This window comes from Iodidimonas muriae, from assembly GCF_014647255.1.
GTDB lineage: Bacteria > Pseudomonadota > Alphaproteobacteria > Sphingomonadales > Rhodothalassiaceae > Iodidimonas > Iodidimonas muriae.
The window spans coordinates 57,343-115,013 of record NZ_BMOV01000003.1; the positions used below are offsets into that span (position 1 = coordinate 57,343).

Sequence of the window (57,671 nt, forward strand, 5' to 3'; positions counted from 1 at the left end):
GCAACTTGCAAATATAGACACCATTCCCGGTCGCGATCTGAGCACCAATGAGGCCGAGTTGCTCAAACATGCCGATGGGCGCATCGCCATTTTTGATTTTGGCGGTCCTTTGAGTTTCGGGGCGGCTGCGGACATGGGCCACCGGGCGCGGGAGCGTACCAGCGGAAAGGTCTCGTCGCTAATTCTGGATTTCTCACGGGTGCCGTTTCTGGATATGTCTGCGGCCAATGCGGTGGAAACCATCATTCAAGATGGGAAAAATAGCGGCAAACGTATTTATCTCACCGGCCTGCATGATGATGTCCATGCGGTTTTAAAGGGTCTTGGTGTCCTTGATATGGTCCCACCCGAACAACAAAAAGGCCAACGCATGGACGCGTTGACCGAAGCCTTGAGTGCACTGTCCGGTCCGAAAGGCGCAATGGAGCCAGCCTGAACCGCCTTTTCATAAAAGCCAATAAACGCATAAAGCCGACATGGGATTTTCCCCGCGTCGGCTTTATATTTTTCTCGTAAAAAAGTGCCCTCTTGCACTTGGGATCAAGGGGCTCTTTTCGCTGTTACCAACACCGAAACATTGACGCCATTGGCAACGGCTTTCGCCACATCGCCTTTTTTGCCAAGGCCAAAAATCGTGCGGTCCAGCGTAACACCGCCTTCAACCCGCGCGATATCATCTTCAATGGTCAATTTGAAGGGCAGGATAAGGTCTTGGCTGACCCCCCGGATTTCCAGTGTGCCATGGGCTTCATAGCGCCCATTTCCCAAATGCCGCACATCTTGGGACGAAAACTGTGCTTTGGGGAAACTCTCCGCAAAGAACCAGTTGTCCCCCATAAGGGTCGTCCGCGCATCCTGTCCATCCATATAGATGCTGCCAATATCCACCGCCACCGATAGATCCGCCAATTCCGGATGATCCATATCAAAGGAAATCGTGGCATCGAAATCGCTGAACCCGCCATGCACCGGCGAGGTATTCCATTTGGCGGTCCACAGGATCTGGCTTTCCTTGGGGATCACCTGCCATATATTGGCCTGCGCGCCCATTGGGATCACCAAAGCAAAGAAAAGACCGATAAGCAGGCGCGTCATTTTTGTTCTCCATAGCTCTGCTTTGTGCCGAAGGGCAGCATGCGGCGCAGAATATCGTCTTTCAAAATGAAATGATGCTTCAAAGCCGCCCCTATATGCAAAACCAACAAAGCAACCAAGGCCCAGGCCATCACTTCATGCATCGCTTCCGAGAATTCATGTAACGCTTCATTAGGGCCAAAAATCGTCGGTAAAGTGAACAGTTTGAAGATTTTCGTGGGAATACCAAGCTCCGACGTATCGGTGCTTATCCATCCGGCAAGGGGCATCAGCAGCAAGAGGCCGTAAAGCCCCCAATGGGTAAGATGTGCCAAGCCCCGTTCCACGGGCGTAAGACCGCCGGGCAGCGCCGGGCCGGGGTTCACCACCCGCCAGACAAGCCGCAACAAGGCCAGCCAAAATACTGTAAACCCAATGGATTTATGAAGCTGGAACAGCGTGAACTTTGTCTGCAGGTCTGAAACCAGATGGCTCATGCTATAGCCCAGACCCCACATGGCGAGAACCAGAAGGGCGACAATCCAGTGAAAGCCGATGCTCACCAATCCCCAACGGGTCTGGCTGTTCGATATCTGCATTATCGCCCCCTTGTCTCGTCGACTGTCGCCTTATTTTGCGACGGATGTTTCCGTTGAGATAAAGATCTCGACGGCATCGCTTACCATCGGAACATATTGGCCGATCCCGAATTCACTGCGGTTGATGGTGGTTTTGGCATTGAAACCCGCAGCTTTTTTCCCGCTCATGGGATGGGTATCCAGCTTGTTCAGCGTCACATCCAGCACCACCGGTTTTGTCACACCGTGGATCGTCAGATCACCATAAACCTTGGCGGTACTGTCCCCGGTGCGGTCGATCTTGGTGCTGGTGAAGGTGGCTTCCGGATAGGTGGCGGCATCGAAGAAATCGGCGCTCAAAAGATGCCCATCCAGCTTTTCAATACCGGTATCAAGGCTGTTGATGGGAATGGTGACATTCAGCGTCGAGGCTTCTGGATTTTCTTCATCCAGCACCAGTTCACCGGCAAAATCGCCAAAGCGGGCGCGGGTTTCGGAGAAGCCCACATGGTTCCATGTGAGGCCGATATGGGTATGCGCCTTATCGAACACAAAGGCTTCCGGTGCGGCTTCAAGCGCCGGTGCCAAAGCAAGGCTCAGAGTAAGGCTCGCGGCGGCGCTCAGAAAAAATGTCTTCACTCGTGTCATGTCAAACCCCGTTTTGTTTCACGTGCAGGTTAATCGCACGTCCAAATTAATCACCGTCATCACAAATCTGTTTCGAAAAAAGGCTTACGGCAAAAGCCTCTCTTCTGTGGTTCCTATAGACTAACCAATTCCATCAACGCCGGTAGTCTTAAGATTGAAATTTATTGTCTCCCAAACAGAAACAGTCCTTGGAGCCGCGTCATTCAGGCGGCAAGGCATCCACGGAAGATATGATATCCGGCGACGATAATTCCCGCACATCCGATGCGATGGGGGATAGCTCTTCCAAGTCCTTGGCGCGATCATCCACTTTCAAATCCTCGAACTTCCGGGCTTGCGGCATCACCGACCGTTCAAGGCTACCCACCATGGAATTATAGGATTTCACGGCCCTATCAAGATTACGGCCCGTGGCCACCACATGATTGCCCATGGTGGAAAGTCGGCCATAAAGCTCTCGGCCCAAATCCGCCACTTGGCGGGCATTTTCCGCCATGGCTTCCTGACGCCAGCCATAAGCCACCGCTTTTGCCAAAGCGATCAAGGTGGTGGGCGTCACGATCAGAACCCGGTTATTGATGGCATCCTCGAACAGATCAGGGTCCCGTTCGATGGCCGCCGCATAGAAATTTTCACCGGGAATGAACATGGCGACAAAATCCGGCGTGTCTTTCAAGGCATTCCAATAGGCTTTGGCCCCCAATTGCTTCATATGGGTGCGAATTTCCTGTGCATGTTTGACCAAAAACCCATCCCGCACCGTTTCTTCCACTGCCTCGATGGCATTGAAATAAGCGGACAACGAGGTTTTGGCATCCACAACGATGGTGCGTCTGCCCGGCAATCTCAACACCGCATCGGGCATCAACAGCTTGTCATTTTCATCGGAAAAGCTGGCTTGCGTGTGGAAATCCACATGCTCGCTCATGCCCGCCAGTTCCATCACTGTTTGCAATTGGTGCTCACCCCAACGGCCCCGGGTTTTAGGCTGGGCGCGCAAGGCCATCACCAGTTTTGCGGTTTCACTGCGCACGCCATCCTGAGCCTGCAACACATTCTTCAGTTCACTGGTCAAATGGCCATAGGCTTCATGGCGAGCTTTTTCGATATGCCCAAGATTGTCCTCATAGCGCTTCAAGCTGTCCTGCATGGGTTTCAAAAGATTCTGGATGGCTTGCTGGCGTTCGCGCAGGTCCCCCTCTGCCGAGGATTTGTGGCGCTTGAAGGTTTCTTCCGCCAGTTCAAGGAAGGATTTCTGGCTGGCTTTGAATGTTTCATGGGCCAATCCCTTGAACTTTTCCTCAATCTCGCCGCGCATGCTGGTCAGGGTTTCGCGTTCTTGCTTCACCGCTTGTTCGCGTTCGAGCATAAGGGCTTCACGGGCCGCCAATTGGCTGCTGGCCTCTTGCAATTTCTCACGGGCCTCGCGCACATCACGTTCCAGCTTGTCAACCGCCTCGCCCCAATGCTGCGCCTTGTCTTCGGCCTGCTGCTGCTGCATCTGCGCCTCATGCAAACGCGCCTCAGCCTCTTTCAAAAGCCTATCGCTTTGTTGGCCGCGCTTTTTTTCCCGCAAAAGCGCAAAGCCCATAAACAGCGCCATGATCGCCGCACCAAGCACCCCCGCAATCAAAATGACCATCCCGTTTTCCGGCATTGCGTTTCCTTTTCAAGAACATAGAGGGAACATTTTAAAGCGGTCGCCCTGCGATTGCAAAGGCCATAAGAGGAAAAATCCTCAATTTGTGCCCTGTTCTTCCATCAGGGTTGTTTTGACAAGGGTGGCCAAGCGATTGGTAGAGGCATCATGGCGGGTAATTTCCCCCACCGCTTCCAGATCCGACAAGATGGACTGCGCCAGTTCCTTGCCAAGCTCCACCCCCCATTGGTCGAAGGAATTCACCCCCCAGATGATCCCTTGGGTGAACACTTTATGTTCGTAAAGCGCCAAGAGCTGACCAAAATGGAACGGGTCGAGCCGATCAAGCAAAAGCGTATTGGTGGGGATATTGCCGGGGAATGTGCGATGGGGGGCAAGCCGCGCCGCTTCTTCTGCCGCCATGCCGCTGGCCAGCATTTGAGCACGCACCTGTTCTTCGCTTTTGCCCACCATCAAGGCTTCGGTTTGGGCGCATAAATTGGCCAACAGAATTTTATGATGCTCCAGATGGTGGTGATCGGGGTGCAAGATGGCGATAAAATCGGCGGGCACAAGACGGGTGCCTTGATGGATCAACTGATAAAACGCATGTTGTCCATTGGTTCCCGGACGCCCCCAGATCACCGGCCCGGTTTGATAATTCACCACGGCCCCTTCGCGGTTCACCCGCTTGCCATTGCTTTCCATATCAAGCTGCTGAAGATGGTCCACAAAACGGTCAAGCCGTTGATCATAAGGCAAAACCGCATGGCTGGCGGCCCCCAGGAAATTGCTGTTCCATACCCCCAACAAGCCCAGAATCACCGGCATATTCCGATCCAGCGGGCTGTTCAGGAAATGCTGATCCATGGCATGGCCACCGTCTAAAACACGTTCGAAATTCGCCCAACCAATGCCCAAAGCCAAAGACAACCCAATGGCCGACCACAAGGAATAACGACCGCCCACCCAATCCCAAAAGCGGAACATATTGCTGGTGTCGATGCCGAAATCCGTCACCGCATCCACATTGGTGGACAGCGCCACAAAATGCCGGGCCACCGCCTTTTCATCGCCGAAATGATCCAGAACCCAGCGCCGCGCCGTTTGGGCATTGGTCATGGTTTCCTGGGTGGTGAAGGTTTTCGACGCCACAATGAACAAAGTTGTTTCCGGATTCAGAGTGGTCAGAACGCCGTCGATATCATGGGCATCCACATTGGATACATAATGAACGGAAATCCCCGCATGGGCATGGCTTCTCAGCGAGTCCATCGCCGCTTGCGGCCCCAAATGCGAACCTCCAATACCGATATTCACCACATCCGTAATCTGTTCGCCACCAAAACCGCGCCATGTACCATCATGCACCGAAGCCACAAATGTCTTCATCTGGGCAAGAACGGCATTGACCTCGGTCATCACATTCACCCCATCCACGGTGATGCCGGCCCCGCTCCGGTTGCGCAGCGCCATATGCAAAACGGCACGATGCTCGGTGTTATTCACCGCTTCGCCTTCCGCCATGCGGGCGCGCCATTCCTCCAAACGCCGCGCCTTGGCCAATCCCAGCAGCAAACGCATGGTTTCGGCGCTCACCCGGTTTTTGGAATAGTCCAACCGCAGGCCATGGGTTTCGATCCACATTTGATCGGCCCGCTCTGGCTCGGCTTTGAACAGATCCTTGATGGTTTGGCCAGCCCGGACCATGGCCTTGTGATGGGCATCCAAGGCCTGCCATGCGGCGGATGATGTGAGATCAGACATGGGTTTTCCTTCAGATGGTCATGAAAGGAGGCATTGATTGCTTTGGGTATAACAGGCTGCAAGCCGAGCCAATGAAGAATTCAAGGATAGGGCTTTGTTTTTACCTTATTGGCCAGCGTTTCATCCCGGCCAGTGTTTTGGCGGCCCGGCGCTGCGAGCCTGAATTATAGTAGGAATTTTTTGCTTTGCCATGCTGGCACGATCGGCCATATGCCCTTAAACTTGTGGCAGGAACATCATCGCACATCATGGCAGGCCTTGCCCCATAAGGCCGATGCAGCAAACAAAGGGAGCGAGGCAGGCCGTGACCGAGACTATGCCGGGCGAGCCCGCGAACAGCCCCCACCCCCTGTCACGCGCCCGTGCTGAACAGCATGACCGCGACGACCCCTTGGCACTGATGCGGCGTCGCTTCGACCTGCCGGGCGGGCTGATCTATCTGGACGGCAATTCACTGGGGGCTTTGCCGCGCGGTGTGGCTGCCCGGCTGGGGGAAATCACCCGCCATGAATGGGGCGACAAACTGATCGCAGGCTGGTGGCAAGGATGGATGGACTTACCGCGCCAAACCGGGGCACGCATTGCCCCCTTGATCGGCGCGGACCCCGATTATGTGATCGCCTGCGACAGCACCTCCCTTAATCTTTACAAGCTGGCGGCGGCGGCCTTGCTGGCCCGTCCGGACCGTTCTGTGATCCTGAGCGACGCGGGCAATTTTCCCACCGATCTTTATATGTTTGAAGGCCTGAGCACCCTGATGGGCAAAGCGGTGGAATTACGCACCGTTCCCCGTGCGGCCATCATGGAACATCTGACAACAGACGTGGCGCTTTTAAGCCTGTCCCATGTGGATTACCGCACCGCCGAACAATGGGATATGGCTGCGCTCACGCACGCCGCCCACAAGGTGGGTGCGCTCAGCCTGTGGGATTTATCCCATTCGGCAGGGGCCGTGGCAGTGGATCTGGCCGGGGCGCAAGCCGATATGGCTGTGGGCTGCGGTTATAAATTTCTCAATGGTGGCCCCGGCGCCCCCGCTTATCTTTATGTTGCGCCCGATCTTTGCAACACACTCGTCAATCCTTTATCGGGCTGGATGGGCCATCAAGCACCATTCGATTTTGGCCCCCGCTATCAGCCCGCCGAGGGCATTGACCGCTTTGCCTGTGGCACCCCGCCTGTTCTGGGCCTTACCGCACTTGATCGGGCGCTTGAGGTGTTTGCGGATGTGGATCTTTCCCCCCTTTATGCAAAGGGGCAGGCTTTGTGCGCCCTGTTTCTGGCGCTCACCAAAGATCTGCCCGGCATCTGCCCCTTGTCCCCCGCCACGGATAGCCCGCATGGCTGCCATGTGGCCCTGTCACACCGCCAAGCAAAAACCATCATGGCACAATTGGCAAGCCGCGGCGTGGTAGGGGATTTTCGCCCGCCCGATGTGATGCGCTTTGGTTTTTCTGCGCTTTATTGCCGCTATGTGGATGTGTGGGATGCGGCCCATGCTTTGGCTCTGGAAATTGGAAAAAGCGAAGATGGCTTAAGCGATGACCAGCCCCAGCCATCCCCTCCACATCCGGCTCCTTAAAGATAGGGGCTCATCAGCCATGCGGCACGATTGCGCAAATGGATGGGCAAGGGCCGTTTGCGCACTTCGGACCATGTGATCGTGCGGGCTTTTTTCTGACGCTCTTCCAGAAATCCATCCAAACTGCGGGCCGTGGCGGCGTCGAAAATCTCCAGATTCAGCTCAAAATTCAGGCGAAAACTGCGCGCGTCCCAATTTGTAGAGCCGATCATCGCCCAATAATCATCCACCACCATCATTTTCATATGGTCCAAAGGCGGCGGTGTCAGATGCAGACGAACCCCACGCTTCAGCAAGCCTTCAAACAACGCTTCGGACGCCCATCCCATCACCCGGTAATTATTGCGTTCCGGCACCAGAATATCCACCTCCACCCCGCGAAGAGCCGCTTGTGACAAGGCGCTTAGAAGATGGATATCCGGCAGAAAATAAGGGGTGCTGACCCGCACCCTGCGTCGGGCGATGGACAAGGCACTTTCGATGATCCATCCGGCATTGGAAAATTCCTCCTCCGGGCCATCAGGAACAGTGCGGGCCACCGCCGGGCCATCCGTATCACCATCATCAAAATGTTTTTGGATGTCCCATGAAGGTCCGTGAAGCGGCGCGCCCCCGGCAAACCGCCAATCTTCGTCAAACACCGTGAAAAGCTGGCTCAAAACCGGACCGTCCACCCGAAACATCACATCTTGCGACTGCAAGCCCCGCTCGCCGGAAGCCCGATGGATATCGCGGATATTCATGCCGCCGGTGAAGCCTGTGCTTCCATCGACCAGCAATAATTTCCGGTGCGTCCGCAGATTGATAAATGTCAGGTGCGAAAGGCTGGGGCGGTTGAAGGCCCGCGCATCGATCCCCATTTTCCGCAAGCGGCCTGCAATCAGCGGGCTGCCCATAGCATCCACCAGCACACAGACCTTAACGCCGCGATCCAAAGCGGCTTTCAAGGCCCGCGCAAACGCCTGCCCCACACTGTCCCAGTCATAGATATAGGTGCAAAAGGCCACCGACCGTTGGGCCGTATTGATGGCCTCCAGCATGGCGGGATAGGCTTCATCGCCATTGATCAGCATCTTTAAATGATTGCCGCCGCATAAGGGCAATCCCGTAAGGCCATGGCCCAGCCGGGAATGGGCCAGAAAGCGCGGGGCAGCTGTGGGATCAAGGGCCAGCAGACCATGATGTTCCGGCTGGCCTTTGGCATGTCTCAACGCCCCCAGCTTTTCCCGTAATTGCCGTTCGGCCCGACGCTGTACCCGATTCACCCCCAGAATCAGATAGCCCACCGCTCCGGCACCGGGCAGCAGCCAGATGATCGCCACCCAACCAATAGCGGCACGCACATCACGCTTTGTCAGCAAGATATGCATGCTTGCCAGCACCGAAGCCGCAAACAACGCCAAACCGAGCAAAAACGAACTGATGGGTTCCATGAAAGAACACTGCCCACAAGCTGGCTTAGGGGCAACGGTCAAATGACATGCCCATAAATTTCACAGCACTAGGACGGCCTTTGCGCTTCCAGCATGTGCAACATCGGCGCAAGGGGCGTAAGATCATAGCCCGCCATCTGCGCCGCCGACATGACATCCGCCACGCCCTGACGCTTTGACGCCACCATGGCCGCGGCCCATAAAGCCGTAGAGCGCATCCCCGACAAGCAATAGGCTAATACCCGCCCGTTGTCGCGCCAGCCCTCCTTTAAAGCCTGCTCCATTCGTGCAATGGCATCGGGGGTAATCTGACCGCCCGCGACCGGAATATGCACAAAAGAAAGGCCATGCTCCTTCGCCCAGTGTGCCATCTGCTGGGCCGTGGGCTGGTCGGGGTTTTCCCCATCGGGCCGATTGCAGATCACCATATGCACACCCTTTTCCGCGGCCACGGCAAAATCCTCCGGCGCGATTTGTCCGGCCACATAAAGGCGATCGGAAACGGGTTTAAGCTGTGTCATATGCTTGCCATCCTTTTAAGGGGCCAGATCTTGGGGAAGAAGCGTTGCCGAGCGTTTTTCCAAAACGTTTCCTGCCATGCGCATGGCCACCATATAATCATCGAAAATCGGGGCCGGAGGCATCGCATCACAGGCCACAAAACAGGCATCGACATGCTCTGAAGACAAGGTCACATGCTCCATTTCGGGCGGACAATCGGCATAAGACAGAAAAATCAGCACAAAGCGGCGGGTGCCATCCGCCTTGAGCCGTTCCCAAGAGTGCAAAAATCCCGCCACGCGGCTTTCCAGCCCGGTTTCTTCCCTTATTTCACGGGTCAGGCAATCAAGCGGCTCCTCTCCCGGGTCCAGCCGCCCACCGGGCAATTCCCAAATGCCATTGGGCTGGCGCAAGACCAGCGCTTTTTCATCACATAACAGCACCGCCTTCACGGAAACCGGCAAGCCTTGCGCCTGTTCCAACAAGCCGTTTATCCGCGCCTCGGACAGGTCGTCGAACGGTGCCTGTGTCATGTGCGTTTTCTCCATTCCCGCGCCGCCCTACGCTAGGCCGTTTTCAAAAAATGGGCCACCAATTCCACATGAGGCGACCAAAGGAATTGATCAACAGGACGAACGCAAACAAGGTCATAGCCGCCATCCACCAAAAGCCGGGCATCGCGGGCAAAGGTGTTGGGATTGCACGAGACCGCAATCACAGCTGGCACTGCACTGCGCGCCAGTTCTGTCATCTGCGCGGCGGCACCGGCGCGTGGTGGATCAATAATTACGGCACCGAAACGATTAAGCTCATGCACGACAAGTGGCCTGCGGAACAGATCGCGGTGATCCAGCGTTACCTGTTTCAAGCTCTGCGTGCCATGAACCGCCTTGCGCAGGGCCTCCACCGCCGCACGCGCCCCTTCCACCGCATGGACGGTGCTGTGTCGGGCCAGCGGCAGGCTGAAGGTTCCGATGCCCGCAAACAGGTCGGCACAATGCGTCGCCCCCGCCGTCCATTCCAAAATCGCTTCAAGCAAGGCCGTCTCGCCTTCTTTGGTGGCCTGCACAAAACCGCCGGGCGGCAAAGGCGCATCCACCTCGCCAAAGCGCATTTTGGGGGCGCGACGCACCGAAACAGGGTCGAGAAACCCATCGTCCAACACATGCACGCTGGCCAGATCATAAGATTCGGCGAATGTTGCCAGCGCTTCGCGCCTTGCCAAATCCAATGACACGCGCCCGGAGATCAACAAATCAATGCCGCTGTCACTATCCGTAAGCGTTATGTCCAGCCCCGCACGCAACGTCAAAAGATCGCCAAGCACAGCCCGCAAGGGCTTCAGCAAAGCCACCAGTGCCGGACGGGCAATGGGACATTCTTTCACATCCACCAAATGATGGGATTGGCGTTGGTTAAAGCCCAACAGCACCCCCCGGCTGGTGCGCAGGGCCTTCAAAGCCAAACGCCGTCTGCTGCCCGGCGGGCTGATATGCGGGGCCTCGATGGGCACATCCCCCAAACCGTGCTGTGACAATGCCGTTTTCACGCGGTCCCGTACAAATCCGGCATAAGCATCCGTCGTCAGATGTTGTAAACTGCATCCGCCGCACGAGCCAAAATGACGGCATGACGGCTCCGCCCGATCCACACCGGGGGTGACAATGGCTTCCAGACTGGCCCGCATGGTGCCCCGTGGCCCCGGTTCCAGCCACACATCCACCACATCACCCGTTGCGGTGAAAGGCACATAGATATCCCCATCCGCCCCGTGCGATATTCCATCGCCCTGGGCACCAATGCGGCTAATCTCAAGGCGCTTTGGCGCACCTTTTTTCTTAGGCGTGGTACTGCGCGGCAATCAAAAATTCCTTATTTCCTTCGGGGCCGGTGATCGGACTTTCGCTGATCCCCAAAACCTGCCAACCGGCACATTGGGAAAGCCACGCTTCAATGCGCTCGCAAACCTCAGTGTGCAGGGCTGGATCGCGCACCACACCCTTTGCACCCACACGGCCTTTTCCCACCTCGAATTGCGGTTTGATCAAGGCCACCAGCCATGCACCGGGCCGCACCAGCGCAAGACTGGCGGGCAAAACGGTTTCAAGGCCGATAAAGCTGGCATCGCACACCACCATATCCACCGGTTCGGGGATGTGCTCGGCACTTAGATGGCGGGCATTGGTACGTTCCAGCACACAGACACGGGGATCATTGCGCAGTTTCCACGCCAATTGGCCATGGCCCACATCCACCGCATAGACATGTGCGGCCCCTTTTTGCAGCAACACATCCGTGAAGCCGCCGGTGGACGCCCCCACATCGATGGCGGTTTTGCCCGTCACATCGATATCGAACCGCTCAATGGCGTGGGCCAGTTTTTGCCCCCCGCGCGATACCCAGGGATGGTCCTGACCCCGCACCTCCAAAGGTTGGTCCGCCTTGATGGGCTGACCAGCCTTGTTGATGCGGGTTTCGCCAGAAAACACCTTTCCTGCCAAAAGCAACGCCTGCGCCTTGGCACGGCTTTCCACCAAACCACGTTCCACAAGGGCCAGATCAGCGCGCAGCCCTTTGGCCTTCATGAATGCTCTCCGTCAGGCAAGAGCGCCGCGGCTGGCTTCAAAATCATTATGACCAAGGGCACGCAAAGCCGTCTCAACGATATAAGGGGCTGTCAGATGCGCTTGTTCATATTGTTTTTCAGGGGAATCCTGTTCCTGGAAAATATCCGGCAATTTCATGGTGCGCAGCTTGAAGCTGGCGCTATCCAAGAGCCCTTCACCGGACATGAATTCCAAAACATGCGACCCAAAGCCGCCAATGGCGCCTTCTTCGATGGTGATCACCACCTCATGATTGGCTGCCAGATCGCGGATCATTGCCTGATCCAGTGGCTTGGCAAAACGCGCATCGGCCACAGTGGTGGAAAGGCCACGGCTATCCAGAATATCGGCAGCCTTCAACGCTTCGCCAAGGCGACCACCCAAAGACAGGATCGCCACTTTCGAGCCTTCGCGCAAAATACGGCCCCGGCCAATTTCCAAAGGCGAGCCAATGGCGGGCAGCTCCACGCCCAGGCCTTCACCGCGCGGATAGCGGAATGCCGTGGGATAATCATCCACGGCCACCGCTGTGGCCACCATATGCATCAATTCCGCTTCATCGCCCGCGGCCATCACGATCATATTGGGCAAGCTGGCCAAATAGGTAATGTCGAACGAGCCGGCATGGGTTTGCCCATCAGAGCCAACAAGTCCGGCACGATCGATGGCAAAGCGCACAGGCAATTTCTGAATGGCCACATCATGCACCACCTGATCATAGGCGCGTTGCAAGAATGTGGAATAAATGGCCGCAAATGGCTTCATGCCCTGCGTGGCCATGCCAGCGGCAAAGGTCACCCCATGCTGTTCGGCAATGCCCACATCAAAGGTGCGATCAGGAAAGCGCTTGCCGAAAACATCCAGCCCGGTGCCTGATGGCATGGCCGCGGAAATGGCGACGATCTTGTCATCTTTTTCCGCTTCCTGAACCAAGGAATTGGCAAATACTTTCGTATATTGCGGGGCTTTGGGCGTGGACTTTTTCAATTCGCCCGTCACCACATCAAATTTCGGTACCGCATGGTATTTATCGGCTGCCGCCTTGCCAAAGGGATGGCCACGGCCTTTTTCCGTTACCACATGGACAAGGATCGGGCCTTCTTTTGCATCGCGCACATTTTCCAGAACCGGCAAAAGATGGTCGAAATTATGCCCGTCGATGGGGCCGATATAATAAAAGCCCAATTCTTCAAACAGCGTGCCGCCAGTGGCCAGACCGCGAGCATATTCTTCGGCCCGACGGGCGGTGGTCACAAGCTGCTTGGGCAGGCGCTTCATAAGAGAGCGGCCGATATCGCGAATCGACAAATATTCCCGCGATGACAGAACACGGCTGAGATAGGCGCTCATGGCCCCCACCGGCGGGGCGATGGACATATCATTGTCGTTCAAGATCACCACAAGCTGATTGCCCGCCTGTGCCGCATTGTTCATGGCTTCATAGGCCATGCCTGCGCTCATGGCGCCATCGCCGATCACGGCAATGGCTTTATCGGGCTTGCCGGCGAATTTACTGGCCATCGCCATACCAACGGCTGCCGAAATAGAGGTGGAGCTATGGGCCGCGCCGAAAGGATCATATTCACTTTCCGTGCGCTTGGTGAAGCCTGAAAGCCCCCCGCCCTGCCGCAAGGTACGGATACGATCGCGCCGACCGGTCAGGATTTTATGAGGGTAGCACTGGTGCCCCACATCCCAGATCAGCTTGTCATCGGGCGTGTTGAACACATAATGGATGGCCACGGTTAATTCTACCACGCCCAGTCCAGAGCCAAAATGGCCACCCGTTGACGACACGGCAGAAATCATTTCGGCGCGCAATTCATCCGCCAGTTGTTTCAATTGTGTCGGCTTCATATCCCGCATATCTGCAGGAAAGGTGACCTGATCGAGCAGCGGCGTTTCGGGCTTTTTGGACACTTCACTTCACCTGTTAGCTTATTCGGCGCGATTACGGCGCCCCATTGTTCAGGCATAGTCCTGAAACAAGAAAATGTTAAAGCGATGGCATATCGCAAATTTTACAACGAGAGACTAAAGAACTTACCGTCGGCGATGAATAGCAAACTGCGCCACATCACGCAAAAGTTCCGCTTTATCTCCAAATTCTTCCAGATAGCCAAGCGCCTGTTCCGTGAGAATCCGGGCCTGTTCGCGGGCACGGTCTTCCCCCCAAAGGGACAACAGCGTTTCTTTGCCCGCATCGGCATCCTTGCCGGTGGCTTTGCCCATTTCGGCTTCCGAGGCCGTATGATCCAGAAGATCATCGGCGATTTGGAAGGCCAGCCCCACAGCGCGGGCATAGGCCACCAAGGCATGTCGCGCATGGGGAGAGGCTTTTCCAAGAACCGCACCGGCCTCCACCGAAGACACGATCAAAGCCCCGGTTTTCATCTGCTGGAGGCGGATGATTTCTTTCTCGCCAAGGGTTTTGTCTTCCGCATCCAGATCCAGCATCTGGCCGCCGACCATGCCATGATGGCCAGAGGCCCGCGCGATCAGTGACACCAGCGTCGCACGCACGCGCGGATCTGTATGGGTGCTTTCATCCGCCAGAATTTCAAAGGCAAAGGTCAAAAGAGCATCGCCAGCCAGAATGGCTGTGGCCTCATCAAAGGCTTTATGCACCGTGGGCTTGCCGCGCCGCAGATCGTCATCATCCATGGCAGGCAGATCATCATGCACCAAAGAATAGGTGTGGATACATTCCAAGGCCGCCCCGGCCCGCAAGCTGGAGGTGCGGCTGACCCCGAACAGATCTGCCGTGGCCCGCACAAGAAAAGGCCGCAAGCGCTTGCCACCTGCGAACAGGGCATAGCGCATGGCCTCCACCACCTTGGCGTCGCCACCATCGGGCACCGGCAACAAGGCATCGAAAGTTTCTTCCAACTCACCGGAAATATCGGTCAGCGCTGTTTCCAGCGCCGAGAAATCATCTACTTTTTTCAGCATCATTTTACGTCGAAAGCCTCCAGCCCAGCATCGCCGGACACATCTAACGTTATTTTTTCAATCCGCGCTTCCGCACGCTTCAATTTCGCTTCGCAATGCCGCTTCAGCCAGGTTCCACGGGTATAAATATTGATGGAGTCTTCAAGACTGACCGCGCCGGATTCCAGCTGGCCGACAATGTCTTCTAACGCCTTCAAAGCATCTTCAAAGGTCAAAGCCTTGATATCATCAGGAATTTGATCGTTATTTTCCGCCATTATCCACTGCCCGGGTCATCGAATTGAAATCAAGCACCAGTCTTATTCGCCAGCGCGCATTTCAGCCTCGTACTTTGCCCGCTCTTCGGCGACAAGCTCTTTCTTGGACAATTTCCCCACCATCGTTTTGGGCAATGCATCCCGAAACTCGATTTCACGGGGCAATTCATGCTTCCCCAAATGCTCACGCAGGAAGGTTTTCAGTTTTTCCGCCGAAAGCTCATGATCCTTTTTCAGAACGACAAAAGCCTTGGGCGCTTCCCCACGATAGGCATCAGGCACGCCGATCACAGTGGTTTCCGCCACAGATGGATGCTTGTAGATGGCTTCTTCCACATTGCGGGGGAAAACATTAAAGCCCCCCACCAAAATCAGATCCTTTGAGCGATCGATGATGAAAGTATAGCCTTCTTCATCCATATAGCCAATATCGCCGGTGCGGAGCAAATCGCCCTGCATCACTTCCGCCGTGGCTTCGGGCTTGTTCCAATAACCTTTCATCACCTGTGGGCCGCGCACGCAAATCTCGCCCACGTCACCAAGGCCCAGCACTTTTTCAGGATCATCCCGATCAAGGATAACGATCTCGGTGCCCGGAACAGGCAAACCGATAGAGCCTGCTTTTTGTTTCCCTATGATCGGATTGGCGCTCACCGTGGGGGAGCTTTCCGTCAGCCCATAGCCTTCATTGACAACCACACCGGGAATGGCGGCCTCGAACCGTTTTTTCACTTCGGCAGGCAAAGGCGCCCCGCCGGAAAAACAGCTCCGAAGCGCCGAAAGGTCGTATTTCGCCAGATCGTCATGATTGAGAATGGCGGTGAACATGGTGGGCACACCGGGCATCATGGTGACTTTATGCTCCGCCGCCAGGCGCAAGGCGTCTTCCAACTCGAACTTCGGCATCAAAACGATTTTTGCCCCGTTCAAGGTGGATGCGTTCATTACCAATGTCATGGCAAATACGTGGAACAAGGGCAAAGCCCCTAGCATCACACCTTCGCCCTGATTCAAAGAAGGGTCCCAATAAAGCGTTTGCGCGCAATTTATGGACAGATTGGCATGGGTCAGCATCGCGCCTTTCGGCACGCCGGTGGTCCCGCCGGTATATTGCAAAACCGCCACATCATTATAAGGATCGATCTCTACCGGCGCGGGATCACTGCCCTGCCCCACCAACCATTCAAACGAAACATGATCGTCATCCTTGGGGATATCGGCGCGCAAATCTTTCTTCAAAAGCTTGAAGGCCAGCCCTTTCCAGAAAGGCAACATGTCGCCGAATCCGGCCACCACCAGCTTTTTCAAACGGCTTTGGTCGAAAACTTCGGCAATCTGGGGGTAAAGCGCCGCCAGATCCAGCGTCACCATGATATCGGTTTCGCTGTCTTCCACCTGCGCCAAAAGCTCTGGCACGGAATAAAGCGGTGAAAAATTCACCACCGTCCCGCCAGCACGCAAAATACCGTAATAGGCGATGATGAATTGCGGGCAATTGGGCAAGAACAGCCCCACGCGCACGCCTTTCTTCACGCCCAGCGCCTGAAACCCTTTGGCGGCGCGGCGCACCAGATCGGCACTTTCCCGATAGCCGACCTCGCGCCCCATGAAGGCCATATGGGCGTTATCCGGCCAGCGTTTTGCCGAATCCTCCAGCAATTCAAACAGCGGGCGTGCCTTGAATTCACGCGCCCAATCGAGCTGCTGCGGATAGTTTTTCAACCAAGGCTTGTCCGCCATCACTTACTCCGAAAAATCCGGGCACTTCCTGACCGGGAACCAAGCAAAACAAAGATCTCCACGAAAGCCAGATCACAGTCAAATAAAGAAATCGGGCACCAGTTTCTGTGTGGGGTCTACGGCATAATGATCAAGATCCGTTATACCCATCTTGGCCAGAACCTCATCATCAATGAAGAAATTGCCCGTCACTTCCCGCGAGGGCTGTGTCAGCACCCAATGGGCGGCATCGGCCATGATTTCGGGCTTGCGAGAAGCCTGCACCATTTTATCGCCCCCAAGCAGATTGGCCACCGCAGCCGTGGCAATGGCGGTGCGCGGCCACAAGGCATTGAACGCCACACCCTTGGAGCGGAATTCACCCGCCATCCCCAGAACACACATGCTCATGCCGAATTTTGCCATGGTATAGGCCACATGCGGCGCAAACCAGCGCTCTTCCATATTAAGCGGCGGCGACAGATTCAGCACATGGGGATTGTCCGCTTTCAACAGATGCGGCAAGCACAATTTCGAACATAAAAACGTGCCGCGCGTATTGACCTGATGCATCAGATCATAGCGTTTCATATCGGTTTGCAAGGTGGGCGTCAGTTGAATGGCGCTGGCATTGTTCACCAAAATATCAATCCCGCCAAAGCGCTCCACTGCGGCGTCCACGGCTGCTGCAATGGCGTCTTCGTCGCGCACATCCACAACCACCGGCAGGGCCTGCCCGCCTGCGGCTTCGATTTCTGCGGCGGCTGTGAAAATGGTTCCTTCAAGTTTGGGGTGCGGTTCTTTGGATTTTGCCGCAATCACCACATTGGCCCCGTCTTTTGCGGCGCGCTTGGCTATGGCAAGCCCGATGCCGCGACTGGCGCCCGTGATAAACAGAGTTTTTCCTTTCAGGCTTTCCATGGTGCCCGCTCCCTTTCTTCTTCGGTTATTGCATCAAGCCGTGCCCGCAGCCCGGCTTCATCATAATCAGCGATTCTCTCGAAACGTGTAACACCATCGCGCTCCCGACGTGCAACCACGCCCAGCGCTTCAAGGAAATGCAAATGGGCAATGGCTTCGCCGGTGGCCATGGCAAATTCCATCCCGCGCACCCGCCGCCGGAACAGGGCCGGGAACACCTCTACCGCCGAACGGGGCGTAGCGCATAAATCCACAACGCCATTAAGCCGCGACACATGCTTGCCAATCAAGGCATCAAGCCGCACCACCAGCCCGTAAAACGGTTCATTATGCGAGGGCAGCACCAATATGTCCTCCGGCAAGGCCCGCAATCGCGCCAATCCCACCAACCATTCCTCCAAAGGATTGCCATAAGGCTCGGTAGGGTAAACCGATACATTGGAACTGATGCGCGGCAAAACCTGATCGCCGGACAGCAAAATGCTCCGTTCTGGTGAATAGAGACAGGCATGGCCCGGCGCATGACCCGCCGTTTCAATGATGTGCCAATCGGTGCCGCCAAGCCGGATCACATCGCCACCCGCCATGCTGCGATAGCCAACCGGCAATGGCCACACAATACGCGAAAAATTGCCCCAACCACCGACACGCACTTTTTCCACCATTTCGGGCGTAAAGCCCGCCCGGCGTGAAAAATCCAATGCTTCCCGTGGGGCTTCTTCACGCACATCGAGCAAAAGGCTGCGGGCCAGAAAATAAGCGCTGCGGGTGGCATGGATGGGCGCGGAAAATTCGTCGGCAATCCATCCGGCCAGCCCCAGATGGTCAGGATGATGGTGGGTCACGATCATATGGCTGATGGGGCGCCCCCCCAGACATTCGGCAAAAATCGTGCGCCAGTGATCCATCGCTTCATCGGAGCGCACGCCACTGTCCACCAGCGCCCAGCCCCCTTGATCCGCCGCGCCATCATCGATCAGATAAAGATTGATATGATCCAATGACCAAGGCAACGGCATGCGCACCCAATAAAGGCCGTCCGCCACTTCCAGCATGGTGCCGGGCTCCGGGACCGCCTCCATGGGGTAGCGCAATCCGTCACCGTCATCAAGAACGCCAAGCCGGTGATCGGGATCAGGCGGCCGTTCTGAAACCGCGTCATTATCTGTCAAAATTTCAGGATCACTCATGGCTGGAGACGCTACGTGTTGCACAACAACATGGCAAGGGGGGCGCACTCACATATCCGGCAGGATCATAAGGCATGAGCGCCAAAAAATGTCAGGTGCCAAGAGGCGTTGTTGGCGTCTGTGTCACGCAGAGAAATCCTCTTCATCCAACGCATATAGCATCTCTGACCCGCGGGTGATGGGGCCAAGAAGTGCCGTTGCAGGCGGCAAAATCTGTTCCGCAAAGAACCGTGCCGTTTTGATTTTCGCAGTCAAGAAGGCTGCATCTTCTGCGCCGTTCTCTAGCCGTTTGCTGGCCGCCACCGCTTCCACAGCCAACAGCCACGCCCCTGTCACTGTGCCGAACATGCGCAGGAACGGAGCCGCCCCACCGGCGGTATCGCGCGCTTCGGACGCATCATTGCCCGAAAGCCACACAGCGGCATTTTGCAAGGCTTCAATGCCATCTTCCAGATAAGGTGCGATCGCTCCCAAATCGCCCGAGCCGGGCAAATCGGCAACAAAATCACGAATATTCTGGAACAAATTGCGCCAATGGGCACCACCGGCCATAGACAGCTTGCGGCCCACCAGATCCATCGCCTGAATACCATTGGTGCCTTCATAAATGGGAGCGATGCGGGCATCGCGGAAATGCTGGGCAACGCCGGTTTCTTCGATATATCCCATGCCGCCATAGACCTGAATGGCCAAAGACGTCACCTCTACCCCCAGATCGGTGGCATAGGCTTTGGTGACGGGGGTGAGCAAGTCGGCCAAGCCCTGCGCTGCGGCCCGGCCTTCATCATTTTCACAGCCATGGGCGCGATCCACCGCCGCCGCATTATAATAGGCAAGAGCGCGCGCCGCTTCGGTGGAGGCTTTCATGGTCATCAACATGCGCCGCACATCCGCATGGCGAATGATCGGAACACCGCCCTTGGATGGCTGCATCAGATCCGCCGATTGCACCCGTTCGCGGGCATAGGAAAGCGCCTGTTGATAGGCTCTCTCGGCAATGGCCACCCCTTGCAAGCCCACATTGACACGGGCGTGATTCATCATGGTGAACATATTGCGCATGCCGCGATTTTCATCGCCCACCATCCAGCCGATGGCGCCGCCTTCATCGCCAAACTGCAACACACAGGTGGGGCTGGCATGAATACCCAATTTATGTTCAAGGCTGACGCATTTCACATCATTGCGTCTCCCCAAACTACCATCTTCATTGACCAGAAATTTCGGCACCACGAACATGGAAATGCCTTTCGAGCCAGATGGGGCACCGGGGGTACGGGCCAGAACCAGATGCACGATATTCTCGGTCATTTCGTGATCACCCCAAGTGATGAAAATCTTCTGCCCGGAAATTTTCCAGCTTCCATCCCCATTGGGTTCGGCGCGGGTCTTGAGCGCCCCCACATCAGAGCCCGCCTGCGGTTCGGTCAGGTTCATGGTGCCGGTCCATTCGCCGCTCACCAGTTTTTCCAGATAGATCGCCTTCAGATCCTCGGACCCATGATGGTCCAGCGCCTCGATGGCACCTTGCGTAAGCATCGGGCACAGGGAAAAGGCCATATTGGCCGCAGTCCATGTTTCCTGAACCGCCAAAGCCAAGGAAAAGGGCAAGCCCTGCCCGCCCCATTCGGGATTGAACGACAAGCCGTTCCAGCCGCCATCCACATATTGGCGATAGGCTTCCTTGAAACCGGCAGGGGTTTTCACTGTGCCGTCCACCAGTTTCGAGCCTTCCAGATCACCGCTACGATTAAGGGGCGCGATCACATTGGCCGACAATTTTGCCGCTTCTTCGATCACCGCCGTCATCAGATCGTGGGTTGCTTCTTCAAAGGCGGGCAACGCATTGATCGAGGACCAATCGCACACGGTTTCCAAGGTGAACTGAATGTCTTTTGCCGGTGCGGTGTAGCTGGTCATCGAAAACTCCATGAAATAGACAGCCCACGGTGTTTGGATTAAGACACGGGAACAAGAACGGGCTGCCTGTCTGTTAAATCGGCGACAGCATAAGCAAGTCCGACTGTGAAGAGCAAGCCAACATCTGGCCAAATGACTGGCCTTGAAACAATAAGGCATCCTTTTGTGATCGCATCCGCCCCCAATCCTCAAAAAGCGCACCCGGACGCCATTGAAAAGGCGGCCCACATCCTCAAACAAGGCCGCCTTGTGGTGATGCCCACGGAAACCGTTTATGGCCTGGCCGCCGATGCGGGCAATGCCCAAGCGGTGGCGCGCATTTTCAAAGTGAAGGGGCGGCCCTCTTTCAATCCGCTGATCTGCCATGTGGCAAGCCCGAAAGACGCCGAGGCACTGGTGAACGTCACGCCCCTTGCCCAAAAGCTTATGGCCGCCTTCTGGCCCGGTCCTTTGACATTGGTTTTGGAAAAGCGGCCTGATGCGCCGGTGTGCGATCTGGTGAGCGCCGGCTTGCCCAGCCTTGCCATTCGCATGCCCTCCCATGATGTGGCCCGTGCCTTATTGAAAGCCGTGGGCTGCCCCCTTGCGGCCCCCAGCGCCAACAGATCCGGCCGCATCAGCCCCACCGAGGCCAGCCATGTGACGCAAGATCTGGCCGATGATCTGGGGAAGGATGTGGGGTTAATTCTGGATGGCGGGCCGTGCATTGTGGGCCTTGAAAGCACCATTGTCGCCGTGAAAGGGGAGGCGCTTGTGCTGTTGCGCCCCGGGGCCATCACGGCCGATCAAATCGCCAATGCGTGCGGCGTGCGCCCCGTGGGCGACCAAAGCGGAACGATCACGGCGCCGGGACAAATGCTCAGCCATTATGCCCCCGATGCCGCCGTGCGCCTTGAGGCCAAAACAGCCAAGCATGATGAAGTGCTGATCGGCTTTGGCCCCATCAAGGGGGATCTGAGCTTGAGCGAAGGCGGCGACCTGATCGAGGCGGCTGCCCGGCTGTTTTCCTGCCTGCGGTCCGCCGATGCCATGGGGAAAAAGAAGATTGCCGTTGCCCCCGTTCCCCGACATGGTTTGGGGCTGGCCATCAATGACCGCCTTCGTCGCGCCGCCGCACCAAAAAACAATATGGAAGCCAGCACATGACCCGCGCTTATAAACTGGTTGGCTTTGGCCTTCTTGGCCTTCTTTTGGGAAGTGCCATCGCCGCCGGGCTGCAAATCGGCTTTAACAGCCTGCGATATCTGGTCCAGCCCCAATGGCTGGTTGGCACCAATGCCTGGCTGCTGCTTCTCTTTGTGGGCGTAGGCGGCGCACTGGCCATTGGCGGCGGTGTTGGATACCTTTTACGCCTTGCCGACAAAAACAAGATACACCCCCTTGCCATCATATTCGGGCTGGCACTGGGCTATGGGCTTGACCCTTATTATCTGGCGGAACTGGGATGGCGCGACCCGGCCATGATGCAAGGCAGCATGCGCGCCTTGTCTGTGCTGATCCCGGCATTCGGCTTTGCCCTTGGCCTTCGCTTGAAAGGGTCAATGCTGATGGCCTTTGCGGGATTTGTCAGTCTCGCGGCGCTTGTACACGCGCTGATGCCGCGCTTTACCGGCATTCCCATTTTGGGCGGCGATCTGGATTTGGCGATATTGTCCCCTATCCATATCTTTGTATTTTTACGCGGCATGCTTTTCTTCCTGCTGGCCATTGCCGTGCAGTATTTGTCGCATCGTCTTTGGACGGTTTTTATGAAAACATCGCCTCAACGCCGCGAAGAAGGATAATCCCGCCTATGCCAGAAACCAGCCCGGATGATGCCCGCACGCCCCCGTCAATCGCCCTCAACCCGGCGCTTGACCGGACCGCCATCGCGGCTCGACTGGCTGAACGGGGCCGCGTGCAAATCCACAATATTCTGGCCCCTGAAAGCGCCGAACGGCTGGCCCATTGTTTGGAACAGGAAACGCCATGGTCTTTCACCTATTTTGACGGCGAGGCGGCCTGTATTGTGGATCATCAGGATCTGGCCACTGTATCGCGCGAGCGCTGGACCGCCCTGCAACGCAAGCTGTTTGCCGATGCGCGCACCGGCTTCAGCTATGCCTATGGCTTTTATCCAGTGCAGGAATCGGTGCGGCTTCACCGCGACAAAGACTTGTTCCTCCTTGATTTCTTCGCATTTCTGAATGGCCCGGAAATGCTGGGCCTGATCCGTGATATTCTGAACGATCCGCACGTGGCCGAAGCCGATGCCCAAGCCACCCGCTTTGGCCCATCGCAATTTCTTACCTATCACAATGATCATGTGCCCGGCAGCAATCGCCGCTGTGCCTATGTGTTCAATTATACCCGCCAATGGCTTCCCGATTGGGGCGGTTATCTACAGTTTTTCGACGATAACAAAAATGGAACCGAAGCCTTTGCGCCGGATTTCAACACGCTTAATCTGTTCTCCGTGCCACAAGCCCATGCGGTGAGCTTCGTGACCCCCTTTGCAGGGGCCTATCGCTATGCCATATCGGGCTGGTATCGGGGCCAATAAATTACCCCGAAGGCCCTAGCCGCGCCAATAATCGGGGTCGAGCAACACCAAAACGGTGAACAATTCCAGCCGCCCCAAAAGCATGGCGCCGGACAGCACCCATTTCGCTTCATCCACCAAAGGCCCGAAATTTCCCGATGGGCCGATGATGTCACCAATACCGGGGCCAACATTGGAAAAGGCCGTTGCCGATGCCGAAATGGCTGTCACCAGATCCAGCCCCATCGCCGCCAACAACACGGCTGTCACTGAAAAAGCACCAACAAACACCGCCAGAAAAGCCAGAACCGAGGCCTGAACCTCGCGGGTCACATGCAAGTCGCCATAGCTCAGCACATCCACCCGGTGCGGGCTGGTCAATTGCCGCACATAGGAACGCACCGCCGTCCACAGAATCTGGTGACGATAGATTTTGATGCCGCCCGATGTAGAACCGGTACAGCCGCCCACAAATAATAGAGCAAAGAATAATCCGGCAGAGGTGGTCCCCCACATGGAATAATCCGATGTGGCAAAGCCCGTGGTGGTGACGATCGACACCACATTGAACGCGGCCATGCGCAGCCCTTCCTCGATGGAATTGGCGTGCATGGTGGTGGACAACCAAAGCCCCAACAAAATCGAGACAACGGCCAAAAAGATCAGAAATGCGCGAATCTGCACATCGCCAAACAGCGCATCGCCGCGGCCGCGCACAAAGCGGATATAAGCAACAAAGGGGATGCCCCCCGCCACCATGAAAAATGTCCCGGCCCATTGCAAAGGGGCGCTTTCAAAATAACCGAAAGACGCGTCATGGGTAGAAAAGCCGCCGGTGGCGATGGTGGACATGGCGTGGCACAAAGCATCGAAAGCCCCCATGCCCAACACCATATACACAGCCATGCACACAATGGTCAGGGCCGAATAAATGGCACTGATATAAACCACGAACTGTCGGGCGCGCGGAACGATGCGGCCCGATCGTTCGGAATTTTCTGTTTCAAAAAGCTGCATCCCCCCCACGCCAAGGAAGGGCAGCATGATAATGGCCATCAAGATAACGCCCACCCCGCCGATCCATTGCAGCACATGCCGCCATAGCAAAATCCCCGGTGGTTGCGCTTCCAGCCCGGAAATCACCGTGGCCCCGGTTGTGGTGATACCTGACACCGATTCAAAGATCGCATCGGCCCAGGACATAGAGCCGCCATAGAACACGAAGGGCAATGCCCCCACCAAAGATACCGAAAGCCAAGCGCCGGTGGTAAGTGCAAAAGCCTGACGGCGGGACAATTCGGTGGGCACATCGGTACGCGTCGCCAGATAAAGCGCCCCGCCGATAAAGGCCGTAAGCGCCGCCGTGGTGATGAACACATTGAAATCGGGATTGTTGCTGGCAATATCGGCCAGCGCCGGAAAGATCATCGCCACAGCCATGATCACCATAAGCAAGCCGCAGATATTCAGGATGGGGCGAAAATCAATCATGATCAAACGCGCAACTGCGAATCCTGAAGGGCAAGCGGCAAACCAAGGCTGCGCAAGTCCTGTGCAAGTTTGACGGGGTTTTCAAACAAAATCCCATGCAATCCCTGTTCGATCGCGGCCTCAACATTGTCCAGCCTGTCATCGATAAATGCCGTTTGTTCGGGCACAATGCCAAATCGGTCGATTGCCAGATCGTATATGCGGGGATCGGGCTTGACCATCTTTTCCGCACCAGACACCACCACATTGCGGAAGCGTTTGGAAAAGGAAAAGCGTTTTTGAAAGGCGGGAAAGGTTTCCTGAGAATAATTGGTCAGGGCAAAAACCGGCACGCCTGCATCGTCCAATGCCTCTAGAATGGCCACCGATCCGGCAATCGGCGGACCGATGGTCTCTTCCCAGCGGAGAAAGAATTGCGCGATCAGGTCCGCATATTCGGGGAATGCGCGTTGGCGTTTGGCAATGCTTTCGGCAAAGGAACGCCCGCGATCATGCTCTGTGTGCCACGATAAAGGCACAACCGTGTCCAAAAACCAGTCCAGTTCCTCGGGATCGGCAATCAGTTCCTGATACAAAATGCGCGGGTCCCAGCGCACCAGCACATTTCCGATATCGAAAATAACCGCAGAAATGCCAGACATCGACTCGCGCCTTTCCATGATAGGAAACCGTCTTCATGAATGCCCCTCATGGGACCAGCCTTTTCAGGCCCAAGGCGTTCCCATCAGCGTTTTCCATGAAAGAAACCGCGCCGGGCAAAGCCCGGCACGGCATCTATTGGTACATTTTATAGCTCGGTCGAGCGTCAGCCCTGACGTGCCTTAAAACGACGGTTCGTTTTGTTGATCACATAGGTGCGGCCTTTACGGCGAATCACCCGGCAATCACGATGCCGTGTTTTCAAGGACTTGAGCGAATTTCTGACTTTCATAACGTTTATCCGTCACCGCCACAGGGACAAGCATGATCGAGCCGTCGCCTGATTGAAAAATCTGTTTCGAGCGCGCGACCATATGGGGGAGGCTTTGTGCTGTCAAGTGGGCTGTGGGCTCTATGGCCCAAACACCGGAAGGTAAAAAGAAAACACAGACAGAGAAGGCGACCTTGGCTTGGGTTTTTGGCCAAACCGGGTCGCCTTCCCTTTCCCGCGCTTTGTAAAGTGCGGTGATAATCTGGCAATCCGGGCCGACCGGTTCAGCCTGTATTGCCAGCGCCCCTATTCTACACCAAAATGCTGTAGGGTGCACGACACAATTCGCAAAACAGCCTGTTGGAAAGCCAAGTGCATCCCGTGATAAGATAAAACAGCAGGCAAATGGATGGCCGCCCATCCGGCATGCTTGCAATCGAAAACAATTCCCTATTAATTTGTAGGCATGGCCATGAATGCACGTAAAATGAGAATGTTTCCTCTGCTCTTTCTTGTCGCGCTGACAACAGCCTGCGCGTCACGCGGCTTTGAAGCGGATGTCACCCGCTTTCATGACAATGCCTTTGACGACCAATCGGGACAAAGCGTCACCATTCGCCCGGCGCGGGAAGCCCTCGACGGGTTGGAATTTGCGCAATATGCCGCTCTTGTGGGTGAAAAGCTGGGGGCTGTCGGCTTCACGGCAGCCGGAGAGGCGACACCGGATGTGATCGCCCAGTTGGATTATCTGATCACCCCCATTGCCAGCGCCGAAAAGGAAAGCGGACGCCTGAGCATTGGCGGTGGCAGCTTTGGACGGCATGGCGGCATTAGCAGCGGCGTCAGCTTCCCTGTGGGGGAAACATCGCGCGACACGGTTTTCCGCCGCCGCATCGACCTTGTTTTAATAGACGCTGAAACCGGAAAGCATTTATGGGAAGGCCGCGCCGTTTCCACCGGCAAGGTGGGAGACCCGGCCATCATCTTACCCCTTCTTGCTGAAGCGCTTTTGCAAGATTTCCCTGGCATTTCCGGCCGCACGATCGAGGTGACGCTGACGCCCGATCAATAATTCTTTTTCTTTTCCTTCGCCTTTTTCCAGACAATACGAAAGACGACCCTTATGGATATCACCAGCAGCTTTGACGGCGGCAATATCGAAGTCCTGGGCCCTGCAGGCCCCCACACGGTGCGGCTTGCCATCCGCAAAGACAATAACTCCGATTTTTTCCAGTGGTTCTATTTCCGCGCCACGGGCGGACAAAATGTCAATTGCCGCATCATCATAGAAAATGCATCGGAAAGCGCCTATCCGGAAGGCTGGCACAATTATTCCGCTGTGGCTTCTTATGATCGTCAGAACTGGTTCCGTATTCCCACAGACTATGATGGCAAAAAACTGATCATCAATCATCGGCCGGAAACCGATGTGGTCTGGTATGCCTATTTCGCCCCCTATTCCATGGAGCGCCACGGAGATCTGATCGCAACGGCGGCCACCAATCCGCTGGTGCGCTTACGGTCTTTGGGACAAACCATTGACGGTCAGGATATCGACATGATCGAACTGGGCAGCGGTGGCGGCCCCAATGGCAAGAAAATCTGGTTTATCGGCCGCCAGCATCCCGGCGAAACCATGGCCGAATGGTGGATGGAAGGCCTTTTGGACAGATTGCTGGATTTCGACGATCCCGTGGCCCGCAAGCTGCTGGCCAAAGCCCGGTTCTATATCATTCCCAATATGAACCCCGATGGTTCACGGCGCGGGCATTTGCGCACCAATGCGGCGGGTGTCAATCTCAACCGCGTGTGGGACAATCCCAGCGAGGAAACCAGCCCCGAAGTCTATTGGGCGCGCCGCAATATGGAACGGCTGGGCGTGGATTTTCACATGGATGTGCATGGCGATGAAGCCCTGCCCTATAATTTCGTCGCGGGCTTTGAAGGCATCCCCTCCATCAACGAAAAGCAAACGCAGCTTTACGAGCGGTTCAAAACCACATTGGCGGCCTTAAGCCCCGATTTCCAGACCGAACATGGCTATCCCAAAGATGCACCGGGCACCGCCGATTTGAAAAAATGCACAGACTGGGTGGCCGAACGCTTTGGATGCCCGGCACTGACCCTTGAAATGCCGTTCAAGGACAATGCCAATGCACCGGAGCCAACCTTTGGCTGGTCGCCCGACCGCAGCAAACATCTGGCCCGCCATTGCCTTGATACCTTGTCAGCAATTATCGACGACCTGTAAGAAGGCCTGTCTGCTATAAAAGCCTGGGCCGCGTTCGCCGCTCTCAAAGCATGGCACCCCATGCAACAAGCGGCGACGTGGCTTTTGCCAATGATCGAAAGTTTGCGAAAAAATGGACGTAACATGGGTTCTTGAAACCCTGCAAATGCTGGCGTCTCAGCCTCTCTTTTTGATTGGTGCGGCCATTGTTTTGAGCTTTCTTTCGGAAGATGCCGTAACGGTGGGCTCTGCATTGCTGGTTTCCCAGGATTTGCTTGGCCTACCCTTGGCATTCCTTGCCGTGAATATCGCCATAATCGTGGGGGATGGCACCCTATATGGGGCCGGCGCATTGGCCGCGCGGAACCGCAAATTGCGGCGCATGGTGGCTACCCGACGGGTGTATCAAGCCAAAAGATGGGTGGAGCAGCGTTTAGGGCCGATTCTTCTCGCCACCCGCTTCATGCCCGGCACCCGTCTGCCCACGTATCTTGCCAGCGGATTTTTCGGCTTTCCCTTTTCTTTCTTTCTGATGGTCCTCACCCTTGGTTCCCTTATCTGGACCGGATTCGTGTTTTCCGTGATCTTGATTGCCGGAAAACCCTTTCTCGATGCATTGGGGCCGTGGAAATGGCTGGGCGCGGTGATCATATTATTGTGTGGTCTGCTTGTTCCTCATTTTATCGGCCCTATAGTAGCCCGGCTAATGGGGGTTGGGTCGATGCCTGAGGACAATAAAAACACATGACCGTGTCCTATAAGATTGTGAGCAAAGTGGCCCATGCCAATATGCCCGCATTGGACGAAGATGCGCAGAAACTTTCGCATTTTGAATTTTGGCCGCAATGGCTGTTTTACGCCCCTGTCATTCTATGGTGGCTCTGGCTCAGCCTACGCTATGGCGGCCTTATGAGGCCAATGGCCGCCAATCCCGGTTTCCCCAATGGCGGCTTTGCGGGCGAAAGCAAAACGCTGGTCCTGAAACGATTCGGCCCCCGTGCACGGGCAAGCCTTGCGCCTTTTATCCGCTATGCCACCAAGACCCGGCTTGAAAGCCAAGCAGACCAGGCCCAAACCGCCATCGAGCAGGCCCGCGCGGCAAATCTGGATTATCCGTTGGTGGCAAAGCCCGATATCGGCTGCCGGGGCGCCGGAGTAAAGGTGGTCCGCACCGATGCGGATCTGGAACGCTATATCGCCTCTTTCCCCCAGGAAGCCGATGTGATCTTGCAACAACTGGCCGATGCACCGGGCGAGGTTGGCGTATTTTATGTGCGCCATCCGCAAGAGGATATGGGGCGGTTGTTTTCCATGACCTTGAAATATTTTCCCCATGTGGTCGGCAATGGGCGGGACACTTTGCGCCAGCTGATCCTTGCGGACCCGCGTGCTTCTCAATTGCCGCATCTCTACATGGACCGAAACAAGGCTCGCCTTGACCAGGTTGTCCCCGCTGGCGAAGAGGTTCGCATTGCCTTTGCCGGCAGCCATTCCAAAGGAGCGATTTTCCGCGACGGACGCCCCTATATCACCGAGGACCTGACCCGCGCCATCGACCGGATCGCCCACGATATCGATGGCTTTTATATTGGCCGCTTCGATATTCGCTTTGCCGATTTTGAAGCCCTGCGGCAAGGGCGCGACTTTACCATCATCGAAGTGAATGGAGCCGGTGGAGAGGCGACCCATATTTGGGATTCGCGCATGACTTTACGCGAAGCCTATCATGATCTGTATGAGCAATTCCGGATGCTTTTCGAGATCGGGCGGGAAAATCGTCGCCGCGGTGTGCCTGCAACATCGCTGCTGGAATTCTATCGGGCATGGCGACACGAACAAAGTCTTGTGCGCGGCTATCCGGAAACGGATTGAATTTCAGCCGGTTTCAAACGGCCAAACCCGAATAGCGGCCATCAGACCATCTTTGCATAATAATAAAATGCGGGGGGAGGAAGACCGCGCGGTGGATTAATCCGCGTCCGTTTCCGAAGAGAGTGTCACATGCCGTCCCTCGTCCAGCGCCGCCAATAGCCGCCCTGCAGCCCCTTCCTTGAAGCCGGCCTTTTTCAGCAGTTTTATCAGATGTGCCTTGCTGTCAGAGCGGATCACCGCTTCGATGGCCGATATCTCGATCCCGGTTTTATAAGACATCACGCTTTCAAAAAACCGTATGCCGCCGCGCCGGGTCAGGTCGGCAAGGAACCGTGCATTCACCGCTCCACGCGATTCAAGCTGCCGGATATATTCATTGAGCGCCCCCCGGCTGGCATCCTCCATCCAGCGCAGAAGAGCGATATTTTTCACCGACTCGTTCAAAGAGCCAGCAAGAGCCGGATCCAGTTCATAACGCTCCACCAGAACCACACGGCAGGCATCAGACACATGGTTGATCAGCCGTTCCACAATCTCCAACGGCAAATCGCCCCGCTTGCTCAATTGATCCATCATCGCCTTGTTCGTCTCGAAACGCTGCATAAGCGGATCGCAGGCCGACCCAAGTTCAGCACCGGGATTGCGGATCAAAAAAGTAACCGACCTCTCGCCCCCGGTCTGGGCAATGGCAAGGGCCACCACATCAGGCACCCGAGAACGGCGCACAATGGCAATTTTTGCGGATTCCGACAATTCCCGCGCCAGAACCGCCAGCTCTTCATCGCTGAAGACGGTGGTTTGCATCAGAAAAGGAGTGGAAATTTCCTCGATATCGCGGGCAATAAGATCGGCAAGTCCGAAAGGAAGGGAGTTTGCGCGGCGCAGTTCAAAGGCAAGGGTCTGGCGCACTTCAACGCTAAGATCGCGGGCAAGAGTCTGCGCCACATCCAAAACAACGCGGCGCTCATCATCGTCGTGATCATCGACTAGAAACAACCCCACCTTTCGCGCCAGCACAACCTTTTCAAGTTGTGCCCGGTTGGAGGATGAGGGCAGCATCAGCCCCTTGTAATCCATATTTCCATGCCTTCGGACCTGCTTCAGCCACCACAATAACCGCATCAATCTTAACAATTGTTATAAGGTGATATAGCGCAACTGTTAATATTTTACCAATTGCTCTAAAATTCACCGATACGGGGCGGCAGGCAAGGTCAGTTCTCAGCCCAATATTGCCAAATACCGGCACGCCAAATCCACATACCAAGGGCGTTTGGCATGGCGTCCGTGAAAGCCCACATGGCCGCCACCGCGCGCGATCATAACGGTCACATCCGGCCGTTCCGGCCATTGTGTTGCATGATAGCCTTGCAGGGGAATCCACGGGTCATCGTCGCTGTGCAAAGCAAGCGTCGGGACACATATTTGTGAGGCCACATTTTGCATGGAGGCGCGCCGGTAATAATCCTCCGCCCCTTTAAACCCATGGGCAGGGGCCACAAGCGCATCATCAAAATCACGCACGGTCCGAAGCGTTTCAAGCTTTTCCGCCAAGGGCGTACCACATGCCACCCATGATCGGGCATCCCGCTTCATCCAGCGCACAAGGGCCGCATGATAAACCCGATTGCGGGGCGCGGCGATGCGGCTTTGGGTGGCATAAAGATCCACCGGCGCACAAACGCTCATCACCCCGGCCAATCTATCCGGCTTGCCTTGCTGACCGGCCTCTCCGGCCAAACGCAGCACCATATGGCCGCCCAGAGAAAAGCCGACCATCACCACCGGACGCTTTGGAAAACGCGCGGCAAGGCCGCTCAAGACATCGCGCAAATCCTGTGTCAGCCCTGCATGATAAGGCCCTGTGCTATGGGCTGCCGATGGCCCGACACCGCGCAGATTCAAGCGCACCACCCCATAGCCTTGCGCAAGCAGACCGGCGGCACAAAGATGCATATAGGCACTGTCTTCACAGCCCCCCAATCCGTGCACCAGCACCACCAGAATATCTTTTTCAATATGCTGCTGATCGGGATGATTGACCACAGCACTGAGCGCGCCTTTTGCCGGCGGAGAGAGTGGCAAGGTAAAGCGCTGCTGGCGCGACGAAAGTTCGGGCAATGTACGCACAAACCGGTTGCGCAAGGTTTGAAGATCACCCCCCAGCCACGGCGCACGCGGGCGAAAGCCCCTCACCGTCTGCAAGAAAGGCGCCGTCGGGTCCCCCGCCAGCAGGTGATAGCCACATGCCTCGTTCATGGAGCCACCCTGTTTCAAAAGAAAAATCCGCAATGTTGAAAAAGAGTGACCACCCTTCGCTTATTTTTGCGGCAAAGGCAGCGGCACGCCGGGCACACGCTTGGATGACCGAATGGTCAAAGAGGTTTTGACGCTTTCCACATTTGCCGAAGAGGTTAATTGGGAGGTCAGGAAACGCTGGAATTCCGCCAAATCGCGCGCAACGATTTTCAGGATGAAGTCGATCTCGCCATTGAGCATGAAACATTCACGCACCAAGGGCCAATCCGCAACATGCTTCTCAAAGGCCTGAAGATCAGCATCTGCCTGGCTGCGCAAAGACACAAGGGCAAAAACGGTGATCCCGAAGCCCAGGGATTCCTGGTCGAGATCCGCATGATAGCCACGGATAAAGCCGGCTTCTTCCAAAGCGCGTACGCGGCGAAGGCACGGCGGGGCAGTGATACCAACCCGTTCAGCCAAATCCACATTTGTGATACGGCCTTCGTCTTGCAGTGTGGTGAGAATTTTCATGTCCACTGCATCAAGTTTAACTCTGGGCATGCCCCATCGCTCCATCAATTACCATATGAATGACTTTCAATCGTTCAGGCTGTGCACCGAACAACAATATTATAAGGTCTGCTTAGGAAATTGCCAAGATGGCCCGAAAAGAAAGATCAGGGTTTACCTCTTGACAAAGATAAGGGCAGAATCGCACAGGGGATGTGTGGACGCGCGACAATATCTAAGGCAGGGCCTATGCAAAACGCGAACGGAGCGCTTACCAAAGCGGCAAGCAAATCCGAGTCGACCGAAGAAAAGACAGCGTTATTCACGGCGCTGGCTGACCGTTTGCTGACGGCTTCCTCCACCGAGGACGCCGAACGCCGTGCCTATTTCCTGCGTCTTTTGGAAAGCCTGATGGCCGAAGCCTCGGTGGTTGCACGGCAGAAACTGGCCGAACGCACCGCCGACATGACCACACCCCCGAAAGACCTGGCCTGTCTTTTGGCCCGCGATCGCGCGGATATTGCCGCCCCCATTTTGCGTAAAGTGCCCTTCAGCCCACCGGAACTGATCGAACTGGTGATGCAATCCGGCCCCGAACATCACATCATAATTGCCAAACGCGCCGATCTGACATTGGATGTATGGCTGGCGCTTGCCCGTGTTGCGGCGCGGCGGGCACAGATTGAAGATACCGTCAAAAAAACGGCCCGGGAAGCCCCCAAGCCGGTGACCGGTTTTTCCGAAGCGCCGCCCCCTTCTTTTGAGGCGCAACAGGCACCAGAACCACCGCAGGCCCTTGAACCGCAACGGACGACGGCAGAGCCAAGCCGACCGGAAAAGGTGCAAGAAAAAGCTGCAGGGCAGATGCCTGAACAAGTCCTTGAACAGGCGCCCGAGCAAGTGCCTGAGCAGGCTCTCCATCACGCCCCGACGGGCAATGGCCCTGCACCTTCCCAAACTCACGGGCATGACGAACATAAGCTGATTTCCACCCCCTATCGGCAGCCGACCATCGAGCCTTTGATCGACAAAAGTGACGACAGTTGGCAATTTGAAACCCGCCGCGATGGCACAATTCATCGCTTGTCCCCCAATGCAGAGATGGCTTTCGGGCGCGCAGCCCCATCGCTTTATGGCGATCAGTTCGCTGCCGCCTTACAAGCCCATGCCGCAGCCCCCGTCGACGACGAGATTTCCCCCGCCATGGCCCGCCATCGTCCCTTACGCGATCTAATCGTGGAAACACGGGTGGGGCAGGAAGCGCCCCGACGGTGGCGTTTGCGGGCACAGCCACGGTTTTCCTTTCCCGATGGACGGTTCGAGGGATATTCCGGCTCGGCGCGTGACATGGATATGGCGGCCCAGCCCGCACGCCCACCAAAAAGCCCCGAAGACCTGCTGGACCGCATGGCCTATGCTGCCGAGCGTTTGTCCCTGTCCACCACATCGCCGGAACTGGAAGACTATGCCCGCACCATGCGTGATTGTGTGGAAGCCCTGAAAACCATGCCCATGTCCGTGCGCATATCCGCCAGCCCTATGAGCGGCATCACAGACAGCGATTGACCCCCATCCATATCGGCCCCGAAACCGTTCCGGCCTTGCGTCCACAGGCTCGCTTGCCTAAATAAATCGCTCGGCCTTTCGCGGCCGCTTGTTATTCATCGAGATTTCAGCCCCCTTGCGGGCCCTTTCCGGAGTTGCGCCATGCCCGAAACCCATCACAGCAAAGTTCTGATCATTGGATCGGGCCCGGCGGGCTATACCGCTGCAATCTATGCGGCCCGTGCCAATCTTGAGCCCACCATCGTGGCCGGATTGCAGCCCGGCGGACAATTGACCATCACCACCGATGTGGAAAATTATCCCGGCTTTGCCGACGTGATCCAAGGCCCGTGGCTGATGGAACAGATGAAGGCGCAAGCGGAACATGTGGGCACCAAGCTGATCAACGACATCATCACCGATGTGGATCTGGACAGCCGCCCCTTCAAAATGGTGGGCGACAGCGGCACCCGTTATAGCGCGGATGCCATCATCATCGCCACCGGTGCACAGGCCCGCTGGCTGGGATTGCCTTCGGAAGAAACCTTCCAGGGATTTGGCGTTTCCGCCTGCGCCACCTGCGACGGATTTTTCTATCGCAACAAAGAAGTGGTGGTTGTGGGTGGCGGCAATACAGCGGTGGAAGAAGCCCTGTATTTGACCAATTTTGCATCCAAAGTCACTTTGGTGCATCGCCGCGATAGCCTGCGTGCCGAGAAAATTTTGCAAGACCGTTTGTTCGCCAATGAAAAGGTCTCGGTGATCTGGGATCATCAGGTGGAAGAAATCCTTGGCGACAAAGATCCGCTTGGCGTAACCGGCGTGCGCCTTGCCCATCGGGAAACCGGAGAAACACAGGATATTGCCACCCACGGCGTTTTCATCGCCATTGGCCACTCCCCCGCCACAGAGCTGTTCAAAGGCAAGCTAAAAATGGATTCCCACGGCTATATCCAAACGGCACCGGATTCCACAGCCACCGATATTCCCGGGGTTTATGCTGCAGGCGATGTGACCGATTCCGTCTATCGTCAGGCAGTAACGGCTGCGGGCATGGGCTGCATGGCAGCGCTGGAATCCGAGCGTTTCCTTGCCGCCCAATCGGTGGGCACCAAGGCCGCTGCGGCGGAATAAGCAGCCTGATCCCCTTTATCAACAACAAGGCTTGGCTTTTATAGCCAAGCCTTTTCGCGTTCTTCAGCCCAGCCCGCGCAATGCGCCTTCATGGAACACCAAAGGCTCTCCGGCACAGGTGGTGACGCGCTCCACGCGGCCCAGCAAAATGCGGTGATCGCCGCCGGGATAAAGGGCAAAGCGCCGACATTCAAACACCGCCAACGCCCCTTTGGGCACCGGAATACCAAGGCGGGTTTCCTGGGTTTCACAATCACGAAAGCGATGTTCCCCCGGCCCGGCAAAAGCCTGCGCCACAGCGCTTTGATCCGCAGCCAGAACGCTGATGGCATAGGCATCGGCCTCGATAAAAGCCGGGGCAAAAGCGGAATGCTCTTCGATGCTCCACAAAACCAGCGGCGGATCAAGGCTGACAGAAGCAAAGCTGTTGATGGTAATGCCCACAGCTTGCCCTGCCATATCGAGGGCCGTGACCACGGCAACACCCGTGGGATAACGGCCCAAGGCAATGCGGAAAGCCCGCCGGTCTTCATCCACTGGCAGGCCATGATCATCATCAAAGGCAAAACTCAGGCTGTTTACGGCCTCATTCATGCTGTGCTGTCATCCTGTTTTTTCTCGATCCTTAGCCGCGTGCCGGATAGCCCTTAATGATGGGCTGTCTCAAGGCTTTGATACACCGCCCGCAAAAAGGCTTCGGGATTGATAAAGCCTCCGCCCCATGTTTCGTCATACTCTGCCATGGGTTTGGCGGCGATCACCTGCTCAAGGCTTTGACCGTCTTCTCTCAAGGCGTTCACCCGATCGCGGGCTGTTTCCAGCACCTTCAGATAGCTTTCCACCTTCGGACGATCGGCCAAAGGCCCATGCCCACCGATAAAGGCCGTATCGGCATCGGCAAGAGCCAAAGCCTGTTTGATGCCCGTGATCACCCCATGAAGATTGCCGCCGCTGCCAAGATCGATAAAGGGATAGCGATCCACAAACAGCAAATCCCCCATATGGATCACATTGCTTTCGGTAAAGTGGATAAAGCTGTCGCCATCGGTATGGGCATGGGCCACATGATAAGCGCGGGCCTCTTCCCCCAAATGGAACGCCAGTTCATCATTGAAACTTAAAACCGGCAGGGCTTCTTTGGGGCGGGCTTCCGTATTGCGCCGGGCATTTTCAAAGCGCTGCGGTTCAGAAAGCCGCTTATAGACATTGTCATGGGCAACGATCAGAACGCCCGCCTTGCCCAGATTTTCATTCCCGCCGGTATGGTCGCCGTGCCAATGGGTGTTGAGCAGGAATTTCACCGGCCCGCTTTCCAGCGCCTCGACAGCCTTCAAGATACGGTCCGTCAGCGGAGCAAACTGGTCGTCGATCAGCACAACACCATCTTCGGTGGTCAGCGCGCCGATATTGCCGCCTGCACCAAACAGCACATGCACATTACCGCCCACATGCTCGGTGCGGATATCCACATTTGAAAAATCATCCTGCGCCGCCACGGGGCCGCCAAAGGCCACGCCCAGCGCCAGCACGGCGCCCATGGTTTTCAAAAGAGCTGATGTCGGTTTCATTGCCGTTTCCTTTTCACTTACCTTTTGCCCCGCCACCATAAAGGGTTTCGATGCGGCTGCGATAGATCTTCCCGATCACATGCCTGCGAATTTTCAAAGTGGGGGTCATTTGTTCATTCTCGATAGAGAACGGCTCGTCGGCCAAAGCAAAGCGGCGCACTTTTTCCAGATTGGACAAGCGCTTATTGACACGGCTGATGGCGGCATCGATGGCCGTACGCAAATCCGGATCGGCAACAAGCGCCGCATAATCGTTGGTTTTTCCGGTTTCTTTTGTCCAGCTTGCCAGCCATTCCGGGTCCGGCACCACAAGCCCCACAAGATACGGCTTGTCATCGCCATAAACCATCACCTGCGCGATTTCCATTTCCAGAGCCAACATGCCCTCCACCCGCTGCGGAGAAACATTTTCGCCTTTATCGGAAACGATCAGGTCTTTCTTGCGGTCGGTAATCACCAGATGGCCATCTTCATCCAGAATCCCGATATCGCCGGTATGCAGCCAGCCGTCTTTGATGGTGTCGGCCGTGGCGCGTTCATCGCCCCAATAGCCTTTCATCACCAAAGCGCCGCGCACCAGAATTTCCCCGTCATCGGCGATTGTCAGCTCCACGCCTTTCATGGGCGGGCCAACACTGTGGGTTTTGGAATGGGTGGGGCGGTTCACCGAAATAATGGGGCCGGCCTCGGTCTGGCCATAGCCTTGCAACAAAGGCAGCCCAAGGCCCGTGAAAAACTCCCCCACATCCTTGTTCAGCGGCGCGCCGCCTGAAACCAGCGCCTTGAGCCGCCCGCCGAAACGCCGCCGCACCTTGGCCCGCACAAGGCGATCAAGCAGCTTGTCCTGTATCCGTTCGAAAAAGCCCAGACGGCCGCCCTGCCGATGCCGCTTGATGCCCAGCGCCAAAGCCTTGTGGAACAGCTTTTCCTTATATCCGCCGTCTTTTTCCACCTGCCGCAAAACGCGGTTGCGCAACATTTCAAAGAGGCGCGGCACCACCACCATGATGGTGGGCTTTGTTTCGGCCATATTGCTGGCCAGCTTGTCTATACCTTCGGCATAATAAATCTCGGCACCGATCGAAACCGGCAGGGCCTGCCCCGCCGAATGTTCATAGGCATGGCTCAAAGGCAAGAAAGACAAGAAGCGGTTGCCGCTTAACCCGATTTCCGACAACACATCACAGGCCCCCATGCAATTATGCAAAATCGCCCCATGATGGATCATCACACCCTTGGGTGCGCCGCCGGTGCCGGATGTATAGATCAAACACGCAACATCTTCGCGCAACAAGGTAGAGGTGGCTTCCCGCACCGCATCCACACAGGCGGGCTGTGCCGCCAGCACATCGTCCCAGCGCAACATGCGGGCATTGATGCTTTGGGTCAGGCGCGGTTCTTCCATGGTGATAACAAATTCGGCACTATCGCTTAAATGCGCGGCAGGCAAAACCGTACGCGCCAGCTTGGCCGAGGAAACGATCACCCCTTTGGCGCGGCTGTTTTCCAGAATATGCTGATAATCGCTGGTGGTGGATGTGGTATAGGCGGGAACGGTGATAGCCCCCGCGGCCATGATGGCGAAATCGGCAATCAACCATTCGGGGCGGTTTTCCGAAATCAGCGCCACCCGGTCGCCCGCCTGCACCCCTTCCTTGATCAGGGCGCGAGACATCCGCGCCACCTGATCCACCACATCGTCCCAGCTCTGGGAACGAAACCGGCCTTCCGATTTTGCCCATAAAAACGGTTTTGTGCCGTTTTTCCGGGCTTGCTCAAACAGCATCTGGACCAAATTCTGATATTTTTCCGGGCCCATTCGGCACTCCCCGTATTGATCTCGTTGTAAAATTCTGTGTTATTTGTTTTAGCTTTAGCGCTTGGTCGCTCGGCTTGGCAATAAAGACGGCAGGTTAAATGACAGATCGTTTCGGCCATGATCGGTCTTTAATGGCTGTAAAAGACGTGTAAGGAGTGCTTCCCGCATGACATCCGAAGAACAAAACAGGCGCGCTGATGACCGGTTGCCGGTTCTATGGCACGGCACGATTATCACCGTTGACGATCGCTCTGTTCCCTGTCGCGTTCTCGATGTGTCCTTGGCAGGAACCTATATCGAATGTGCCCTGACCGTCCGTCTGGGCGAAGAACTGATCCTGATCATTCCCGAACTGGGGGAATTTGCCGGCGAGGTGCAGTGGATGCGCAATGGCTCTTTTGGCCTGGCGCTGGCCGCCGGCCCCGATCTTTTGCTCAAAAAAATCGCCGAAGATGACGAAACCTATCCCGGCCTTGCGGGGGTACGCACGGAAAAAGACGACCCCGCGCCATAACGCTCCCTCCCCACTCGTCACCCACCGGACACACCCTATCGGTCACCCCCGGACACACCTAAACCGTCACCCCCGGGCACATCTAAACCGTCACCCCCGGGCACACCTAAACCGTCACCCCCGGACTTGATCCGGGGGTCCAGTCAACAGCGTGCCACCCTCCACCAGCGAAAGTCTGGATTCCCGCCTCAAGCCACCCCTCTCACGTCACCCCCGGACTTGATCCGGGGGTCCAGTCCGGCAACGCCGCCACCCTCCACCAGCGAAAGTCTGGATTCCCGGGTCAAGCCACCCCTCTCACGTCACCCCCGGACTTGATCCGGGGGTCCAGTCCGGCAACGCCGCCACCCTCCACCAGCGAAAGTCTGGATTCCCGGGTCAAGCCCGGGAATGACGAAAGAAAAAGCACACACCCCGAAAATGGCAGGCAGATCACCCCGAAACAGCATAATAAATTGCCCCACCATCCTTGAAAAAGACACAAAATGGTGGCAAAAACCACACAGCCATAAGAAAAATACCGCTCAAAGCGTACCAATATCCTTAAAATAGTCTTACCAAAAATGGCAGAATATGCCCCAAATGTCCTGAGTGGTAAAACTTTGGTAAACACAGCACGAAAAAAAGTAGAAAATGGCGGTTTTGCACGTCTTGACAGGGCTCGCGCTTTCATCCTAACTACATCCATCATGCTGAGAGGGGATGAGCGCCGTGTTTAGCGACCTGCTCGCGTCTGTATTTCTTTGCAAGCCGCTCTCGACGCAAGATGGACCTAACCTTGAACAAGGACGGACACACGATGAAAACTCTTAATAAACTGGCCCTTTCCAGCGCCCTTGTCGCGCTTATGGCCGGAACTGCACATGCGCAGGCTACTGATACCATTACCCTTGATGTAACCAACAATGTTGGCGACATTCAACCCGACGTGAATCTGGTGGATACCGCCGTTCTCGCCGGCCAAAGTGGCGTTCTCGAATTCACCATCACCCCCGCCAACACCAATGGCGATCCTTGGGGTGTGAATGGTCTGAGCTCAGCCGGTCTGGTGGAACTGACCCTTGACAATGCCGTCTTCGGCAATCCTGTCAGCCAAACGGCTGTTGGTGATACGGGCGATGGCTCTTGCGCCGCTGGCGTACAGCCTGTGTCGGCTGGTTCTACCGAATCCAGCATCACCTTTGAAATCGCCAATATCGAGAATTGCGATGGCACTGGCTTGGGCGGTGAGCTTGAAATCACTGTTCCTTTTGCGCTGTCTTCCATTGGCGAAGCCAATTTCTCGGTTGGCGTGGAAGCTGTTGTCGGCAACACTCTCCTTGCCGATACCACCGCTTATGAAATCAATGGCGGTCCGCTGGTTGAAGTTGGCCCGGCTTTCGTTGTCACCGTCGATGATAGCGGTGTTCCCGCTGATGCCGACGAGCGCACGCTGGCGCTTGGCTCTGACACCGAAAAATCCTTCACCCAATTCAAAGTGGCCGGTCTTGACGCAGACGAATTTTCTGTTCCGCTTGGCGCCATTGACGTTGCCGCTGGTAATAATGCAACGAATTTGACCGGTGTCGCTGTTGGTGCTCCGACCGATTTCGATGTCACCATTTCCGGTGTCTCTGTCGCCGGGATTGATAAATTCACCGTTGGTGGTGTTGATGTTGCTCTGAACGACGACGAAGATGCCTTTGAAGGCAATGTCGCCCTCGCTATCGGCACCCATGCTGTGGTTGTTGAACTGGCCGGTGATGTCACGCCCGAAGATGGTGTGTCTGTTTCTTCGCAGACCTTCTCTGCTGATGTGACGGTCAACTCCCCGGATGTGGATCCCATCACAGGCTCCGGTTCTTTTGCGGAAATCCTCCGCGATGGTTCGGAAAGCGATGCCTTTGAATGGGTTGCGCTTGAGCCTGCCAACCTGAACAACATCTTCCGCTTCACCAATCTTGAAGCTGATGCGCAGGTCTTCGTTACCATCCGCGATCTGAACTCCACAGCAACCGACATTGAAGATTTCGATGTCACCGCTGCTGGCCTCACCTCTGGCACCTCTGCCGGTGGCGAACTGCAGATCACAGCCGTTGAACTGGGCGATGCCTTGGTAGAAGCCGGTGTTCTTGATGCCGATGCCACTGCGATTACCCGCGGCACGGTTGAATTCACCGTTGAACAGGCTGGCACTACGGGCCTCCAGATCCGTCGCCTGATGTTCAACGCCGATGGCGCCGTGAACAGCACTGCCGAATTTGGCAGCAATCCTATCTAATCCGTCATAACGGATAGGATGAACGATCGAGAAAGGGTGGCTTCGGCCACCCTTTTTTTTGCGCGCTTTCGTCACCATCGGACACACCAACCGTCACTCACCGGACCCCCTCACCCGTCACCCCCGGACTTGATCCGGGGGTCCAGTCCGGCAACGCCGCAACCCTCCACCAACAAAAGTCTGGATTCCCGGGTCAAGCCCGGGAATGACGCACCGTAAAAAGCCCGCGCCCCACTCGTCACCCACCGGACCCCCTCACCCGTCACCCCCGGACTTGATCCGGGGGTCCAGTCCGGCAGCGCCGCAACCCTCCACCAGCAAAAGTCTGGATTCCCGGGTCAAGCCCGGGAATGACGTAAAAGAAATGGTCAAGCCCGGGAATGACGCGGAAAAAACTCACGCCCGCAAATGACGAAAGAAAAGACACACCCCCACGTATGACACCGAAAAACCCACAAGCCCGAAAATCACGGAAATGGAAGCCACACCCCCGGAACCGATGCGAAAGGAAGGGCTTGGCCCACACCCGATGATCCACTACAACATCCAAGAAGACAGCGATCATCAAGGGCATTATGGACCATCGACGAATCGGCGACATTTTGGCAGAACAAGGCCTGATCACAGCCCAGGACAGGGCGCAGGCCGATGCCTTTCAGCGCGAAGTGGGCGGCTTGTTCGGTCAGGCTTTGGTGCGCCTTGGGGCCATCAGCGAAACCGATCTTCTGGCCGCCCTGTCGCAACAGCTTGATCTGCCCGTTCTAACCTCGGCCAGTGCGCCCGATGCCGCCGCCTGCATCGCTGCCAGTCAAATGCTTGATCTGCCGCCAAACTGGATCACCCAAAGGGCGGTGCCCATCTGGTGCCTGCCCGCCGATCCGGAAAACAGCGATGAAGACCATCTATGGCAAACGGATGTGATCTGCGCCGCGCCACGCAACAGCCTTGATCCCGATATTATGGAACTGCTGGAAAGCCGCTGCAAAAACGTGCGCTATTTCCTTGCCCCCAATGCCATGATCGACAGCCTGCTTTCCCACCATGATCGCAATGGCGATCAGGCCGGGATAGAAGATGAAGAAGCCGATGCGGCGCGCTTGCGGGAAATGGCCGAAGAAGCGCCGGTGATCGATTTCGTCAATACCATTTTCAGCCAGGCCCTGCAGGAAGGGGCTTCGGATATCCATATCGAACCGTCGGAACATATGTTTCAGGTTCGCAGCCGCATCGATGGGGTTTTGCATATAAAATCCACCCAGCCGCGCCGCCGGTTCGATGCCGTTGTTTCCCGCGTCAAACTGCTTTCGGGCATGGATATTGCCGAACGCCGCCTGCCGCAAGATGGCCGCCAAACCATTCGCGTTTCCGGCGAAGAGGTGGATTTGCGCGTGTCGTCGCTGCCCACATCCTGGGGCGAAGGGCTGGTCTTGCGGCTTTTGCGCAAACAACGCACCTTGCTTGATCTTTCCGGCCTTGGCCTGCGGGGCCGGGCGCGGTCTGTTCTGGATGGGCTTTTGCGCGAAAATCACGGCATCATCCTTGTCACCGGCCCCACGGGATCGGGGAAATCCACCACGCTTTACCGCGCTTTGGAAACGGTGAATGATGGTATCCGCAAGATCATCACCATCGAAGATCCGGTGGAATATGATATGGAAGGCGTGTCGCAAATCCAGACAAAGGCCGAAATCGGTTATGATTTCGCCCGTGGATTGCGCGCCATTTTGCGTCAGGACCCCGATGTCATCATGGTGGGGGAAATCCGCGATGGCGAAACTGCCGCCATTGCCGCCCAAGCCGCTCTTACCGGCCATTTGGTTCTTTCCACCTTGCACACCAATTCCGCCTTGGCCGCCATTCCGCGCCTTGTGGATCTGGGGCTTGAACCGTTTTTGGTAGCCTCGGCCCTTTTGGGAACCGCCGCCCAAAGGCTGGTGCGCCGCCTGTGCCCCCATTGCGCCATCGACGAAACAGACCAGGCCCGCATCACAGAACAAAACAGCTTTATAGAGCGCCTTGCCCGCGATTGCCCTGCATTGGCGCAAAGCCTGACGGATAACAACGCCCGCTGGCGCACCACGCGGGGCTGCGATGCCTGTTCCAATACCGGCTATCTGGGCCGCTTGGCCTTGTTTGAAATCGCCGCCATCGATGGCGCACTGGCCGATGCCATTTCCCAAGGCCAGCCCTTGGGAGAAATGACACAACTCGCCCGCAAGCGCGGCTTCATGACCCTGCTGGAAGACGGGGCGGAAAAAGCCCGCGCAGGGGAAACCACGCTGCAAGAAGTGATGCGGGTGGTGGGTGCCTCGGTCATGGCGGAATAGCAGCACCAAAATGGCAGACTATAAACACAAATCCATGAAATCCGATGGTGTGGTGCTCACCGGCCGCATCGAAGCCGCGAACGAACGCGATGCCTATCGCAAGCTGGTGGAAAAAGGGCTGGAGCCGTTTTTCATCAAGCCCGCAACCACCACCGGCCTGCCCTTTCTGGGCCGGCTAACAAACCGCCTGAATGCCAAAGCCCGTGCCCGCTATGTTCGGCAAATGGCAACGCTTTTGGCCGCTGGCTTGCCGCTTTTGGATTGCATGGAAAGCCTCTCGCGTAATGGACATCCCGAATTACGCGCCCGCAGCCTTAAAATCCGGCAGGGCTTACGCGCCGGTGAACGCCTGTCGCAAGCCATCGCCGCCAATATGCCGGATTTCCCCCCCTATCTTTCGCAATTGGCGGAATTGGGCGAACAAACCGGCGGCCTTGCCGATGCGCTGAGCGATGCCGCCCAGCGTATGGAACAAGAAGAAGCCCTGCGCCGCGAAATCCGCTCTGCCCTCACCTATCCCGCCTTTCTGGCCGCCACGGGCGTTGCCATCACCATTTTCATGTTCCTTGTGGTGGTGCCTCAATTTGAAGCCATGATCGGCGATGATTATTCAAAACTTCCGCTGATCTCTAAAATGGTTTTGTCAACATCGGCAGTGTTTCGCGATCACACTTTGGCCATCGGCATTGGCGCCATTGTGTTGTTGAGCGGCGTGCTTGGCTTTACCCGATCGCGCGATGCCCGCGCCCGCTTCAAAGCCCTGCTGGACCGCACCCCGGTTGTGGGACCGTTTCTACGCCGGGCGCAACTGGCCAATTGGGCCCGCACCATGGGCATCGCCATGCGCAATGGCGCACCACTGCTTGCCGCCTTCGATCTGGCGGCCCGGTCTGTCACCAGCCCCGCCTTTTCCCAAGGATTGAAAGAAGCCCGCCGCGCCGTCCGCGCAGGGGAACCGCTGGATGAAGCCCTGTCCAATGGTGTTGCCCTTGACCCCACCTTCACCGATCTGTTGCGCACAGGCAGGCAGGCCGCCGCCCTCGACCGGATGCTGGTGTTCATGAGCGATATTCTGGATGATGACGCCCGCGAACGCGCCAAACGCATCACAGCCCTTGCCGAGCCGGTGGCCATTTTGCTTATATCGCTGGTGGTGGGTACTTTGGTGGTCGGCATTGTGCTGGCCATGACAAGCCTTTATCAATTTGAGATCTAAGCCATGACCCCAAGGGAGATCAGCCCCATGCGCCGGACCAGAAACCTGCGCCCCGATACCCGTTCGACACGCACTAAGCAAAGCGGATTCACTTTGCTTGAAATGCTGATCGTTATTGCCATCATCGCGGTGCTTGCCACCCTTGTGGGGCCGCGCCTGTTTGGCCAGCTCGATAGCTCGAAGGTAACAACCGCGCAGGCGCAGGTCCGCATGTTGCGCACCGCGCTCGATACCATGCGCATTGATCTGGGCCGCTATCCCACCGAACAGGAAGGGCTTTCCCTTTTGGTGTCACCGCCCGAAGATCCCGCCCTTCGCGCCAGCTGGTTCGGGCCGTATCTGGATGGCTCGGTGCCGCTTGATCCGTGGAAAAATCCGTACCGCTACCGGCTGCCGGACACACCGGGCGGCGTGGCCGAAGTCTATAGCTATGGCCCCGATAATGCCGAAGGGGGTGAAGGCCTGAATGCGGATATATCCTCCACACGCTAGGCACAAAAAGCCCTTTCAAAAGGGCTTTACGCTGTTTGAAATGCTGGTGGTTCTGGCCATTATGGGGCTGATTCTCGGCCTTGCCGCACCGCAATTCACCGCCCGTATAGAAAGCGGAAAGCTGATCGAAACGGCCGAATCCATCGCCACCCAAATGCGCGAAGCCCCCATGCGCGCCCGATTGGATGGCCGGACGATCCGCTATGGCAACGCCTTGCAAGAACAAGATGATGGCCTTGCACAAGGCACGTTCAAGCTGGACCCGGGCTGGACGGTGCGCACAAATGGCACGCTGATCGTCTCGGCCATGGGCTTGTGCTCAGGCGGGGAAGTTCAGCTTTTTGCCCCGTCAGGCCGCAACAAGACCATCATCGTCACAGCGCCTTTTTGCGAAACCCGCATTGTGGATGCGCCACAGCGCGGCGCCTAAACGCCTTTGCGATCTGTGGCAATGCCCATCGCCGTCAATATATGGCGGTTGATCTTGTGCACATCAAAGCGCTCTTCGGCCATATGGCGGCTTTCCCGACCCATTGTAACGCAAAGTGCGGGCTGTTCGATGAAGCGAATCATGGCATCGGCCAAAGCCCCGGGATCCCGCACAGGCACCAGAAATCCGTTCACACCTTCTTCCACCGTATCGCGGCAGCCCGGTACATCCGTTGTGACCACAGCCCGACCGGTGGCAAGAGCCTCGGTGGTGGACCGCGGCAATCCCTCGCGCCAACTTGGCAAGACAAAAACCGAACAGGCCGCCAGCCAAGGACGCACATCTGCAACAGATCCCGGCCAACCACGCGGCAAGGCTTCCATAAATCACCGGTTTGATGAAATAGCCAAAGCTGGCATCGGGCTTCAAACGCTTGAGCAACCGCGCCAATTGCAACATATCCAGCAAATCCTGAAGGGGTCTCATCCCTGCACGATCAAGCGAATAACGGACAGGCTTCGCGCCCAGTTCAGCGATGACTTCCTCCGATTGTGTATCAAAATCGGGAGCCAATGCATAAACTCGAATGCCTTGGACCACCATCGCCCGTATCAAAGGGCCTCGAAAATTGATCATCGACCGTGCCTGATTGGAGATGATTGCCACAGACCGAATCGCTGTACCGGAAATATGCTGCGGGGCGGCAGTGGTTATATGAGAGCGTTGAGACACAATGACCCTGTTCTTAAATTTTCTTCAGCGACGGATCGGATTGGTGCCGCCACCATGCCTGGAACATCAGAATATCCCACAAATGATAGTGCCAGCGCCGGCCACCCGACAGATGTTCTTGCCATAGCTTGCGGATCGGGGCGGGGTCGAAAAAGCCATCCTCACGCAGCTGCTTTTCATCCAGCAGATCTTCTGCCCAATCGCGCAAGGGGCCGCGCAACCAATCATCAATGGGAACCCCAAAGCCCATTTTTGGACGATCGATAAGCTTTTGCGGCACATGGCGATACAGCACTTCGCGCAGGATATGCTTGCCTACCCCTTCTTTAATTTTGGCGCTCATGGGCAGTTGCCAGGCAAACTCCACCACCATGTGGTCAAGGAAAGGAACCCGCGCCTCCAGGCTGGTGGCCATGCTGGCGCGATCCACCTTCGTTAAAATATCATCCGGTAGATAACCCAGCGTATCGAGATACATCATCGCCTGACGGAAATCCGGGAAATCCGGCACCATATCGAACTCTTGTGAGCGGGGATCTTTGCCTCCCGGCACCACGGCACCTGGATCTTTCCAATGAGAGATCAAATCCCGATAGATCTGCATCCCATCGGAATAGGCTAAAAAACCCGCCAGCTTTGGCAAACGGTCCCGTAAAGCGGCTTGGCGATATGCTTTGGGCAAAAGCCGATTGACACCAGAAGCTGCATGACCGGCGAAATTCGTACGTAAAAACCGTGCCGCAATTTCGCGGCTGAATTGGGGAGCCCGGCCAAGCGCCGCTTTCAAACGCATGGCTTGGAAATAACGATGATAGCCGCAAAACAGCTCATCCCCCCCATCGCCAGACAGACTCACCGTCACATGGGCACGGGTCATTTTGCTCAATAAATATGTAGGGATTTGCGAGCTATCGGCAAAGGGTTCGTCCCATATCTGTGGAAGGCTTGGGATAACATCCTGCGCCTGCTGGGCCGTAATATATAACTCCGTATGATCGGTTCCCAGATGATGCGCCACCTCTTTGGCATAGGTGGCTTCATTATAGCCGCTTTCATGGAACCCGATGGAAAAGGTGCGCACCTTTTGCGCAGATTGCGCCTGCATCAAGGCCACAATGGTAGAGCTATCAATGCCGCCGGACAAAAAAGCCCCCAAAGGCACATCCGCTTCCATCCGGCGGCCCACACTGTCCATCAACAATGTTTCAAGCCGATCCACAAGCCCCGCCTCATAGGGTAGGGGATTCAAAGCCCCCTCATGGGCGATCTTTTGAAAATCCCAATAGGCTTGTGGGGGCGGCAAGGCTTGCTCCCCTGCCTTTAAAATCACGCAATGGGCAGGTGGCAATTTCCGGATGCCCTGCCAAATGGACCAAGGAGCCGGGACATAATTATACCGCACATAGGCAGCCAAGGCCTCGCGATCGACGGTTTTTTGAAAACCGGGCCAGACCACAAGCGATTTTAATTCCGAGCCAAAAAGGAAGGTGCCATCCGCCGCAAATCCATAATAAAGCGGCTTTTCTCCCAGCCGGTCGCGTGCCAGCAACAAGCTGCGCTCCTGCCGATCCCATAAGGCAAAGGCAAACATGCCATTAAGCTGCGCTATCGCCTTTTGTGCACCCACCGCCTCGATCACGGCCAGTAGTGTTTCTGTATCCGAATGACCACGCCATGCCGGTGCGTTGCCTTGCTCCCCCAGCGCCGACCTTAGCGCATGATGGTTATAAATCTCGCCATTATAAACCAACACATAACGCCCGGTGGCAGAGATCATGGGCTGATGGCCAGCAGGCGACAGATCAAGGATCGAAAGACGGCGATGGCCGAGCCCTACCCCCGCCTCTGCATCCAACCACTGCCCCTCATCATCGGGGCCACGATGGCGCACCGCATCTGTCATGGTGCGCAAAATCTGCGCGCCCCCATCCGGAACGCCCTGCCAATTGATAAACCCCGCGATTCCGCACATGGACTAAGAATTCCTTTTCTTGAACATCTTTTGGTCCATCACCGGCTGTCGGCATCCAGAACATCTTGATAGAGGGCCAGATAATCCGAGGCCACTTTTGACAGGCTGAATGTCTCGATCACCCTTTGCCGGGCACGCTTTCCCAGATCAATGCGTTGTTCTTGTGGCATATCTTTCATCTGGACAAGGGCCTTGGCCAGCGCTTCGGGATCGCGAGGTGGCACAACCAGCCCGGTTCCCCCAAGCACTGCAGCCGATTCTCCCACATCCGTTGCAATAGCCGGAAGTCCACAAGCCATGGCCTCTCCCAAAACATTGGGAAATGCTTCACTCCATGAAGAATTGACCAGACAATCCGCAGCGGTCATCAGATCCGCAATATCATCCCGTTCCCCAAGCAAATAGACACGGTCATCCTGTATGCCGCTCAAAGCCGGATTGCCAGAATCCACCTGCGTTCCGGCCAGAAGAAAGACCATGTTTCGGTCTTTGATCCGCGCGATCGCCTGCAAAAGGCCTTTATGGTCTTTCATCGGATGAAAGCGCGCCGCATGCAGAACAACAAAGACATCCGGTTGAACTCCCAACTCTGCCCGCAGTCTTGCCCCCACTTTCGGATCTGGCCGTAAACGGTCCGGATCGAAGCCATTGGGGATCACACAGGCTTTTTTAGAACTGAATCCGATGTTTCTGTGCTGATCCAGACTGAGATGGGCATTATAGGTGAGCGCCGCCAGCGATGGACTCAGACTTGCCACAGCCCGAATCACCAAACGGGTGGCGAATTTTTCGGAAGATAATTTGTATATGCTGTGCCGAATACCCGCCACCACAGGGCGGCCTTGCGCTGCCAATCGGGCGGCAAGAATACCATGATACATCCAGCCATGCACAAGATCAGGGTTCAGTTTCCGGACGAGCCCGCGCAATCGCAGCAAAAGCATTGGATTTGGCCGCCCCATACGCATGCCCAGTTCATGGACCGGGATGCCAAGTGCACGGATTTTCTCGGCATATGGCCCACCGCTGCCAAGCGACAGCACGTGATGATTGGCCAGATTGCCATCCATGGCGGACAACAGCTTGTAAAGCATATGCTCTGCCCCACCGCGACCAAGCTCGGTGATGATATGCAGAACAGACTTTGAAGAGGCCATCGCAAAAAGCGCTTTCTTTTCAACCAGAGACAGAGCGAAAAATATCAGCAAGCCGCACGGAAAGATGATCCAGACTAAAATTCTGTACAGCCAATTTGCGCCCCGTCTCACCCATTCTGGCTCTTAATGTCTGATCGGCCAGCAATGTATCCAGCCCTTCTATCCACTCTGCATGGGATCGTGCGCCAAAGCCAATATCCCCCAAGGCCAGCACTTCGGCATTCATTCCAACCGGGCTGACCACCACCGGCAAACCACAAGCCATATAAGTGAGCATTTTATAAGAGCATTTGCCCCGTGACCAATCAGTGTCCTCAATGGGCATCAAACCAACACTGAGATCCTGTAGCGCCACAACCTCAATATCAGGGGACCAGCGAATGAACTCCACTTTTTCGGAAGAAAGATTCTTGAAATTGGGGGGACGGTCGCAAATCACCCGAAGTTTCGCGGATTTATATGTCTCCAGGACCGTCGCCAAAGCCGGTTCCAGCCGCTCCAACTGAATGAGGTTACCACTAGACCCCGACCAACCGATAACAAGCGCCTCCGTGCCCTCATCGCTTTTGGGTGAAAATCTCTTGGTATCCACCGCTGTGGGCAAAAGAAATGTCTGGCACCCCAAATCACCGAAATAGCTTTGTAAAAAACTGTTGCCGCAAATCACTGCTTCACAGCGCTGCGCCAATTTGGCAGCAAAACCGCCACGCTTATGCAGCCAAATGGCATCATCCACATCCAGAATGCGCGGCCCTGCGAAATAGGGTTCCAAGGTCAAAAGCGTACTCACCAACTCCCGTTGGAAAAGGATCAGGTCATAGCGCCGTGACTTTAAAACAGATGGCAAGCGCTCGATCAGGTTTTGCGCCAACCAGAATGGGCGTTTCCACTGCATCTCAGGGGGGTATTGCCCGGCCTTTGAAGGAAATTCATCCACCCTGTACGCAAAGTTCTTCAAAGGCTCGATATATTGCCGCACCCGAAAGCGGGCGCTGGGAACAGATTGGCCCCCAGTGAAGGCGGCAATATTCAAGGGATGCAATGTCATAGAAACGGGCCTTATGCTCTTGATAGTGTTTGCGTGCCCAGCCTAGAACGATGTGCCTTGGGATCAAACAAGCGGATGCGCCGAGCCATTGTGAAGACAAGCCCCAATAAAACCAGCTTGATCATCGGGTTGAGCGCGGTCAGCAAGGAATCTGCAAGGACGCTTATAATCACACCAAAAAACAGCATGGAATAAAGCGAAATCCAGATCAGTTGATTGGATTGTGCCATTTTATACACAGCACCGGCAATCAGGCCGATAAAAAAGGTAAAGATACAAACGCCCGTAAGGCCATAATGGGGATAATAGAAAAAATAAATCGTATAAGTGTTATAGCCATGGAGACCCGGCCCCACCTCGATAAACTTTCCCGGTGGATTGGGGGCGGGGAAGAAATTCCCGAAATAATTAATGACCCGGATGAAAAACTCCCACGGCCCTTTCACCTCTGGAATGATCTCGAACCCATCCAGATAAAAACTGAACGCCACAGGGCTCGTGGTCAGATAATTCAAAAAGGTCTGCCCGGTAAGGCTTGCCGCCTCCAGATAAGATACTTCTCCCCCCGACGCAACAGCACTGCGCAATACAGTAATCGCTCCGAATGCCACCAAAACAAGCGTTGTCAGAACAATCAACGCCTTGACCGGCAACCGTTTCTGGGTCAGCCCATAAACGGCAAAAGCCCCAACCAATAGGCTCAATAGCCCCCCCTTGGCTGCCGTAAGAAGATTATAAACAATGGCAAGAGCAAATAACGCGGCGATCAACAGCCGCCACCGACGCCCCCCTTGTGTGACAGCCAGAGCAATCAGCGTTCCGAACGTGGACAAAACCACCAGATTGCCCACAAAAGCCCCTCGAGACTGGTTTTGCGCTACATCCAGCATGCCTTGGCGCACCTCAAGGAAAAACAGCGGTGAAAAAGGCGTGGCCGTCGAGAAAGACATGATGTGCCGGATATAGAATGGCATCCCGATGATGAGTAAAATCAGCAAGCCGATCAGCAAAATTCGATCGCTTTTATAAACGGTTTGCACCTGTAATGGGGGTGAGCTAACGGGGCTTTGGCGCCGCCAGCGCATGCTTCCCAAAGCCGAACCAAATGAGAAATAAAGCGCGCCGGCCACAAAAATTCCCAAAGCCTCCCAAGAGACCGGATGAAGCCACATTTGCGCAAAGCACATGGAGGCGAACACCACAAACCAGATGCCATTCCAGGCAACGGCGGGATGAAACCATGATCGTCCGGCATAAAGGCTGATGGCCATCAAGATGCCAAAAACAAAGGTTCCCACCAAAGCCACCAGAAGGCCACTCATGGCGCAACCCTTTCATAAGGGAGGCCGCCCCCAGACAGAAATAAGGCACCCGCCAAAGAAACGCTATCAATATCCAAATTGTGCAAGCACATGGGCATTCTCTTTGGCGAAAAGTGCCAGCCTTTCATCCGCCTTATGGGGCAAGGCGCGGCTCGGGCGAATATCCGCCACACTGGCTTCATACGCCGCCATGTCACACTGCAAGCCACAAAACTGCGCCACTTGCGGGATCATGTGGATCGGATCTGCCAGAAAGTCTTCATAGACAATCTCCAGCTTTTGATGATCGGGCAAAGCTGCAAGCTGGGTTTCCGCCGCTTGTAAGTATTCCGCCCAAAGGGAAAAACCACCTTCAATCTTCGCACAGCGTGGCGATTCCATAAAGCCACCTCGTTTGGGCCGGAGCGCGGCAAGAGCGCGATATTTCTGATAAAATTGGGTGGATGCCTTCATCCCCTTTTCACCACGCACCACAAGGCTTTGCGCCACATCCACCCCATGCCGCCGGATATGAATGACACGGGCGTCGGGAAACATGTGCAACCAAAGCGGCAATGTGAAGCTGTTGCGCGGGTCTTTCCAACCCCAAGGCTCTTCTACCGCGCTAATTTTTCGATATTTCAAATACCGCTTCAATCCTAAGAAATGCAACGCACGCGGCCCATTCATCTGATCGCGCACATAACGGTCCACCCAACCCAAAAGAGCCTCATTATCCCAAAGATTTTGGATCGGCTGTGGATAATCCCAGCGCCCACCGCATTGGCCCAGCAGCCATGTGTTCAACCTCAAAAAGAACACAGCTTCATTATTGCCTTCCTTATGCACTCCCACAAAAAGGCCCAAGCGCTCCAGAACCCGTCCAAGCATGCTGGTGCCCGACCGATGCATTCCGATAAAAATAACAGGAGACTGTTCACGCATGCGACATAAGCTCTTAACGAAAAAGAAGGGAATAGTTGCACGGCACAATGCGCAAATAACGCATGGTATAAAAAGACGATAAAATATTTTGCAAGGCCAAAGGCACTGCCACCGCCAAGGCCGCCATAGTCAAGCCCGCTCCGCCCATGATCAAGCCCGACATCAGCAACGCCGAAAATGCCGCCAGCGCCACCGACTTCCAAAGCTGACGTTCATGGCCAGTCATAATAAGCAAAAACCCCACCGAACCTGTAGCCGCATTAACAAATTGTCCCACCGCCAAAATGGAAAGCGCTGTGGCACCGTCTTTGAAATCCGCGCCGAACAGCCCCAAGACAAAAGAGGGAAAAAGGATGAAGCACAACAGAATAGGCGCCGCCAAAAGGGTTATAAGCGCTGTCGATTTTACCGCCAATGTCTGAAGCGCATCATGATCGCCTTTTGCCCAAAGGGCGGCAAATTTCGGGGCGGCAATGCTGTTCACCGCCACCAGCAACAAGCTGGTCAAGGTCGCCGTACGAATAGCAACACCAAACAGCCCCACCTCTGCACTGGTGCCGAACGCCCCCAAGGCCAATAAAGGCACCCATTGCATCAACAGGTGCAAAACCGAAATGCCCCCCAATGGCCCCGCTGAACGAAGCAACTGGCTGTATGTAAAATGCGTATCCTCCCCCTTGCCCCGCCGCGAAAGCTGCCAATGCCAAAACCCCCAGCCCAGAAAAAGGGCCATCAGCGCCGAAAGCCCATAAGCCATGACCGCTCCGCTTGCTCCATAATCCCCGGCAAACAAATACAGTCCCAAAAGGGCGAAGACAGGTAAAATCACGCCTTGCAGAATTTGCGAAGCGAAGATCTTTTTCAAGCCTTTCAGGCCTTCCACAAATATCGGCAAAATGGCTAAAATCGGCAATGCAATGGCAACAATTCTCAAAGAGGCTTCGAGCGCGGGTTCGTGAAAAATCCGGATAGCCAGGAAGGGGGCTGAAAAAAATACCAAAACCGCCAGAAGTACGGATACCGAAAGCGCCAAAATCACAGCCCGCGACAACACGGCCCGCACATCATTCCAGCGCCCATTGGCGGCAAAACCCGCCACATAACGCAATGTGGCACTATCAAGCCCCCATAGCGCCATGGTCGCTCCCACTTGCAAAACCGTTAGCGCCAGAAAAAACAGGCCGGTATCCGCCACGCCTAAAAGGCGCGCCACCAGAACATTGAATAAAAACATCAGGCCCACACCGGCAATCTTCACGCCAAAGGTGATCGCCGCACCCGATAGAACCTCGCTCAAATGCTCGTCACTTTGCCGCGCAACCCAGCCTTTCAGCCCAGCGAAACGGTTCTCCCTTGCCATTACAAAATCCTGTTCATGGCCAAGCCAGGATCAAACACGAGCAAGTGTCCCCCGATAGGCTTCAACCCCCAAAGCCAAACAGCCCCCCAGCGCCAAGCCAAAAAAGATAGAAAGCAGCACAACCAATGGCCGTTTGGGGTGCGAGCGATCTTCAGGCGGTACAGCTTTGTCGATCACCTTAAAGGCATAATCGGGGCGGGAATTTGCAAACATCACCTTTTCCAATTGGCTTTGCATTAAGCCATAGATCGTATCTTGCACACCGGCCACGGCGGTTTTCTGAATTTCTTCACGCAGAAAAGAGATGGCCCGGCTGGATTCGCTCACGGTCCGCGCCCGAATTTCAGCATTGGCCTGCGCCACAAAGGCGTTGGTCCATTTGGCCGCCAATTCAGGGTTGCGCACCTCGAAAGACACGGTAATCAGGCCGGTTTCCGTATCTTCCCGCAAATGCCGAACCTTTGTATCGAAGAGATCAAAAGCCTCCCAGTCGCTTGGAATGGAACTGGGCGGTCGCCAGCCTTCATCTCCCGACAGACGGGCAATCAAATGCGACAGACCACCAATCATGCGTGCAAGAAGCCCCGGTTCACCGCTTCGCCAATCCTGTGTTTCCGGGTTCCATTGCTCATGAAACAAATAGGGCATGAGATCATTCTGCGCGATAAAGCGCATGGAAAATTCTCGCGATCTCAATATCGCCATATTGGCCTGCGCTTCCGCATCCCCCCCGTCAAGACTGATCCCGGCCAAGGACGCGGCCCCACCAAACTGGCTGGCAAGAGAGGAAAGCGCTCCACCCGCCTCTTCTGATGCCATGGGCTGGATGACCGCCGATGCCGTATAAAGCGGTTTTGCAAAAATGGCATAGGCAAGGCCCATGGCGCCCACCACCATCACTGTAGCGAGGATCAACATCCAGCGTCGGCGCAGCGCCAAGATCACATCGCGTACATAAATATCGCGATTATCCGCATGGCCTGCCACATGGTCTGCCGTCATATTTGAGCACCCTGTTTTCCAGCGGTCTTTAAAGGCCGCTCATGATATATATTGTTTATCGATCCATTGGTTATAACGGCCATCCAAAAGGGCACGCCACCAAGATTCGTGTTCCAGATACCAGTTTATCGTGGCCTTTAATCCGCTGGTAAAATCATAAGCCGGATCAAACCCCAATTCCCGTTTTATCTTTCGCGCATCAATGGCATAGCGCCGGTCATGGCCCAAACGGTCCTCGACAAACCGCTTTAGACTTTGTGTTGGCTTCCCCTTCACAGGCGGCGCATCGGGAAACCGCGCCGCCAAAGAAGGGTGCGTGACAAAAGCCGCATCGATCTCCGCGCACAATTGGTCAATCAGCGCAAGATTGGTCAATTCGCAATTTCCACCAACAGCATAAACCGCGCCAGATGTGCCTTGCATCAAAATCTTATGGATAGCGCGACAATGGTCTTCCACATGCAGCCAATCGCGGATATTGGCCCCATCGCCATAAACGGGCAAAGGCTTGCCATGAAGCGCATTGATCAAGAACAGCGGAATCAGCTTTTCCGGAAACTGGTAGGGGCCGTAATTGTTGGAGCAATTGCTGATGGTGACATCAAGGCCATAGGTATGGTGATAAGCCCGCACAAAATGGTCTGACGCCGCTTTCGATGCGGAATAAGGGGAATTGGGGGCATAAGGCGTGCCTTCATGAAAGGCAGGCTCAGAAGGCCCCAAAGAGCCGAACACTTCATCGGTGGAAATATGGTGGAAACGGTGCGGGCGGCCACTGCCCGTATCCAACCAAACTTTTTTAGCCGCACGTAATAATATGTGCGTGCCCACCACATTGGTTTGGATAAAGGCATCGGGATTATGGATTGACCGATCCACATGGCTTTCCGCTGCGAAATGCACCACCGCATCCACCGCATAATCGGACAGCAAACCACATACTAGATCATAATCGCCAATATCGCCCTTTATGAAGACGAACCCGTCATCATCATCCAGATCTGCAATACTGGCCCGATTTCCGGCATAGGTCAGCGCATCCAGCAAAACGATCCGGGATGCCGGATTATGCGCTTTTAAAAAATGAACGAAATTCGCACCGATAAACCCGGCCCCGCCTGTGACAAGAAATGTCTGCATATGGCGTCCCATGCTCCCTTGGCCGACCGCGCCCCGTCACAAATATATGGCGAGGACATCATCGCGCGGGCAGTTCATTCCCGGCTCATATGTGGTCACGATTATCTTGTTTCTTTCGCCACTCTAGATAGCGTCCGCCGAATGGCAACGCAATTGCTATGGCTCTTCCGCTGAAAAACCACAAACCGGGCGCACATGACCAAGTCATTATGGCATGAGCATGGTCAATTGACATGAGACGTTGAAAGGGGGATAGCCAATGCTGCCATCGTGCGATGTTCCAGATCGATCAGCTTTTGTTTGCGCCACAAGCCACCGCCATAACCCGTGAGATCGCCCCCTGCTCCGATGACCCGATGGCAAGGAACAACAATAGCAAGTTGGTTGGCCCCATTGGCCCGCGCCACCGCCCGCACCGCAGAAGGCCGACCGATCAAGGCTGCTATCTGACTATAGCTGCGGGTTTGCCCCATGGGGATGCGTTGTAATTCCTGCCAAACGCTTTTTGTAAACGGGCTGCCCCAAAATGATAGCGGCGTTTGGAAGCTGCAAAGTTCCCCTGCGAAATACGCCTTAAGCTCTCCCTGTATCTGCTCTATGGGATCAAACCGCCCAAAGCCCAGATCTCCGCGCACCGCCTTGCGCAATTTTTTCAGCTCATTGGGTAAGGCCTTGCGATCGAAAAACTCCAAAAGGTGCAGGCTTCTTTTATCGCTTACCGCGATCATTGGCCCAAGGGGCGTTTTGATCCAGTCGACTTTCAAAAGGGATTGATTGGAAAATTGGCTCAAAGGATCGCCCAGCAAGCGTGCAAAGGCTGTGCGAAATCCACTGGCAGAGTCAAATCCTGCATCCAATTGCGCATCGATCACCCGCCCGCCACGGGCCAGTGTCTCCACCCCATCTTGCACACGCCGCAGCCGTGCCATTTCCAGAAATGTCATACCAAACTGCCGTTTGAAACTGCGCCGCACCGTCGATAAATCAAGACCCATTTTCACCAGATCAGCCTCAGACCAGCGATAACCCGGCTGCGCCTCTAATTCCTTAAGCAAGCGCGCGATCAACGGGTCGGCCTGTGCAGCGCTCTCAAGGGGGCGACATCGTTTACACGGTCGAAACCCCGCCTCCATACAGGCCCCAACCG

55 protein-coding genes (2 of these 55 only partly in view) are annotated in these 57,671 nt (G+C 55.8%); 17 read left to right on the forward strand and 38 right to left on the reverse strand.

The window, feature by feature from the left end:
* On the forward strand, window positions 1-436 hold the 3' portion of the coding sequence (locus tag IEX96_RS05170) for a SulP family inorganic anion transporter (protein WP_150005839.1). It extends 1,190 nt beyond the left edge of the window; 436 of the gene's 1,626 nt are visible here — the last part of the coding sequence; the start codon falls outside the window, past its left edge; the stop codon is at window positions 434-436.
* Window positions 437-540: 104 nt separating this feature from the next.
* Here IEX96_RS05170 and IEX96_RS05175 read toward each other — a convergent pair whose 3' ends face one another.
* From IEX96_RS05175 to pgi, 5 genes are all read right to left on the reverse strand, one after another.
* Window positions 541-1,095 (reverse strand): YceI family protein, encoded by a 555-nt coding sequence (locus tag IEX96_RS05175; protein WP_150005838.1) that lies wholly within the window; start codon window positions 1,093-1,095, stop codon window positions 541-543.
* Complete coding sequence (locus IEX96_RS05180; protein ID WP_150005837.1) at window positions 1,092-1,673, reverse strand: cytochrome b; 582 nt, start codon at window positions 1,671-1,673, stop codon at window positions 1,092-1,094. Before IEX96_RS05180 ends, IEX96_RS05175 begins: the two co-directional genes overlap by 4 nt.
* Before the next feature lie 30 nt (window positions 1,674-1,703).
* A complete protein-coding gene (locus IEX96_RS05185) occupies window positions 1,704-2,300 on the reverse strand; it encodes a YceI family protein (protein WP_188873580.1) in 597 nt (198 codons plus the stop codon).
* 199 nt (window positions 2,301-2,499) lie between these two features.
* On the reverse strand, window positions 2,500-3,957 hold the full coding sequence (locus tag IEX96_RS05190; protein ID WP_150005836.1) for a DNA recombination protein RmuC: 1,458 nt from the start codon (window positions 3,955-3,957) through the stop codon (window positions 2,500-2,502).
* An 81-nt stretch (window positions 3,958-4,038) separates the two neighbouring features.
* Window positions 4,039-5,706: a glucose-6-phosphate isomerase gene (gene pgi / locus IEX96_RS05195; protein WP_150005835.1), complete on the reverse strand. Its 1,668-nt coding sequence runs from the start codon at window positions 5,704-5,706 to the stop codon at window positions 4,039-4,041.
* Window positions 5,707-6,010: 304 nt separating this feature from the next.
* Between pgi and IEX96_RS05200 the strand changes: the two genes are divergently transcribed.
* Complete coding sequence (locus tag IEX96_RS05200) at window positions 6,011-7,288, forward strand: kynureninase (RefSeq protein ID WP_229773552.1); 1,278 nt, start codon at window positions 6,011-6,013, stop codon at window positions 7,286-7,288.
* Here the strand turns inward: IEX96_RS05200 and IEX96_RS05205 are convergent.
* The 12 genes from IEX96_RS05205 to IEX96_RS05260 form a co-directional block, all read right to left on the reverse strand.
* Window positions 7,285-8,721 carry a phospholipase D-like domain-containing protein gene (locus IEX96_RS05205; protein ID WP_150005834.1) on the reverse strand — a complete coding sequence of 479 codons (1,437 nt, stop codon included), beginning with the start codon at window positions 8,719-8,721 and terminating at the stop codon, window positions 7,285-7,287. The two genes, IEX96_RS05200 and IEX96_RS05205, sit on opposite strands and share 4 nt — an antisense overlap.
* A 68-nt stretch (window positions 8,722-8,789) precedes the next feature.
* Entirely contained in the window at window positions 8,790-9,242 is a 453-nt protein-coding gene (locus tag IEX96_RS05210; protein ID WP_150005833.1) for a protein tyrosine phosphatase family protein, read from the reverse strand.
* A 15-nt stretch (window positions 9,243-9,257) separates the two neighbouring features.
* Window positions 9,258-9,755, reverse strand: coding sequence for an NUDIX domain-containing protein (locus IEX96_RS05215; protein WP_188873581.1), 498 nt, complete (start codon window positions 9,753-9,755; stop codon window positions 9,258-9,260).
* A gap of 32 nt (window positions 9,756-9,787) precedes the next feature.
* On the reverse strand, window positions 9,788-11,083 hold the full coding sequence (locus tag IEX96_RS05220) for a class I SAM-dependent RNA methyltransferase (RefSeq protein WP_150005831.1): 1,296 nt from the start codon (window positions 11,081-11,083) through the stop codon (window positions 9,788-9,790).
* The gene (locus IEX96_RS05225; RefSeq protein WP_150005830.1) at window positions 11,061-11,807 is read right to left on the reverse strand and encodes a TlyA family RNA methyltransferase; all 747 of its coding nucleotides are present in this window, start codon (window positions 11,805-11,807) and stop codon (window positions 11,061-11,063) included. Before IEX96_RS05225 ends, IEX96_RS05220 begins: the two co-directional genes overlap by 23 nt.
* Window positions 11,808-11,819: 12 nt before the next feature.
* The gene (gene dxs, locus IEX96_RS05230; RefSeq protein ID WP_150005829.1) at window positions 11,820-13,748 is read right to left on the reverse strand and encodes a 1-deoxy-D-xylulose-5-phosphate synthase; all 1,929 of its coding nucleotides are present in this window, start codon (window positions 13,746-13,748) and stop codon (window positions 11,820-11,822) included.
* 123 nt (window positions 13,749-13,871) lie between these two features.
* Window positions 13,872-14,780: a polyprenyl synthetase family protein gene (locus tag IEX96_RS05235; protein WP_188873663.1), complete on the reverse strand. Its 909-nt coding sequence runs from the start codon at window positions 14,778-14,780 to the stop codon at window positions 13,872-13,874.
* Complete coding sequence (locus IEX96_RS05240) at window positions 14,780-15,037, reverse strand: exodeoxyribonuclease VII small subunit (RefSeq protein WP_150000414.1); 258 nt, start codon at window positions 15,035-15,037, stop codon at window positions 14,780-14,782. Before IEX96_RS05240 ends, IEX96_RS05235 begins: the two co-directional genes overlap by 1 nt.
* A 42-nt stretch (window positions 15,038-15,079) precedes the next feature.
* Window positions 15,080-16,777, reverse strand: coding sequence for a long-chain-fatty-acid--CoA ligase (locus IEX96_RS05245; protein ID WP_188873582.1), 1,698 nt, complete (start codon window positions 16,775-16,777; stop codon window positions 15,080-15,082).
* A gap of 78 nt (window positions 16,778-16,855) precedes the next feature.
* Window positions 16,856-17,677 carry an SDR family oxidoreductase gene (locus IEX96_RS05250; RefSeq protein WP_150005828.1) on the reverse strand — a complete coding sequence of 274 codons (822 nt, stop codon included), beginning with the start codon at window positions 17,675-17,677 and terminating at the stop codon, window positions 16,856-16,858.
* Window positions 17,665-18,867 carry an MBL fold metallo-hydrolase gene (locus IEX96_RS05255; RefSeq protein WP_188873583.1) on the reverse strand — a complete coding sequence of 401 codons (1,203 nt, stop codon included), beginning with the start codon at window positions 18,865-18,867 and terminating at the stop codon, window positions 17,665-17,667. Before IEX96_RS05255 ends, IEX96_RS05250 begins: the two co-directional genes overlap by 13 nt.
* Window positions 18,868-18,990: 123 nt before the next feature.
* Entirely contained in the window at window positions 18,991-20,787 is a 1,797-nt protein-coding gene (locus IEX96_RS05260) for an acyl-CoA dehydrogenase (RefSeq protein ID WP_150005825.1), read from the reverse strand.
* A 165-nt stretch (window positions 20,788-20,952) separates the two neighbouring features.
* Here IEX96_RS05260 and IEX96_RS05265 point away from each other — a divergent pair, with 165 nt between their 5' ends.
* Genes IEX96_RS05265 through IEX96_RS05275 form a run of 3 tightly spaced genes read left to right on the forward strand, consistent with a single transcriptional unit; the run spans window position 20,953 to window position 23,329 of the window.
* Window positions 20,953-21,933 (forward strand): L-threonylcarbamoyladenylate synthase, encoded by a 981-nt coding sequence (locus IEX96_RS05265; RefSeq protein WP_229773554.1) that lies wholly within the window; start codon window positions 20,953-20,955, stop codon window positions 21,931-21,933.
* Window positions 21,930-22,571: a hypothetical protein gene (locus IEX96_RS05270; RefSeq protein ID WP_188873584.1), complete on the forward strand. Its 642-nt coding sequence runs from the start codon at window positions 21,930-21,932 to the stop codon at window positions 22,569-22,571. The genes IEX96_RS05265 and IEX96_RS05270 overlap by 4 nt, the downstream gene beginning before the upstream one ends.
* Before the next feature lie 8 nt (window positions 22,572-22,579).
* Window positions 22,580-23,329 carry a 2OG-Fe(II) oxygenase gene (locus IEX96_RS05275; protein WP_188873585.1) on the forward strand — a complete coding sequence of 250 codons (750 nt, stop codon included), beginning with the start codon at window positions 22,580-22,582 and terminating at the stop codon, window positions 23,327-23,329.
* Between the two features lie 15 nt (window positions 23,330-23,344).
* On the opposite strand, the gene IEX96_RS05280 is transcribed toward IEX96_RS05275, so the two are convergent.
* The 4 genes from IEX96_RS05280 to IEX96_RS05295 form a co-directional block, all read right to left on the reverse strand.
* The gene (locus IEX96_RS05280; protein ID WP_188873586.1) at window positions 23,345-24,799 is read right to left on the reverse strand and encodes a TrkH family potassium uptake protein; all 1,455 of its coding nucleotides are present in this window, start codon (window positions 24,797-24,799) and stop codon (window positions 23,345-23,347) included.
* Between the two features lie 2 nt (window positions 24,800-24,801).
* On the reverse strand, window positions 24,802-25,440 hold the full coding sequence (locus tag IEX96_RS05285; protein WP_150005822.1) for an HAD family hydrolase: 639 nt from the start codon (window positions 25,438-25,440) through the stop codon (window positions 24,802-24,804).
* Between the two features lie 164 nt (window positions 25,441-25,604).
* On the reverse strand, window positions 25,605-25,730 hold the full coding sequence (gene ykgO / locus IEX96_RS05290) for a type B 50S ribosomal protein L36 (protein WP_150000420.1): 126 nt from the start codon (window positions 25,728-25,730) through the stop codon (window positions 25,605-25,607).
* Window positions 25,684-26,130, reverse strand: coding sequence for a hypothetical protein (locus IEX96_RS05295; RefSeq protein ID WP_188873672.1), 447 nt, complete (start codon window positions 26,128-26,130; stop codon window positions 25,684-25,686). Before IEX96_RS05295 ends, ykgO begins: the two co-directional genes overlap by 47 nt.
* 66 nt (window positions 26,131-26,196) lie before the next feature.
* Here IEX96_RS05295 and IEX96_RS05300 point away from each other — a divergent pair, with 66 nt between their 5' ends.
* The 4 genes from IEX96_RS05300 (at window position 26,197) to IEX96_RS05315 (ending at window position 29,811) form a co-directional block, all read left to right on the forward strand.
* On the forward strand, window positions 26,197-26,781 hold the full coding sequence (locus IEX96_RS05300) for a DUF4136 domain-containing protein (protein ID WP_188873587.1): 585 nt from the start codon (window positions 26,197-26,199) through the stop codon (window positions 26,779-26,781).
* Window positions 26,782-26,832: 51 nt separating this feature from the next.
* The gene (locus IEX96_RS05305) at window positions 26,833-27,960 is read left to right on the forward strand and encodes a M14 family metallopeptidase (protein WP_150005820.1); all 1,128 of its coding nucleotides are present in this window, start codon (window positions 26,833-26,835) and stop codon (window positions 27,958-27,960) included.
* 112 nt (window positions 27,961-28,072) lie between these two features.
* Window positions 28,073-28,687: a DedA family protein gene (locus tag IEX96_RS05310; RefSeq protein ID WP_188873588.1), complete on the forward strand. Its 615-nt coding sequence runs from the start codon at window positions 28,073-28,075 to the stop codon at window positions 28,685-28,687.
* Complete coding sequence (locus tag IEX96_RS05315; protein ID WP_150005818.1) at window positions 28,684-29,811, forward strand: D-alanine--D-alanine ligase; 1,128 nt, start codon at window positions 28,684-28,686, stop codon at window positions 29,809-29,811. Before IEX96_RS05310 ends, IEX96_RS05315 begins: the two co-directional genes overlap by 4 nt.
* A 96-nt stretch (window positions 29,812-29,907) precedes the next feature.
* Here the strand turns inward: IEX96_RS05315 and IEX96_RS05320 are convergent, their stop codons facing one another.
* The 3 genes from IEX96_RS05320 to IEX96_RS05330 form a co-directional block, all read right to left on the reverse strand.
* Window positions 29,908-30,888 carry a DUF2336 domain-containing protein gene (locus tag IEX96_RS05320; RefSeq protein WP_188873589.1) on the reverse strand — a complete coding sequence of 327 codons (981 nt, stop codon included), beginning with the start codon at window positions 30,886-30,888 and terminating at the stop codon, window positions 29,908-29,910.
* Window positions 30,889-31,032: 144 nt separating this feature from the next.
* Window positions 31,033-32,070, reverse strand: coding sequence for a YheT family hydrolase (locus tag IEX96_RS05325; RefSeq protein WP_188873590.1), 1,038 nt, complete (start codon window positions 32,068-32,070; stop codon window positions 31,033-31,035).
* Window positions 32,071-32,130: 60 nt separating this feature from the next.
* On the reverse strand, window positions 32,131-32,613 hold the full coding sequence (locus tag IEX96_RS05330; protein ID WP_150000427.1) for an Lrp/AsnC family transcriptional regulator: 483 nt from the start codon (window positions 32,611-32,613) through the stop codon (window positions 32,131-32,133).
* A 198-nt stretch (window positions 32,614-32,811) separates the two neighbouring features.
* Between IEX96_RS05330 and IEX96_RS05335 the strand changes: the two genes are divergently transcribed.
* Window positions 32,812-34,128, forward strand: a complete 1,317-nt coding sequence (locus IEX96_RS05335) for a hypothetical protein (RefSeq protein WP_188873591.1) — start codon at window positions 32,812-32,814, stop codon at window positions 34,126-34,128.
* Between the two features lie 141 nt (window positions 34,129-34,269).
* On the forward strand, window positions 34,270-35,241 hold the full coding sequence (gene trxB, locus IEX96_RS05340; RefSeq protein ID WP_150005813.1) for a thioredoxin-disulfide reductase: 972 nt from the start codon (window positions 34,270-34,272) through the stop codon (window positions 35,239-35,241).
* Window positions 35,242-35,304: 63 nt separating this feature from the next.
* On the opposite strand, the gene IEX96_RS05345 is transcribed toward trxB, so the two are convergent.
* The 3 genes from IEX96_RS05345 to IEX96_RS05355 are packed head-to-tail and all read right to left on the reverse strand — an operon-like array spanning window position 35,305 to window position 38,628.
* Entirely contained in the window at window positions 35,305-35,835 is a 531-nt protein-coding gene (locus tag IEX96_RS05345) for a flavin reductase family protein (RefSeq protein WP_150005812.1), read from the reverse strand.
* A gap of 53 nt (window positions 35,836-35,888) precedes the next feature.
* The gene (locus tag IEX96_RS05350) at window positions 35,889-36,809 is read right to left on the reverse strand and encodes an MBL fold metallo-hydrolase (RefSeq protein ID WP_229773555.1); all 921 of its coding nucleotides are present in this window, start codon (window positions 36,807-36,809) and stop codon (window positions 35,889-35,891) included.
* Between the two features lie 13 nt (window positions 36,810-36,822).
* A complete protein-coding gene (locus IEX96_RS05355) occupies window positions 36,823-38,628 on the reverse strand; it encodes an AMP-dependent synthetase/ligase (protein WP_150005809.1) in 1,806 nt (601 codons plus the stop codon).
* A gap of 166 nt (window positions 38,629-38,794) precedes the next feature.
* Between IEX96_RS05355 and IEX96_RS05360 the strand changes: the two genes are divergently transcribed.
* Complete coding sequence (locus tag IEX96_RS05360) at window positions 38,795-39,142, forward strand: PilZ domain-containing protein (RefSeq protein WP_150005808.1); 348 nt, start codon at window positions 38,795-38,797, stop codon at window positions 39,140-39,142.
* A gap of 283 nt (window positions 39,143-39,425) precedes the next feature.
* Here IEX96_RS05360 and IEX96_RS05365 read toward each other — a convergent pair whose 3' ends face one another.
* On the reverse strand, window positions 39,426-39,815 hold the full coding sequence (locus IEX96_RS05365; RefSeq protein ID WP_150005807.1) for a hypothetical protein: 390 nt from the start codon (window positions 39,813-39,815) through the stop codon (window positions 39,426-39,428).
* A gap of 126 nt (window positions 39,816-39,941) precedes the next feature.
* On the opposite strand from IEX96_RS05365, the gene IEX96_RS05370 reads away from it, so the two are divergent.
* From IEX96_RS05370 to IEX96_RS05390, 5 genes are all read left to right on the forward strand, one after another.
* A complete protein-coding gene (locus tag IEX96_RS05370; protein WP_150005806.1) occupies window positions 39,942-41,402 on the forward strand; it encodes a hypothetical protein in 1,461 nt (486 codons plus the stop codon).
* 575 nt (window positions 41,403-41,977) lie between these two features.
* Window positions 41,978-43,729, forward strand: a complete 1,752-nt coding sequence (locus IEX96_RS05375; protein WP_150005805.1) for a GspE/PulE family protein — start codon at window positions 41,978-41,980, stop codon at window positions 43,727-43,729.
* A gap of 10 nt (window positions 43,730-43,739) precedes the next feature.
* Complete coding sequence (locus IEX96_RS05380; RefSeq protein ID WP_150005804.1) at window positions 43,740-44,945, forward strand: type II secretion system F family protein; 1,206 nt, start codon at window positions 43,740-43,742, stop codon at window positions 44,943-44,945.
* 27 nt (window positions 44,946-44,972) lie between these two features.
* Entirely contained in the window at window positions 44,973-45,437 is a 465-nt protein-coding gene (gene gspG / locus IEX96_RS05385; RefSeq protein WP_150005803.1) for a type II secretion system major pseudopilin GspG, read from the forward strand.
* Window positions 45,412-45,867 (forward strand): pilus assembly FimT family protein, encoded by a 456-nt coding sequence (locus IEX96_RS05390; protein ID WP_150005802.1) that lies wholly within the window; start codon window positions 45,412-45,414, stop codon window positions 45,865-45,867. The genes gspG and IEX96_RS05390 overlap by 26 nt, the downstream gene beginning before the upstream one ends.
* On the opposite strand, the gene IEX96_RS14015 is transcribed toward IEX96_RS05390, so the two are convergent.
* The 10 genes from IEX96_RS14015 to IEX96_RS05440 all read right to left on the reverse strand — a co-directional run.
* Window positions 45,864-46,250: a glycosyltransferase gene (locus tag IEX96_RS14015; RefSeq protein WP_150005801.1), complete on the reverse strand. Its 387-nt coding sequence runs from the start codon at window positions 46,248-46,250 to the stop codon at window positions 45,864-45,866. The two genes, IEX96_RS05390 and IEX96_RS14015, sit on opposite strands and share 4 nt — an antisense overlap.
* A 362-nt stretch (window positions 46,251-46,612) precedes the next feature.
* Window positions 46,613-48,571, reverse strand: coding sequence for an asparagine synthase (glutamine-hydrolyzing) (gene asnB / locus IEX96_RS05400; protein WP_188873592.1), 1,959 nt, complete (start codon window positions 48,569-48,571; stop codon window positions 46,613-46,615).
* Window positions 48,572-48,609: 38 nt separating this feature from the next.
* Window positions 48,610-49,728, reverse strand: coding sequence for a glycosyltransferase (locus tag IEX96_RS05405; protein ID WP_188873593.1), 1,119 nt, complete (start codon window positions 49,726-49,728; stop codon window positions 48,610-48,612).
* Between the two features lie 19 nt (window positions 49,729-49,747).
* Window positions 49,748-50,776, reverse strand: a complete 1,029-nt coding sequence (locus IEX96_RS05410) for a glycosyltransferase family 4 protein (protein ID WP_150005799.1) — start codon at window positions 50,774-50,776, stop codon at window positions 49,748-49,750.
* Window positions 50,777-50,787: 11 nt separating this feature from the next.
* Window positions 50,788-52,098, reverse strand: a complete 1,311-nt coding sequence (locus IEX96_RS05415) for an O-antigen polymerase (protein WP_150005798.1) — start codon at window positions 52,096-52,098, stop codon at window positions 50,788-50,790.
* Between the two features lie 66 nt (window positions 52,099-52,164).
* On the reverse strand, window positions 52,165-53,022 hold the full coding sequence (locus tag IEX96_RS05420) for a sulfotransferase (protein WP_150005797.1): 858 nt from the start codon (window positions 53,020-53,022) through the stop codon (window positions 52,165-52,167).
* A gap of 13 nt (window positions 53,023-53,035) precedes the next feature.
* The gene (locus IEX96_RS05425; RefSeq protein WP_150005796.1) at window positions 53,036-54,382 is read right to left on the reverse strand and encodes an oligosaccharide flippase family protein; all 1,347 of its coding nucleotides are present in this window, start codon (window positions 54,380-54,382) and stop codon (window positions 53,036-53,038) included.
* A gap of 30 nt (window positions 54,383-54,412) precedes the next feature.
* Window positions 54,413-55,384, reverse strand: coding sequence for a Wzz/FepE/Etk N-terminal domain-containing protein (locus IEX96_RS05430; protein ID WP_150005795.1), 972 nt, complete (start codon window positions 55,382-55,384; stop codon window positions 54,413-54,415).
* Between the two features lie 39 nt (window positions 55,385-55,423).
* On the reverse strand, window positions 55,424-56,524 hold the full coding sequence (gene rfbB, locus IEX96_RS05435) for a dTDP-glucose 4,6-dehydratase (protein ID WP_150005794.1): 1,101 nt from the start codon (window positions 56,522-56,524) through the stop codon (window positions 55,424-55,426).
* A 224-nt stretch (window positions 56,525-56,748) separates the two neighbouring features.
* Window positions 56,749-57,671, reverse strand: partial view of a bifunctional transcriptional activator/DNA repair enzyme AdaA gene (locus tag IEX96_RS05440; RefSeq protein ID WP_150005793.1) — the 3' portion only. Its footprint extends 166 nt past the window's final position; only the last 923 of its 1,089 coding nucleotides appear in the window; its start codon lies off the right edge, out of view — the gene reads right to left on this strand; its stop codon occupies window positions 56,749-56,751.

Bases quoted from the DNA above. Each gene is read 5' to 3' on its own strand.
- IEX96_RS05240 (WP_150000414.1), bottom strand. From the start codon at position 15,037: ATGGCGGAAAATAACGATCAAATTCCTGATGATATCAAGGCTTTGACC.
- IEX96_RS05350 (WP_229773555.1), bottom strand. From the start codon at position 36,809: ATGAAACCGACATCAGCTCTTTTGAAAACCATGGGCGCCGTGCTGGCG.
- IEX96_RS05315 (WP_150005818.1), top strand. From the start codon at position 28,684: ATGACCGTGTCCTATAAGATTGTGAGCAAAGTGGCCCATGCCAATATG.
- pgi (WP_150005835.1), bottom strand. From the start codon at position 5,706: ATGTCTGATCTCACATCATCCGCCGCATGGCAGGCCTTGGATGCCCAT.
- IEX96_RS05405 (WP_188873593.1), bottom strand. From the start codon at position 49,728: ATGGCCTCTTCAAAGTCTGTTCTGCATATCATCACCGAGCTTGGTCGC.
- IEX96_RS05180 (WP_150005837.1), bottom strand. From the start codon at position 1,673: ATGCAGATATCGAACAGCCAGACCCGTTGGGGATTGGTGAGCATCGGC.
- IEX96_RS05245 (WP_188873582.1), bottom strand. From the start codon at position 16,777: ATGGCGGACAAGCCTTGGTTGAAAAACTATCCGCAGCAGCTCGATTGG.
- IEX96_RS05365 (WP_150005807.1), bottom strand. From the start codon at position 39,815: ATGAAAGCGCGAGCCCTGTCAAGACGTGCAAAACCGCCATTTTCTACT.
- IEX96_RS05205 (WP_150005834.1), bottom strand. From the start codon at position 8,721: ATGGAACCCATCAGTTCGTTTTTGCTCGGTTTGGCGTTGTTTGCGGCT.
- gspG (WP_150005803.1), top strand. From the start codon at position 44,973: ATGCGCCGGACCAGAAACCTGCGCCCCGATACCCGTTCGACACGCACT.
- asnB (WP_188873592.1), bottom strand. From the start codon at position 48,571: ATGTGCGGAATCGCGGGGTTTATCAATTGGCAGGGCGTTCCGGATGGG.
- IEX96_RS05210 (WP_150005833.1), bottom strand. From the start codon at position 9,242: ATGACACAGCTTAAACCCGTTTCCGATCGCCTTTATGTGGCCGGACAA.
- rfbB (WP_150005794.1), bottom strand. From the start codon at position 56,524: ATGCAGACATTTCTTGTCACAGGCGGGGCCGGGTTTATCGGTGCGAAT.
- IEX96_RS05375 (WP_150005805.1), top strand. From the start codon at position 41,978: ATGGACCATCGACGAATCGGCGACATTTTGGCAGAACAAGGCCTGATC.
- IEX96_RS05390 (WP_150005802.1), top strand. From the start codon at position 45,412: ATGCGGATATATCCTCCACACGCTAGGCACAAAAAGCCCTTTCAAAAG.
- IEX96_RS14015 (WP_150005801.1), bottom strand. From the start codon at position 46,250: ATGGAAGCCTTGCCGCGTGGTTGGCCGGGATCTGTTGCAGATGTGCGT.
- IEX96_RS05410 (WP_150005799.1), bottom strand. From the start codon at position 50,776: ATGACATTGCATCCCTTGAATATTGCCGCCTTCACTGGGGGCCAATCT.
- ykgO (WP_150000420.1), bottom strand. From the start codon at position 25,730: ATGAAAGTCAGAAATTCGCTCAAGTCCTTGAAAACACGGCATCGTGAT.
- IEX96_RS05305 (WP_150005820.1), top strand. From the start codon at position 26,833: ATGGATATCACCAGCAGCTTTGACGGCGGCAATATCGAAGTCCTGGGC.
- trxB (WP_150005813.1), top strand. From the start codon at position 34,270: ATGCCCGAAACCCATCACAGCAAAGTTCTGATCATTGGATCGGGCCCG.
- IEX96_RS05310 (WP_188873588.1), top strand. From the start codon at position 28,073: ATGGACGTAACATGGGTTCTTGAAACCCTGCAAATGCTGGCGTCTCAG.
- IEX96_RS05225 (WP_150005830.1), bottom strand. From the start codon at position 11,807: ATGAAGGCCAAAGGGCTGCGCGCTGATCTGGCCCTTGTGGAACGTGGT.
- IEX96_RS05425 (WP_150005796.1), bottom strand. From the start codon at position 54,382: ATGGCAAGGGAGAACCGTTTCGCTGGGCTGAAAGGCTGGGTTGCGCGG.
- IEX96_RS05275 (WP_188873585.1), top strand. From the start codon at position 22,580: ATGCCAGAAACCAGCCCGGATGATGCCCGCACGCCCCCGTCAATCGCC.
- IEX96_RS05190 (WP_150005836.1), bottom strand. From the start codon at position 3,957: ATGCCGGAAAACGGGATGGTCATTTTGATTGCGGGGGTGCTTGGTGCG.
- IEX96_RS05380 (WP_150005804.1), top strand. From the start codon at position 43,740: ATGGCAGACTATAAACACAAATCCATGAAATCCGATGGTGTGGTGCTC.
- IEX96_RS05295 (WP_188873672.1), bottom strand. From the start codon at position 26,130: ATGGGCGGCCATCCATTTGCCTGCTGTTTTATCTTATCACGGGATGCA.
- IEX96_RS05285 (WP_150005822.1), bottom strand. From the start codon at position 25,440: ATGTCTGGCATTTCTGCGGTTATTTTCGATATCGGAAATGTGCTGGTG.
- IEX96_RS05215 (WP_188873581.1), bottom strand. From the start codon at position 9,755: ATGACACAGGCACCGTTCGACGACCTGTCCGAGGCGCGGATAAACGGC.
- IEX96_RS05420 (WP_150005797.1), bottom strand. From the start codon at position 53,022: ATGCGTGAACAGTCTCCTGTTATTTTTATCGGAATGCATCGGTCGGGC.
- IEX96_RS05355 (WP_150005809.1), bottom strand. From the start codon at position 38,628: ATGGGCCCGGAAAAATATCAGAATTTGGTCCAGATGCTGTTTGAGCAA.
- IEX96_RS05330 (WP_150000427.1), bottom strand. From the start codon at position 32,613: ATGCCCAGAGTTAAACTTGATGCAGTGGACATGAAAATTCTCACCACA.
- IEX96_RS05260 (WP_150005825.1), bottom strand. From the start codon at position 20,787: ATGACCAGCTACACCGCACCGGCAAAAGACATTCAGTTCACCTTGGAA.
- IEX96_RS05280 (WP_188873586.1), bottom strand. From the start codon at position 24,799: ATGATTGATTTTCGCCCCATCCTGAATATCTGCGGCTTGCTTATGGTG.
- IEX96_RS05430 (WP_150005795.1), bottom strand. From the start codon at position 55,384: ATGACGGCAGACCATGTGGCAGGCCATGCGGATAATCGCGATATTTAT.
- IEX96_RS05250 (WP_150005828.1), bottom strand. From the start codon at position 17,677: ATGGAAAGCCTGAAAGGAAAAACTCTGTTTATCACGGGCGCCAGTCGC.
- IEX96_RS05300 (WP_188873587.1), top strand. From the start codon at position 26,197: ATGAGAATGTTTCCTCTGCTCTTTCTTGTCGCGCTGACAACAGCCTGC.
- IEX96_RS05325 (WP_188873590.1), bottom strand. From the start codon at position 32,070: ATGAACGAGGCATGTGGCTATCACCTGCTGGCGGGGGACCCGACGGCG.
- IEX96_RS05175 (WP_150005838.1), bottom strand. From the start codon at position 1,095: ATGACGCGCCTGCTTATCGGTCTTTTCTTTGCTTTGGTGATCCCAATG.
- IEX96_RS05185 (WP_188873580.1), bottom strand. From the start codon at position 2,300: ATGACACGAGTGAAGACATTTTTTCTGAGCGCCGCCGCGAGCCTTACT.
- IEX96_RS05235 (WP_188873663.1), bottom strand. From the start codon at position 14,780: ATGCTGAAAAAAGTAGATGATTTCTCGGCGCTGGAAACAGCGCTGACC.
- IEX96_RS05320 (WP_188873589.1), bottom strand. From the start codon at position 30,888: ATGGATTACAAGGGGCTGATGCTGCCCTCATCCTCCAACCGGGCACAA.
- IEX96_RS05370 (WP_150005806.1), top strand. From the start codon at position 39,942: ATGAAAACTCTTAATAAACTGGCCCTTTCCAGCGCCCTTGTCGCGCTT.
- IEX96_RS05360 (WP_150005808.1), top strand. From the start codon at position 38,795: ATGACATCCGAAGAACAAAACAGGCGCGCTGATGACCGGTTGCCGGTT.
- IEX96_RS05415 (WP_150005798.1), bottom strand. From the start codon at position 52,098: ATGAGTGGCCTTCTGGTGGCTTTGGTGGGAACCTTTGTTTTTGGCATC.
- IEX96_RS05270 (WP_188873584.1), top strand. From the start codon at position 21,930: ATGACCCGCGCTTATAAACTGGTTGGCTTTGGCCTTCTTGGCCTTCTT.
- IEX96_RS05255 (WP_188873583.1), bottom strand. From the start codon at position 18,867: ATGAGTGATCCTGAAATTTTGACAGATAATGACGCGGTTTCAGAACGG.
- IEX96_RS05335 (WP_188873591.1), top strand. From the start codon at position 32,812: ATGCAAAACGCGAACGGAGCGCTTACCAAAGCGGCAAGCAAATCCGAG.
- IEX96_RS05345 (WP_150005812.1), bottom strand. From the start codon at position 35,835: ATGAATGAGGCCGTAAACAGCCTGAGTTTTGCCTTTGATGATGATCAT.